Annotated in this window: 61 protein-coding genes (2 of these 61 cut by a window edge); 28 read left to right on the forward strand and 33 right to left on the reverse strand. The window is 59.6% G+C overall.

Annotated elements, in window-relative coordinates:
- On the forward strand, positions 1-386 hold the 3' portion of the coding sequence (locus tag AC07NR_RS09280; protein ID WP_495078416.1) for a LysR substrate-binding domain-containing protein. Its footprint begins 499 nt before the window's first position; 386 of the gene's 885 nt are visible here — the last part of the coding sequence; its start codon lies beyond the left edge, outside the window; the stop codon is at positions 384-386.
- Positions 387-574: 188 nt separating this feature from the next.
- Here the strand turns inward: AC07NR_RS09280 and AC07NR_RS09285 are convergent, their stop codons facing one another.
- The 6 genes from AC07NR_RS09285 to AC07NR_RS09310 form a co-directional block, all read right to left on the reverse strand.
- Positions 575-1180: a DUF6338 family protein gene (locus AC07NR_RS09285; protein ID WP_495078417.1), complete on the reverse strand. Its 606-nt coding sequence runs from the start codon at positions 1178-1180 to the stop codon at positions 575-577.
- Positions 1181-1303: 123 nt separating this feature from the next.
- A complete protein-coding gene (locus AC07NR_RS09290; RefSeq protein ID WP_495078418.1) occupies positions 1304-2917 on the reverse strand; it encodes a GMC family oxidoreductase in 1614 nt (537 codons plus the stop codon).
- Positions 2918-2977: 60 nt separating this feature from the next.
- Positions 2978-4195, reverse strand: coding sequence for a mandelate racemase/muconate lactonizing enzyme family protein (locus AC07NR_RS09295; RefSeq protein ID WP_495078419.1), 1218 nt, complete (start codon positions 4193-4195; stop codon positions 2978-2980).
- Between the two features lies 1 nt (position 4196).
- Complete coding sequence (locus AC07NR_RS09300; RefSeq protein WP_495078420.1) at positions 4197-5531, reverse strand: MFS transporter; 1335 nt, start codon at positions 5529-5531, stop codon at positions 4197-4199.
- Between the two features lie 82 nt (positions 5532-5613).
- Positions 5614-7038: an aldehyde dehydrogenase gene (aldA, locus tag AC07NR_RS09305; RefSeq protein ID WP_495078475.1), complete on the reverse strand. Its 1425-nt coding sequence runs from the start codon at positions 7036-7038 to the stop codon at positions 5614-5616.
- A gap of 107 nt (positions 7039-7145) precedes the next feature.
- Positions 7146-8078: a LysR substrate-binding domain-containing protein gene (locus tag AC07NR_RS09310; protein WP_096820112.1), complete on the reverse strand. Its 933-nt coding sequence runs from the start codon at positions 8076-8078 to the stop codon at positions 7146-7148.
- Positions 8079-8263: 185 nt separating this feature from the next.
- On the opposite strand from AC07NR_RS09310, the gene AC07NR_RS09315 reads away from it, so the two are divergent.
- Together AC07NR_RS09315 and AC07NR_RS09320 are read left to right on the forward strand one after the other, a co-directional pair.
- Positions 8264-9442 (forward strand): hypothetical protein, encoded by a 1179-nt coding sequence (locus tag AC07NR_RS09315; protein WP_495078421.1) that lies wholly within the window; start codon positions 8264-8266, stop codon positions 9440-9442.
- Between the two features lie 140 nt (positions 9443-9582).
- Positions 9583-10458 carry a LysR substrate-binding domain-containing protein gene (locus AC07NR_RS09320; protein ID WP_495078422.1) on the forward strand — a complete coding sequence of 292 codons (876 nt, stop codon included), beginning with the start codon at positions 9583-9585 and terminating at the stop codon, positions 10456-10458.
- A 10-nt stretch (positions 10459-10468) separates the two neighbouring features.
- Here AC07NR_RS09320 and AC07NR_RS09325 read toward each other — a convergent pair whose 3' ends face one another.
- The 5 genes from AC07NR_RS09325 to AC07NR_RS09345 form a co-directional block, all read right to left on the reverse strand.
- Entirely contained in the window at positions 10469-11833 is a 1365-nt protein-coding gene (locus tag AC07NR_RS09325; RefSeq protein ID WP_248740893.1) for an MFS transporter, read from the reverse strand.
- Positions 11834-11921: 88 nt separating this feature from the next.
- Positions 11922-13355: an NAD-dependent succinate-semialdehyde dehydrogenase gene (locus AC07NR_RS09330; RefSeq protein WP_495078423.1), complete on the reverse strand. Its 1434-nt coding sequence runs from the start codon at positions 13353-13355 to the stop codon at positions 11922-11924.
- Positions 13352-14386 carry an aldo/keto reductase gene (locus AC07NR_RS09335; RefSeq protein WP_423203694.1) on the reverse strand — a complete coding sequence of 345 codons (1035 nt, stop codon included), beginning with the start codon at positions 14384-14386 and terminating at the stop codon, positions 13352-13354. The genes AC07NR_RS09330 and AC07NR_RS09335 overlap by 4 nt, the downstream gene beginning before the upstream one ends.
- 10 nt (positions 14387-14396) lie before the next feature.
- Positions 14397-14909 (reverse strand): formaldehyde-activating enzyme, encoded by a 513-nt coding sequence (gene fae, locus AC07NR_RS09340; protein ID WP_007950493.1) that lies wholly within the window; start codon positions 14907-14909, stop codon positions 14397-14399.
- 290 nt (positions 14910-15199) lie between these two features.
- Positions 15200-16405: an NAD(P)/FAD-dependent oxidoreductase gene (locus AC07NR_RS09345; RefSeq protein WP_495078424.1), complete on the reverse strand. Its 1206-nt coding sequence runs from the start codon at positions 16403-16405 to the stop codon at positions 15200-15202.
- Positions 16406-16742: 337 nt separating this feature from the next.
- Between AC07NR_RS09345 and AC07NR_RS09350 the strand changes: the two genes are divergently transcribed.
- Complete coding sequence (locus AC07NR_RS09350; RefSeq protein ID WP_114883691.1) at positions 16743-17291, forward strand: RrF2 family transcriptional regulator; 549 nt, start codon at positions 16743-16745, stop codon at positions 17289-17291.
- A gap of 63 nt (positions 17292-17354) precedes the next feature.
- Here the strand turns inward: AC07NR_RS09350 and AC07NR_RS09355 are convergent, their stop codons facing one another.
- On the reverse strand, positions 17355-17690 hold the full coding sequence (locus AC07NR_RS09355) for a hypothetical protein (protein ID WP_065259781.1): 336 nt from the start codon (positions 17688-17690) through the stop codon (positions 17355-17357).
- Between the two features lie 228 nt (positions 17691-17918).
- On the opposite strand from AC07NR_RS09355, the gene AC07NR_RS09360 reads away from it, so the two are divergent.
- On the forward strand, positions 17919-18158 hold the full coding sequence (locus AC07NR_RS09360; protein WP_085711391.1) for a hypothetical protein: 240 nt from the start codon (positions 17919-17921) through the stop codon (positions 18156-18158).
- Between the two features lie 51 nt (positions 18159-18209).
- Here AC07NR_RS09360 and AC07NR_RS09365 read toward each other — a convergent pair whose 3' ends face one another.
- Positions 18210-18398 carry a DUF2188 domain-containing protein gene (locus AC07NR_RS09365; RefSeq protein ID WP_114883693.1) on the reverse strand — a complete coding sequence of 63 codons (189 nt, stop codon included), beginning with the start codon at positions 18396-18398 and terminating at the stop codon, positions 18210-18212.
- A 216-nt stretch (positions 18399-18614) separates the two neighbouring features.
- On the opposite strand from AC07NR_RS09365, the gene AC07NR_RS09370 reads away from it, so the two are divergent.
- The gene (locus AC07NR_RS09370) at positions 18615-18977 is read left to right on the forward strand and encodes an NUDIX hydrolase (RefSeq protein ID WP_495078425.1); all 363 of its coding nucleotides are present in this window, start codon (positions 18615-18617) and stop codon (positions 18975-18977) included.
- Between the two features lies 1 nt (position 18978).
- Here the strand turns inward: AC07NR_RS09370 and AC07NR_RS09375 are convergent, their stop codons facing one another.
- From AC07NR_RS09375 to AC07NR_RS09385, 3 genes are all read right to left on the reverse strand, one after another.
- Positions 18979-19221, reverse strand: a complete 243-nt coding sequence (locus tag AC07NR_RS09375) for a DUF1652 domain-containing protein (RefSeq protein ID WP_248740889.1) — start codon at positions 19219-19221, stop codon at positions 18979-18981.
- 122 nt (positions 19222-19343) lie between these two features.
- Positions 19344-20243 (reverse strand): polysaccharide deacetylase family protein, encoded by a 900-nt coding sequence (locus AC07NR_RS09380; protein WP_495078426.1) that lies wholly within the window; start codon positions 20241-20243, stop codon positions 19344-19346.
- Positions 20244-20376: 133 nt separating this feature from the next.
- On the reverse strand, positions 20377-21324 hold the full coding sequence (locus tag AC07NR_RS09385; RefSeq protein WP_495078427.1) for an ABC transporter substrate-binding protein: 948 nt from the start codon (positions 21322-21324) through the stop codon (positions 20377-20379).
- A 293-nt stretch (positions 21325-21617) separates the two neighbouring features.
- On the opposite strand from AC07NR_RS09385, the gene AC07NR_RS09390 reads away from it, so the two are divergent.
- The 4 genes from AC07NR_RS09390 (at position 21618) to AC07NR_RS09405 (ending at position 24797) form a co-directional block, all read left to right on the forward strand.
- Positions 21618-22601, forward strand: coding sequence for an aliphatic sulfonate ABC transporter substrate-binding protein (locus AC07NR_RS09390; protein WP_495078428.1), 984 nt, complete (start codon positions 21618-21620; stop codon positions 22599-22601).
- A gap of 61 nt (positions 22602-22662) precedes the next feature.
- Positions 22663-23502, forward strand: coding sequence for an ABC transporter permease (locus AC07NR_RS09395; RefSeq protein WP_495078429.1), 840 nt, complete (start codon positions 22663-22665; stop codon positions 23500-23502).
- 51 nt (positions 23503-23553) lie between these two features.
- Complete coding sequence (locus tag AC07NR_RS09400; RefSeq protein WP_495078430.1) at positions 23554-24234, forward strand: SOS response-associated peptidase family protein; 681 nt, start codon at positions 23554-23556, stop codon at positions 24232-24234.
- Positions 24235-24524: 290 nt separating this feature from the next.
- Positions 24525-24797 (forward strand): hypothetical protein, encoded by a 273-nt coding sequence (locus AC07NR_RS09405; RefSeq protein ID WP_085711400.1) that lies wholly within the window; start codon positions 24525-24527, stop codon positions 24795-24797.
- A 46-nt stretch (positions 24798-24843) separates the two neighbouring features.
- Here the strand turns inward: AC07NR_RS09405 and AC07NR_RS09410 are convergent, their stop codons facing one another.
- From AC07NR_RS09410 to AC07NR_RS09420, 3 genes are read right to left on the reverse strand one after another with little or no spacing between them, the layout of a single operon-like run.
- Positions 24844-25014: a hypothetical protein gene (locus AC07NR_RS09410; protein ID WP_495078476.1), complete on the reverse strand. Its 171-nt coding sequence runs from the start codon at positions 25012-25014 to the stop codon at positions 24844-24846.
- Positions 25015-25054: 40 nt separating this feature from the next.
- On the reverse strand, positions 25055-25366 hold the full coding sequence (locus AC07NR_RS09415) for an AzlD domain-containing protein (RefSeq protein WP_164872179.1): 312 nt from the start codon (positions 25364-25366) through the stop codon (positions 25055-25057).
- Positions 25366-26064 (reverse strand): AzlC family ABC transporter permease, encoded by a 699-nt coding sequence (locus AC07NR_RS09420; RefSeq protein WP_085711402.1) that lies wholly within the window; start codon positions 26062-26064, stop codon positions 25366-25368. The genes AC07NR_RS09415 and AC07NR_RS09420 overlap by 1 nt, the downstream gene beginning before the upstream one ends.
- Before the next feature lie 154 nt (positions 26065-26218).
- Here AC07NR_RS09420 and AC07NR_RS09425 point away from each other — a divergent pair, with 154 nt between their 5' ends.
- Positions 26219-26605: a DUF2784 domain-containing protein gene (locus tag AC07NR_RS09425; RefSeq protein WP_114883708.1), complete on the forward strand. Its 387-nt coding sequence runs from the start codon at positions 26219-26221 to the stop codon at positions 26603-26605.
- Here AC07NR_RS09425 and AC07NR_RS09430 read toward each other — a convergent pair.
- On the reverse strand, positions 26602-27123 hold the full coding sequence (locus tag AC07NR_RS09430; protein ID WP_495078431.1) for a DUF3087 domain-containing protein: 522 nt from the start codon (positions 27121-27123) through the stop codon (positions 26602-26604). The two genes, AC07NR_RS09425 and AC07NR_RS09430, sit on opposite strands and share 4 nt — an antisense overlap.
- Positions 27124-27335: 212 nt before the next feature.
- On the opposite strand from AC07NR_RS09430, the gene ppnN reads away from it, so the two are divergent.
- The 3 genes from ppnN to AC07NR_RS09445 all read left to right on the forward strand — a co-directional run bounded on the left by ppnN (position 27336) and on the right by AC07NR_RS09445 (position 29925).
- Entirely contained in the window at positions 27336-28709 is a 1374-nt protein-coding gene (gene ppnN, locus AC07NR_RS09435) for a nucleotide 5'-monophosphate nucleosidase PpnN (RefSeq protein ID WP_085711405.1), read from the forward strand.
- A gap of 163 nt (positions 28710-28872) precedes the next feature.
- Positions 28873-29607, forward strand: a complete 735-nt coding sequence (locus AC07NR_RS09440; protein ID WP_248740880.1) for a substrate-binding periplasmic protein — start codon at positions 28873-28875, stop codon at positions 29605-29607.
- A 108-nt stretch (positions 29608-29715) separates the two neighbouring features.
- Positions 29716-29925: a hypothetical protein gene (locus tag AC07NR_RS09445; protein ID WP_114883715.1), complete on the forward strand. Its 210-nt coding sequence runs from the start codon at positions 29716-29718 to the stop codon at positions 29923-29925.
- Here the strand turns inward: AC07NR_RS09445 and AC07NR_RS09450 are convergent.
- The 3 genes from AC07NR_RS09450 to AC07NR_RS09460 form a co-directional block, all read right to left on the reverse strand.
- Positions 29919-31337, reverse strand: a complete 1419-nt coding sequence (locus tag AC07NR_RS09450; protein WP_495078432.1) for an FAD/NAD(P)-binding protein — start codon at positions 31335-31337, stop codon at positions 29919-29921. The genes AC07NR_RS09445 and AC07NR_RS09450 overlap by 7 nt on opposite strands.
- 59 nt (positions 31338-31396) lie before the next feature.
- Positions 31397-32800 carry an LLM class flavin-dependent oxidoreductase gene (locus AC07NR_RS09455; protein WP_495078433.1) on the reverse strand — a complete coding sequence of 468 codons (1404 nt, stop codon included), beginning with the start codon at positions 32798-32800 and terminating at the stop codon, positions 31397-31399.
- Positions 32801-33015: 215 nt separating this feature from the next.
- Positions 33016-33579, reverse strand: coding sequence for a helix-turn-helix domain-containing protein (locus tag AC07NR_RS09460; protein ID WP_495078434.1), 564 nt, complete (start codon positions 33577-33579; stop codon positions 33016-33018).
- An 85-nt stretch (positions 33580-33664) separates the two neighbouring features.
- Between AC07NR_RS09460 and AC07NR_RS09465 the strand changes: the two genes are divergently transcribed.
- From AC07NR_RS09465 to AC07NR_RS09495, 7 genes are all read left to right on the forward strand, one after another.
- Positions 33665-34603 carry a DMT family transporter gene (locus AC07NR_RS09465; RefSeq protein WP_248740876.1) on the forward strand — a complete coding sequence of 313 codons (939 nt, stop codon included), beginning with the start codon at positions 33665-33667 and terminating at the stop codon, positions 34601-34603.
- 106 nt (positions 34604-34709) lie between these two features.
- A complete protein-coding gene (locus AC07NR_RS09470; protein WP_305833710.1) occupies positions 34710-37610 on the forward strand; it encodes a monovalent cation/H+ antiporter subunit A in 2901 nt (966 codons plus the stop codon).
- Positions 37610-37954 carry a Na+/H+ antiporter subunit C gene (locus tag AC07NR_RS09475; RefSeq protein ID WP_003192163.1) on the forward strand — a complete coding sequence of 115 codons (345 nt, stop codon included), beginning with the start codon at positions 37610-37612 and terminating at the stop codon, positions 37952-37954. The genes AC07NR_RS09470 and AC07NR_RS09475 overlap by 1 nt, the downstream gene beginning before the upstream one ends.
- Positions 37951-39630, forward strand: a complete 1680-nt coding sequence (locus tag AC07NR_RS09480) for a monovalent cation/H+ antiporter subunit D (RefSeq protein ID WP_495078435.1) — start codon at positions 37951-37953, stop codon at positions 39628-39630. Before AC07NR_RS09475 ends, AC07NR_RS09480 begins: the two co-directional genes overlap by 4 nt.
- Positions 39627-40115: a Na+/H+ antiporter subunit E gene (locus tag AC07NR_RS09485; RefSeq protein ID WP_423203705.1), complete on the forward strand. Its 489-nt coding sequence runs from the start codon at positions 39627-39629 to the stop codon at positions 40113-40115. The genes AC07NR_RS09480 and AC07NR_RS09485 overlap by 4 nt, the downstream gene beginning before the upstream one ends.
- A complete protein-coding gene (locus AC07NR_RS09490; RefSeq protein ID WP_003225959.1) occupies positions 40112-40390 on the forward strand; it encodes a K+/H+ antiporter subunit F in 279 nt (92 codons plus the stop codon). Before AC07NR_RS09485 ends, AC07NR_RS09490 begins: the two co-directional genes overlap by 4 nt.
- Positions 40387-40749, forward strand: coding sequence for a Na+/H+ antiporter subunit G (locus AC07NR_RS09495; RefSeq protein ID WP_085711416.1), 363 nt, complete (start codon positions 40387-40389; stop codon positions 40747-40749). The genes AC07NR_RS09490 and AC07NR_RS09495 overlap by 4 nt, the downstream gene beginning before the upstream one ends.
- Here the strand turns inward: AC07NR_RS09495 and AC07NR_RS09500 are convergent.
- Positions 40746-41186: a DUF3995 domain-containing protein gene (locus AC07NR_RS09500; protein ID WP_305833712.1), complete on the reverse strand. Its 441-nt coding sequence runs from the start codon at positions 41184-41186 to the stop codon at positions 40746-40748. The two genes, AC07NR_RS09495 and AC07NR_RS09500, sit on opposite strands and share 4 nt — an antisense overlap.
- 94 nt (positions 41187-41280) lie before the next feature.
- Here AC07NR_RS09500 and AC07NR_RS09505 point away from each other — a divergent pair, with 94 nt between their 5' ends.
- Positions 41281-41667, forward strand: a complete 387-nt coding sequence (locus AC07NR_RS09505) for a DUF2946 domain-containing protein (RefSeq protein WP_096820149.1) — start codon at positions 41281-41283, stop codon at positions 41665-41667.
- Positions 41668-41760: 93 nt separating this feature from the next.
- Entirely contained in the window at positions 41761-43893 is a 2133-nt protein-coding gene (locus AC07NR_RS09510; RefSeq protein WP_495078436.1) for a TonB-dependent receptor, read from the forward strand.
- A gap of 37 nt (positions 43894-43930) precedes the next feature.
- Here AC07NR_RS09510 and AC07NR_RS09515 read toward each other — a convergent pair whose 3' ends face one another.
- The 3 genes from AC07NR_RS09515 to AC07NR_RS09525 all read right to left on the reverse strand — a co-directional run bounded on the left by AC07NR_RS09515 (position 43931) and on the right by AC07NR_RS09525 (position 45745).
- Complete coding sequence (locus tag AC07NR_RS09515) at positions 43931-44944, reverse strand: ABC transporter substrate-binding protein (protein ID WP_495078437.1); 1014 nt, start codon at positions 44942-44944, stop codon at positions 43931-43933.
- Between the two features lie 127 nt (positions 44945-45071).
- Positions 45072-45269 carry a hypothetical protein gene (locus tag AC07NR_RS09520; RefSeq protein WP_248740871.1) on the reverse strand — a complete coding sequence of 66 codons (198 nt, stop codon included), beginning with the start codon at positions 45267-45269 and terminating at the stop codon, positions 45072-45074.
- A 5-nt stretch (positions 45270-45274) separates the two neighbouring features.
- Positions 45275-45745: a hypothetical protein gene (locus AC07NR_RS09525; protein ID WP_085711422.1), complete on the reverse strand. Its 471-nt coding sequence runs from the start codon at positions 45743-45745 to the stop codon at positions 45275-45277.
- Positions 45746-46151: 406 nt separating this feature from the next.
- On the opposite strand from AC07NR_RS09525, the gene AC07NR_RS09530 reads away from it, so the two are divergent.
- A complete protein-coding gene (locus AC07NR_RS09530; RefSeq protein WP_495078438.1) occupies positions 46152-46400 on the forward strand; it encodes a hypothetical protein in 249 nt (82 codons plus the stop codon).
- 6 nt (positions 46401-46406) lie between these two features.
- On the opposite strand, the gene AC07NR_RS09535 is transcribed toward AC07NR_RS09530, so the two are convergent.
- From AC07NR_RS09535 to AC07NR_RS09545, 3 genes are all read right to left on the reverse strand, one after another.
- On the reverse strand, positions 46407-46610 hold the full coding sequence (locus AC07NR_RS09535; RefSeq protein WP_085711424.1) for a hypothetical protein: 204 nt from the start codon (positions 46608-46610) through the stop codon (positions 46407-46409).
- A gap of 113 nt (positions 46611-46723) precedes the next feature.
- Positions 46724-48328 carry a methyl-accepting chemotaxis protein gene (locus tag AC07NR_RS09540; protein ID WP_495078439.1) on the reverse strand — a complete coding sequence of 535 codons (1605 nt, stop codon included), beginning with the start codon at positions 48326-48328 and terminating at the stop codon, positions 46724-46726.
- A 228-nt stretch (positions 48329-48556) separates the two neighbouring features.
- Positions 48557-48961: a TraR/DksA family transcriptional regulator gene (locus AC07NR_RS09545; protein ID WP_007935965.1), complete on the reverse strand. Its 405-nt coding sequence runs from the start codon at positions 48959-48961 to the stop codon at positions 48557-48559.
- Positions 48962-49370: 409 nt separating this feature from the next.
- Here AC07NR_RS09545 and AC07NR_RS09550 point away from each other — a divergent pair, with 409 nt between their 5' ends.
- The 4 genes from AC07NR_RS09550 (at position 49371) to AC07NR_RS09565 (ending at position 53740) form a co-directional block, all read left to right on the forward strand.
- Positions 49371-49976, forward strand: a complete 606-nt coding sequence (locus AC07NR_RS09550) for a glutathione S-transferase (RefSeq protein ID WP_305833717.1) — start codon at positions 49371-49373, stop codon at positions 49974-49976.
- A gap of 2 nt (positions 49977-49978) precedes the next feature.
- Positions 49979-51085 carry a DNA alkylation repair protein gene (locus AC07NR_RS09555; RefSeq protein ID WP_495078440.1) on the forward strand — a complete coding sequence of 369 codons (1107 nt, stop codon included), beginning with the start codon at positions 49979-49981 and terminating at the stop codon, positions 51083-51085.
- Positions 51086-51697: 612 nt separating this feature from the next.
- Positions 51698-52348 carry a hypothetical protein gene (locus AC07NR_RS09560; protein ID WP_495078441.1) on the forward strand — a complete coding sequence of 217 codons (651 nt, stop codon included), beginning with the start codon at positions 51698-51700 and terminating at the stop codon, positions 52346-52348.
- Positions 52349-52540: 192 nt separating this feature from the next.
- Positions 52541-53740, forward strand: coding sequence for a hypothetical protein (locus AC07NR_RS09565; RefSeq protein WP_495078442.1), 1200 nt, complete (start codon positions 52541-52543; stop codon positions 53738-53740).
- 72 nt (positions 53741-53812) lie between these two features.
- On the opposite strand, the gene AC07NR_RS09570 is transcribed toward AC07NR_RS09565, so the two are convergent.
- The 3 genes in view from AC07NR_RS09570 to AC07NR_RS09580 are tightly spaced (at most 10 nt apart) and all read right to left on the reverse strand, a layout consistent with a single transcriptional unit that may run on beyond the window.
- Positions 53813-54469 (reverse strand): DUF2931 family protein, encoded by a 657-nt coding sequence (locus AC07NR_RS09570; protein ID WP_495078443.1) that lies wholly within the window; start codon positions 54467-54469, stop codon positions 53813-53815.
- A 10-nt stretch (positions 54470-54479) separates the two neighbouring features.
- A complete protein-coding gene (locus tag AC07NR_RS09575) occupies positions 54480-55136 on the reverse strand; it encodes a DUF2931 family protein (RefSeq protein WP_495078444.1) in 657 nt (218 codons plus the stop codon).
- Positions 55136-55200, reverse strand: the final stretch of a protein-coding gene (locus AC07NR_RS09580; protein ID WP_495078445.1) for a T6SS phospholipase effector Tle1-like catalytic domain-containing protein. The gene runs 1477 nt beyond the window's last position; 65 of the gene's 1542 nt are visible here — the last part of the coding sequence; the start codon falls outside the window, past its right edge — the gene reads right to left on this strand; it ends in the stop codon at positions 55136-55138. The genes AC07NR_RS09575 and AC07NR_RS09580 overlap by 1 nt, the downstream gene beginning before the upstream one ends.

Here is a 55200-nt window from a genome sequence, read left to right on the forward strand (position 1 = left end):
AACTGGTGGTGATCGCCAGCGCGCAACTGTCCGATGCCGAACGTCTCGCCGCCAATCAGCACATCGCCGGGCAGCTGTTGCTCAACGTCAGCAGCAATGCTCAGGCGTGGAGCGAATGGTTCAGCCATCACGCCCTGCCCCATCGCAGCATGCGCATCGGGCCGAGCTTCGAGATGACCTCGCACCTGATCCAGGCCGTGCGCGCCAATATCGGTATCGGACTGGTGCCGAGGATTCTGGTGGAGGATGAACTGCACAATGGTGAATTGCTGCAACTGGGGGAACCGATCAGCAGTCGGCGCAGTTATTACCTGGTGTACCCGGCGCGCAATGAATCGCTGGCTTCGTTGAAGGCTTTTCGGGATTGGTTGGTGCAGACGCTCTGAGTTGACTTGCCGATGTTCGGGTGAGCGGAGGCAACCCGGGGGCGAATAATCGCCCCCCTGCATTGGCTAGCGCTTCAGCGGTGGTGGCGCCTTGGGACCTTTGATCAGTGGTTTCTCCAACTGTTTCCCATCTGGCCCGTAGAACAGGCGCGCGATGTGCGGCGGCATTGGCTGTGGCGCTCTGGCGGTCATGATGAACCCTCTGAAATCGGATTGAATTCAACCCATTTAACCTTCGCGGAATCTATCAACAAAAATTCAGCACCAAAAGGTACGTCGGTTCCATCGCTGTTGAGCCAACACGGAGATTGCAACAGAAACTGCCCACTTGAAGATTCGGGCGGCCACTCCACCGGCCAGCCTAGAACGCGCCTTTCATCATCCAGATGCAGGGTGATGACGCGATCATATTTCGCAAATGCGCTGAACCATTGGCTAGGGTAGGAAGATTGTTTCGTTACGTTTCTGCTACGCAACCAACCATGTAAGTTGCCACTGGCGGACAGGCAACAAGCCAGCAACCCAAACACCAGCGAAGCAAAAAACGCCCATGCTGTTTCAGCCTGGGAATCCCACGTTCCTACAGAAAAACCCTCCCTCCCAACCCACAAACAGACCTCACCAACGCCCAGAACGGCCCCGTGAATCACAAACGTAAAAATCAACGCCTGCACAATCTGCCCGAACGTATCCGGCCGCTTGAATGCCGTCAGGGTGTAGAAAATCCAGGTCGAGACAAACCCCGGGATCAGGTACTGCAACAGCGGAATCACCTCTTTCACCAGATCATCCATGATCGGCAGCTCCTTGAATCAAAAAACCAACCCTCCAGAAACAGTAATGCCGGCCCGTAATGGGCCGGCATTCAAAGCCTAGTGCACGCGGGAAAAACGCCCGCGATCAACTGTCACCGCGCATTACGCATCCTGCAGAATCAGATCCGCGCCTTTCTCCGCCACCATCAGCACCGCCGCGTGGGTGTTGCCCGACGTCACGTTGGGGAAGATCGACGCATCGACGATCCGCAGCCCGTCCAGACCATGCACCTTGAGGCGCTTGTCGACCACCGAGTTCTGCTCATCCGCACCCATCGCGCAGGAACCGCACAGGTGATAGATCGAGCCGCAGTTGTCACGGAAGTACTGGAGCATCTGCTCGTCGGTTTCCACCGCCGGCCCCGGCAAGACTTCATCGACCGTAATACCCTTGAGCGCCGGAGCGCCCATGATCTTGCGCATCAGGCGACTGCCCTGGATGACCTCGTCGATGTCCTTCTGCGTGCTCAGGTAGTTCGGGTCGATCAACGCCGCATCGCGCGGATTTTTCGAAGCAATCTCGATGTGCCCACGACTGGTCGGGCGGCACGGGTTGAAGCACAGCAGGAAGCCTGAATACGGCTCGGGCTTGAGGCTGGCCTTGTTGTTTTTCGGAATCTGGTACGACAGCGGATTGAAATACAACTGCAGGTTCGGATGGCTCTGCTCCGCGTTGCCCCGGAAGAAACCGCCAGCCTGATTGACGCTCATCGCCAGCGCGCCCTTGCGGGTCAGCAGGTATTTGACGCCGAGTTTGAACTGGCCGAACAACGAGCTGAGCTCATCGTTCAGGGTCGGAATATTGGCCTTGTAGTAGTAGCTGACGCACAGGTGATCCTGCAGGTTCTGCCCCACCGCCGGCAGGTGTTTGACCACCGGAATCTGATGCTTGGCCAACAAGGCGCGATCCGCCACACCGGACAGTTGCAGGATCTTCGGCGTATCAACGGCGCCTGCGCACAGGATCACTTCCTTGCGCGCCATGAAGGTGCGTACCACGCCATGCTGGGTGATGGAAATGCCGGTGGCACGCTGTTGGCTTTCATCGAACAGCACCCGATCGACCAACGCGTAATGCTCGACCGTCAGGTTCGGCCGGCTCAGTGCCGGATGCAGATGGGCGAAGCTGCTGGAGCTGCGCTGACCGTTGCGAGTGTTGACGTCGTAGATGCCCGCGCCTTCGAATTTCGGCCCATTGAAATCATCGCTGCGCGGGTAACCGAGTTCGTCGCAGCCCTTGAGGAACACGTCGCAGATCGGGTGGGTCTGGCCGGCCATCGGGGTGATGCTGATCGGGCCGCTGCCGCCGTGGTATTCGGTGTCGCCCAGCGGGTGGTTTTCCAGTTTGCGAAAGTACGGCAGCACATCCTTGAAGCCCCAGCCGTCGTTGCCGTTGGCCGCCCAATCGTTGAAATCATGGGCCTGACCGCGCACGTAGATCATCGCGTTGATCGAGCCCGAACCACCCTGGACCTTGCCGCGCGGGGCGTAGATTTCACGATTGCCCAACTGCTTCTGCGGCTGGCTGTAGTACATCCAGTTGAAGGTCGGGTTGTAATACATTTTGGCGAAGCCGACCGGGATCTTGAACCACAGGGAACTGTCCTTGCCGCCCGCCTCCAGCAGCAGCACCGTGTGTTGGCCCGAGGCCGAAAGCCGGTTGGCCAGGACGCAGCCAGCGGCGCCTGCGCCAGCGATGATGTAGTCGTATGTCATGCACGGTTACCGCGTAAGTCTTTTTATCGAACCCGCCCGTTGCCGGGCGGGGAAATCCCGTCAGCCCTTGGCCGGCGATGTGTCTTTGACGTCGGCCGGGGTCGGGGCCATTTGCAGGTGCAGGCGTTCGCCGGTGTACGGCGAATGCTTGCGCACCACGTCCATGTTCAGCTCCACGCCCAGACCCGGCTCGGTGGACGGGATGATGTAGCCGTCCTCCCACTGCAACGGCTTTTTCAGGACCTCGGCATGGAAGCCGCCCCAGGTCTCGATGCTTTCCTGGATCAGGAAGTTCGGCGTGCAGGCCGCGAGCTGGAAACTCGCTGCCGCACCAATCGGCCCGTTGTACAGATGCGGAGCGATTTGCGCGTAATAGGCCTCGGCCATGCTGGCGATCTTCTTGCCTTCGAGCAGGCCGCCGCAGCGCGCCACGTTCATCTGCAGAATCGACGCACCGCCGGCCTGCAACAGCTTGAAGAACTCGTACTTGGTGGTCAGGCGCTCACCGGTGGCAATCGGAATGCTGGTCTTGGCGGCGACTTGCGCCATGGCCTCCTCCTGGCCCGGCGGCACCGGCTCTTCGAACCACAGCGGGTCGTATTTCTCCAGGCGTTTGGCCAGGCGAATCGCCGAGGACGGCACCATTTGCCCGTGAGTGCCGAACAGCAGATCGCACTTGTTGCCCACCGCTTCGCGGATCTTGCGGCAGAAGGTTTCGCAGCGTTCCAGCACTTCCAGCGAGATCTGGTGACCGGAATACGCGGTGTACGGTCCGGCCGGGTCGAACTTCACGGCGGTGAAGCCCTTGTTCATGCTCTCAATGGCGCACTCGGCGGCCAGGTCCGGGTCGTCGTAGTCGTACTCGCCACGGCTGTTGACCGGATACAGGTAGGTGTAGGAACGCAGGCGTTCGTGAACCTTGCCGCCGAGCAATTCATAGACAGGTTTGTTTGCGGCCTTGCCGATGATGTCCCAGCAGGCCATTTCCAGACCGCTGACCACGCCCATCATGGTCAGGTCGGGACGCTGGGTGAAACCGCTCGAATAGGCCTGACGGAAGAAGCGTTCGATGTGGTGCGGATCCTGATTCAACAGGTAGCGTTCGAACACGTCTTCGATGATCGGCAGCATGGCTTTGGGGCCGAAGGTCGCGGCGTAGATTTCGCCGACGCCTTCAATGCCGCAGTCGGTCTTGAGCTTGACGAACAGCCAGTACATGCCGCCGATGTGCGGTGGCGGTACGGCGACGATATGGGTTTCAAGGGCGACGATTTTCATCTCAGGCACCTGTCTTGTTCAAAGAGGTCTTGTTCAAGGATTTGCGATTGATCCGGGCACGCAGGGTCACGGCAGCCAGAGTGCCGATCAGACCGATAGTGGCGATGTAGCCGAAATAGAGCTTGTAGCCGAGGGCGCCGGGGAAATGCTCAGTGAGGTAGCCGTTGATCAACGGGATAAAAGCATCCGGCATGTAACCCACCACCGAGACAATGCCGATGGCCACGCCGGTGATCCGCAGCGGAATGTTGCAGCTGTCGAGGATCGCCCAGTACAGACCGCGAATCGCGTAGGTCATCAGGCCGATGAAAATCACTGTCGCGATCAGCAGCCCCATGCTGTTGAGCGCCGGGAACACGATCAGCCCGACAATCGCCAGACTCGCCAGCAACAGCGCGACGATCAGCACCGAGATGTTAGAAAACTTGTCCCCCAGCCAGCCGCCGCCGATGCCGCCGATCGGGCGCATCCACAGTTTGATGGTGGTGATGGTGCCGGCCATGACGGCGGTCAGGCCGCTGCCTTGCAGGTAGTCCGAGAAACTGTAGGTGGCCCAGAAGATGTGATACCCACAGAACACGATCGCGGTGACCAGCCACAGTTCAGGAATCTTCACCAGGGTCGCCAGATCAGTGAGCAAGTTGAATTTGCCCTTCTCCACCGGCGGCGTGTCCTCCATCGACTTCGGGTCCTTGATCAGCACCAGCACGCAGCCGATGGCAATACAGGTGAAGGCGTAGAGGTAAACCACGTGCTTGAAACCTTCGGCGGTGGACTCGCCACGGGTTTCGGTGGCGAAGGCGAACAACGCCAGCGCGACCGTCGCCAGCAGCGCTTCGACCAGCCCGCGACCGCCATCAAGGATGCCGAAGAACCGGCCCTGCTCGCTGTGATGAGCAATCATCTTCACCCGCTTGAGCACCGAGGCCCAGAACGTCAGGCCGGTGGTCAGACCCCAGCAACCGAAGATGATCATCAACCCGGTCATCGAAGGCGCGGTCGAATACCACAGGCCCAGCGCGCCGGTTGCCACCAGCGAGAAGAAGATCAGGAAGCGCGGCGCGATACGGTCGGCCAGCCAGCCGCTCGGCAAGTAGCTGAGCAGGAAAATCGTCCCCAGCATCGAGTACAGATAACCCAGCTCGCTGTGGTTGATCTGGAACACCTCGAGCATGGTGGTCTGGTAGACCTGGCGCAGGTACAGAATCGGGTAGATCGCACCGGCGGCGAGCACCAGCAACATCAGTTGGAAATAGCGACTTCCCTTGTCGCTCTGGCTTTTCGAAGCCGAATCGGAACCCTGAACAGCGGCAGCAGAGGATGCATGCTTGGACATTGAAGTGACCTCGGGCGACCCGTGCTCCGGGCGCCCCTGATAATTGTTTTTATAGGTGTAGCGTGAGGCGTGATGCGGTGGATCAGTACTTCATGACCACGAGACGGGTCTGGGTGAATTCGAGCATGCCGTGCTTGCCGTCATCGCCGCCCAGGCCCGAGCGTTTCCAGCCAGCGTGGTAGCCCTGGTACGGATCGGCTGGCGTACGGTTGACGTACAACTCGCCGGCCTCGATGGCGTTGGCGACTTTCTGCGCGGTGCGGTAGTTCTCGGTGTAGAGCACCGACGACAGGCCGAACTGGTGGTCGTTGGCCATGGCCAGCGCTTCGTCGATGTCGCGGTACTTGAGCACCGGCAACACCGGGCCGAAGATTTCTTCTTGGACGATTTCCATGTCCTGACGGCAGCCGCTCAGCAGCGTCGGCGGGTAGAAATGCCCCGGGCCTTCCGGCAGCACGCCGCCACTTTCGAGGACAGCGCCGTCGCCAATCGCGCGCTCGACCATGGCGTGAATGTTCTTCTGCGAACTGGCGTTGACCAGCGGGCCCATCAGGCTGGCATCCTCGGCGCGGTCGCCGAACTTCACAGCGGCAATCTTGGTTTTGAGCAGCGCGAGGAAACGGTCGTAGACGCTTTCCTGCACGTAGACCCGCTCCACCGCCGTGCACAACTGACCACAGTGAGTGGTCTTGGAGGCGATGATCGCGCTCGCGGCCGCTTCAAGATCGGCGTCGGCCTCGATGATTGCCGGAGTCTTGCCGCCCAGCTCCAGCGAAGGCTTGGCGATGTTGGCCTTGCAGTAGTCGAGAACAATGCGCCCGGCGTTGACGCTGCCGGTCAGCGTGATCAGGCCCACGGCTTTGTGGGTGCAAACTGCAGCTGCGGTGGCGTGATCCATGGTCAGGATATTGATTACGCCGGCCGGCATGCCCGATTGCTCCACGGCTTTGGCGATTTCGAATGCCGAGGTCGGGGTGTTGTTGCTCGGACGCACCACTACCGTGTTGCCGGCAATCAGCGCCGGAGCAATTTTGCGCAAGAGGGTGTAGACCGGGTAGTTGAACGGAATCAGGCACGCGACGACGCCAATCGGCTCGCGGTGCAGGAACAGGTTTTCGTCGGGGCTGTCGCTGGGAATGATCTCGCCTTCGATGCGGCGCGCCCATTCGGCGTGGTAACGGGTGATCTGCGCGGCATAACGGGCTTCGTTGCTGGCGTCGCTCAGGCTCTTGCCGGACTCGGCGGCCAGGGCGGCACCGATGGCTTCGGCGCGATCTTCAAGGGCCGCTGCAAATGCTCGCAGGTGTTCGGCGCGCTCGATGCTGGTGAGTTTGCCCCAGACTTTCTGCGCCGCTGCAGCGGCATCGACTGCCGCCGTGGCTTCTTCGGCGGTGGCGGCCGACACCTGGCCGATCAACGCTTCCGTGGCCGGGTTGTAGACCGCGATCAGCGCCGCGCTGGCCGGCTCGATGAAGTGGCCGTTAACAAAATTTCGCTCGACTCGCATGTGCATCGCCCATCGTTTGTTTTTATCGATGCCGCCAGTCTTGTCATCGACAGCGGGTTCAACAAACGATTTATCCGGCGATCAAACATTCGAAAAAGGCACGTTACTCAGAAAATCGCCTTCGAAGGCTCAAGTTGGCGCTGCGCCAGCCAGATCTCTTCCTGCAACCACTGACTGAACGCCTGCAATTGCGGCATCTGCGTCTGTTCCGGGCGGGTCACCAGCCAGTAGGACTGGTGCCCTTCGACATGCACGTTATGCACCTGGGTCAACTGCCCGCTGGCCAGTTCCGAGGCGACCATGTGCCAGTCGGCAATGGTGATCCCCAGACCATCGACCGCCGCTTGAATCGCCAGGTCCAGCAGGTCGAATTCGTAACCGCCCTGAGTGTCGACACCCGTGATACGCGCCGCGTCGAGCCAGTGTTTCCAGGTCAGGTAGCGCTGATCCTCCCTTGCCAGCACATGCAACAGGGTCAGGCGATTGAGATCGATGCCCTGATCGCCGCCCTCCCGCGCATACAGGGTCGGCGCGCACACGGCGATGTGTCGTTCCTGAATCAGCAGCGAACTGTCGAGCCCGTCCCACTCGCCGTCGCCAAAACGGATCGCACAATCGAGGGTGCTGGTTTCCGCCAGGCTGTCCTGCAAGCGGGTGGTGATGCTCAGTTCCAGCTCCGGATGCTGCTCGCGCAGGCGCCCGAGGCGCGGCATCAACCAGCGGCTGGTGAAGGTGGGCGGCGCATTGATGTGCAGGCGGTTGGCGTGGGTTTTCTGCTGGATGCTGCGCACGGTCAGCTCGATCTTGTCGAACGACTGGTGCAGTGCCCGCAGCAGAATCTTGCCGGCACCGGTCAGTTCGAGATGGTGATGGCGGCGCTCCAGCAGACTTTCGCCAAGCTGCTCCTCCAATTGCCGCACCTGACGGCTGACCGCGCTCTGGGTGACGTTGAGCAACTCGGCGGCGCGGGTGAAGCTGCCGGTGCTGCCGGCCACTTCGAATGCTTTGAGCGCATTCAGGCCGGGCATTTTGCGTTTCATACAAGGCACTCGAAAACCACTGACAAGGCGCAAAGCATCCCACGACATTGGCGAATTGTCCTACAGGATTTTCCGAGTAACATGCATTCGATGCAGGTTTCCCTGACGTTTTTATCGTTTGTTCTGCAGCGGGCGGATGGAAAAACTGCGCGGCATCTCTAATAAAAACAATCGAGAGCCGCTCCATGCCCTTCCCTGCATCTTTGCGCCTGCGCACCACCTCCATCGCTCTGTTCTGCAGCATTGCCGCCCCGGCCATGGCGGTCCAGGTCACCGACAATCTCGACCTTGGCGGCGCCATTCGTGCCCGTTGGGATGTGGACCCCGATCGCGACATCCAGAAGTTCGGCCTCGACACAGTGTTCCTCAGCGCCAAGTACAACTCCGACTCGTGGATCGGTGAAGCGCAGTACCGCTTTTACGGTCGCTCCTACCCGTACCAGTACACCAAGAATTACGGCGATATCCGCTTCGCCAAGTTCGCGTGGGTCGGCTACAAGTTCAATCCCGACCAGCAAGTACAAGTGGGCCTGAACACCGTGCCGTTCGGCTTGCAGCCGTACTTCGGCAGCACGTTCTACGAAACCCTGGGCAACGTCATCGGCCTGGAAGACGTGCAGCAGATCGGCACCAAATACATCCAGCAAAGCGGCGACTGGAACATTCAGGCCGGCTACTACCTGCGCCCGGCCTGGCAAGGCAAAGGCACCAGCAAAGGCGTGACGTATTCGAGCGTGGTGTCCGAGGCCGACAGCTACGTGGCCGACGGCAGCAACAACCAGGAACGCAACACCGTGGTACTGCGGGTCGCCAAGGCAATGGATCTGGGGCCGTGGAAGTCCGAGGTCGGGATCTCCGGCCTGACTTCGAGCCTCGAGAACAAAGACACCAACAACGACGGTCGGCGCAACGCCGTGGCCGTGCACTACATGGGCAAGAACGGCCCATGGGGCGTGCAATTGCAGGCAGCGCGGCAGCAGATGTCACCGCGCAATCCCGGCAGTGATGAAGTGGTGACCCTCGGTGGCTACGACGGCACTTACAACGTCGCCAGTCGCGGCAATCTGTACGTGGCCGACCTGAGTTACGACGTCGGCGGCAAATACCTGTTCGACCAGATCAGCGGGATCAAGCTGTACGCCAACTACAGCGCCTTCGACAAGTCCGCCAGCGGCTTCAAGACGTCCGAGCGGATGATCCTCGGCACCTCGTTTTCCGTGAGTAAATTGTGGGTGGCCACGGAGTGGTTGTTCGGCAGGAATGATCCGTACATCGGAGGCAGCAGCTACACCCAGAGCCTTGGCGCGGGAGGGCTGGATCAGTGGGAGAATCAGTTGTATGTGAACGTCGGGTATTACTTCTGACGTTCGAAAAAATCGCAGCCAGGGCTGCGATTTTTTTTGCCTGCCCGTTGCGAATTCACCTTGCATCCGCACCGCCCCGATAGTCAGATAGCCCTCATCCCAAAACAACAATAAACCGCCCGTTCCGGAGTCCCGCCTCCATGCGTCAACTGCCCTCGCTCAACACCCTGCGCGTGTTCGAAGAAGTCGCCCGTCATCGCAGTTTCAGTCAGGCCGCCATCGGGTTGAACGTCACCCAGGGCGCAGTCAGTCGCCAGATCAAACAGCTTGAAGACTACCTCGGCGTGGCGCTGTTCGTGCGCACGCCTCAAGGCCTGTCGCTGACCGAAGCCGGCAGCAATCTTTCCCCGCATCTGGCCGAGGCCTTCGACCACATTGAGCGCGCCTTGCAAGCGGTGCGCGTGCCGAATCTGCGCCAGCGCTTGAAAGTGCTCGCCCCGCCGACCTGGGCCACGCGCTGGCTGTCGCCACACCTGCGCGCATTCTGTCAGCGCTACCCGGACATCAACCTCAGCGTGACCAACCAGATCGGCCACGACAGCCTCACGGAAGTCGATTGCCACATCCGCTTCGGCCTCGCGGCGGCGCCTCACTGCGTCAGTCAGTTGCTGGTGATGGAGCGCCACATCGCGGTGGCCAGCCCGGAACTGTTCAACGGCGATCAGCCACCGGAACTGCGGCAGTTTCCGCTGCTGCACATCCTGCACGACGGCAAGCGTTTGAAGGTCTGGGAAAACTGGCTGGCGGCCATGGGCCGGGATGACATCGATGCCGGGCAAGGGCTGGAATTCAGCACCCTGGACCAGGTGATCCACACCGCACTGGCTGGCGGCGGTCTGGCAGTGATCGACCGGCAGATGATCGAAAAGGAACTGGCCAACGGCAGCCTGCTGCCGATCACCCCGATTGAGGTGATCGGCCCTTATGGCTATTGGCTGGATGTGGCGAATGACAAGCAAGGGCTGTCGAAGGTGAAGCTGTTTACCGAGTGGCTAGGGGTTGTCAGCAACCCCTGACCTGTATTCCTCAGACGGGCGTGGCGACTTTGCCGACCGGTCCTACCCCGACGTCCACCGAACTCTGCGCCTTGCACGCCTGACTCAACGTCAACGACTTGGTCTCCGGCGCCCACGCCCACGACAACAACGCGCCAATCCCCAGGATCGCCGCAAGAATCCCCATGGTCGGGCTCAATCCGATCCCCGCCACACTCACCGGCAACAGGAACGTACTGACCGCCGACCCCAGACGACTCACCGCCGTCGCCAGGCCAATCCCGCTGGCCCGTACTTCCGTCGGGAAGCTCTCCGCCGGGAACACGCCCACCAGGTTGCTCACCGCCGACAACACCAGCGTGAACACACCGAACACCAGCACCATCAGCCACGCCGCACTACCCGGCAACACGGCCAGCAGAAACAACGCCACCGCCAGAATGATGAACGAGTTGATCAGGAACCCGCGCCGGGTGAATTTGATCGTGCACCAGATGCCGATCAACGCGCCGAGGATCAGCAGCATGTTGAGCATCAGCTCGGTACCGAAACCTTCGGCCAAGCCCATCTTCTGCAGGATCGACGGCAGGAAGGTGTAGATGGCGAAGTACGGCATGACGATGCAGACGAAGAACAAGCAGTTGAACGCCGTGCGCTTGCGGTACTCGGGGCTGAACAGCACCGCGTAGCCCGAGCGGGTTTCGCTGGAGCGGGTTTCATCCAGCTCGACGTTATCGCCGAGATGCTTTTTGACGATGGCACGGGCTTCCGCCACGCGGCCCTGATTGACCAGCCAGCGTGGAGATTCCGGGGTGCCGATTCGGGCGATCAGAATCAACGCCGCCGGGATCGCCGACGACGCCAGCATCCAGCGCCAGGCATCATCACCGAGGCTGAGCATGGCGGTGCCGACAAAGGTCGCTGCGACATAGCCGAAGGTCCAGATCACGCTGAACGAACCCAGCAGCACACCGCGATGTTTCTTCGGCGCGAACTCGGCAAGCATCGCGTGCCCGACGCTGAAATCCCCGCCCAGACCGATGCCGATCAGCACTCGGCAGAGGAACAGACTCATGGCCGTTTCGACGTAAAACTGCATCACCGAAGCGAGCGTGATCAGCACAAAACTGACCAGGAAGATTTTCTGCCGGCCGACCTTGTCCGAGATCCAGCCGAAAAACAGACTGCCGAGAAACAGGCCGATCAACGCCGATGCGCCGATCAGGCCCTGCCAGAACGCATCGAGCTGCATCTGCGGGCTGAGCAAGGTGAACGCGATGCCGATCAGGCCAAGGATGTAGCCGTCGGTGAAGTGCGCGCCGAAAGTCAGGCCGGCGATTTTGATATGGAAGCGCCCGATGGGCAGGTCATCGATCTTTACGGGTTGAGCGGACATGTTCGTCTCCAATTGTTGTTATTGACGGAGAAACGGAAAGCTCTGGGAGAATCCTGCAGGAGCGAACTCCCGCAGGATTCGGGGAGGCCTAGAGGCCGCCCATCAACAGGTATTTGATCTCCAGATAGTCATCCAGACCGTACTTCGAACCTTCACGCCCAAGGCCCGATTCCTTGATGCCACCGAACGGCGCCACCTCCGTGGAGATGATCCCTTCGTTGATGCCGACCATCCCGGCTTCCAGCCCTTCGGCCATGCGCCAGACCCGACCGATGTCGCGGCTGTAGAAGTACGCCGACAGACCGAATGGCGTGTCGTTGGCGCGCGCCAGCACTTCGGCTTCGTCCTTGAAGCGGAAGCACGCGGCCACCGGGCCGAAGGTTTCGTCCTGGGCAATCAACATGTCGCCGCTGGCTTCGGCGAGGATGGTCGGTTCGTAGAACGTGCCGCCCAGCGCATGACGCCGCCCGCCGCACAACAGCGTGGCGCCCTTCTCCAGCGCATCGCTGACGTGGGTTTCGACCTTGGCCAGCGCAGCGGCGTTGATCAGCGGACCTTGCTCGGTCTCCCCCTCCAGGGCACTGCCTACGCGCATCGCCGCCACGGCTTCGGCGAGTTTGCCGGTGAAGGCTTCGTAGACGCCGTCCTGAATGAAGAAGCGGTTGACGCACACGCAGGTCTGCCCGGTGTTGCGGAATTTCGAGGCCATCGCGCCTTTGACGGCCGCATCGATGTCGGCGTCGTCGAAGACAATGAACGGCGCGTTGCCGCCCAGTTCCAGCGAGACCTTTTTCAAGGTGTCGGCGGCCTGGCGCATCAGCAGTTTGCCGGTGCGGGTCGAGCCGGTGAACGACAGCTTGCGCACCACGCTGGACGCTTGCAGCGCACCGCCGATGGCCACCGCATCGCCAGAAACGATGTTGAACACACCCGCCGGAATCCCGGCCTGCTCGGCCAGCACTGCCAGGGCGAATGCCGACAACGGCGTTTCTTCCGAAGGCTTGAGAATCATCGTGCAACCCGCCGCCAGCGCCGGGCCAACCTTGCGGGTGACCATCGCCAACGGGAAGTTCCATGGGGTAATGGCCGCGACCACGCCGATGGCTTCCTTGGTCACGATGATCCGCGCATCGGCCTTGTGGCTCGGGATCACATCACCGTAGGCACGCTTGGCTTCTTCACCGAACCACTCGAGAAAACTCGCGGCGTAGACCACTTCACCCTTTGCTTCGGCCAGCGGTTTGCCTTGTTCGCGGCTGAGCAAAGTCGCCAGTTCCTGCTGGTTGGCGAGCATCAGATCGCTCCAGCGTTTCAGACGCTGGCTGCGCTCCTTGGCGGTGAGTTTGCGCCACGCCGGCAAGGCACGATTGGCGGCTTCGATGGCGAGGTTGGTTTCCTCGGCGCCAGCCTTCTGCACGTCGGTGATCAACTCGCCATTGGCCGGGTTGCGCACCGGATAAGTCGCACCGCCCTGGCCCCACTGACCGTCGATGAAGTTGCCGTGACGAATCAACCCGCTCATGCCACCGCCCCCTGCAACATGAAGCGTTCCTGCCCCGGACGGGCCGTGCGCAGGATGCGTTTGCCGGCGGTGTAATCGTTGATCACGTCGCATGGAGTGTAGTTGCGCTCCAGCTCGTGCAGCTCTTCGGCGTCGAGCCTGGTTTCCAATGCCGCCAGTGCGCTGTCGAACTGCGCCGTAGTGTCGGCACCGACCAGCATGCAGTCCACGCCCGGATGGTTGGCGACCCAGGCCTGGGCGATCTGTGCGTTCGACACGCCACGGGCGCGGGCCACGCGCTGTACCGAATGAGCGATCTCGAACGAGGCTTCGTCGCTGTACATCTGCTGGGTGAAGAAGTCGGTCTGGTTGCGGGTCGACTGCACGTCACCGGTCAGCAGGCCACGGGCCAACGGGCTGAACACCGACACGCCGATGCCCTGATCGCGGCAGAACGGGATCATCTCGCGCTCTTCTTCGCGGTAGGCGCAGTTCAGTTGCAGCTGCATGTTGATCGGCTTGACCCAACCGTTGCGCTCGCAGGCCATGAGGATTTTCGCCAGTTGGCCGGTGAGCATGGTCGAGACGCCGATGTAACGTGCCTTGCCGGAACGCACGATGTCGTTCAGTGCGCCCATGGTTTCCTCGACCGGGGTGTTCACATCGAAGTAATGCAGCATGAACACGTCGACGTAATCCATGTCCAGACGCTTCAGCGAGGCATCGATACTGTCCATGATGTGCTTGCGCGAATGGCCACTGGCATTGATCGCGTTGCGAGTGCCGTAGCCGACCTTGGTGGTGATCACCAGGTCTTCGCGACGGGCCAGACGCTTGACGATGCGCCCCACCACTTCTTCGCCGACACCGGCGGAATAGAAGTCCGCCAGGTCTATGAAGTTCACACCGTTGTTCAGCGCGTGAGCGACGATCGGCTCGCTTTGTTTTTCATTGAAGATCCACGGTTTCCAGTCCGGGGTGCCCATGTTCATGGTGCCCAGGCACAGGCGGGAGACTTGCAGGCCGGAGTTGCCCAAACGGATGTATTGCATGGCGCGGACCTCAGGCTTTTGGCGTGTAGAAAGGGTTGCTGATGTGGTTGACCACATCCTTGAGCTGCGCGGTTTCCGGCTTGCCGGTCAGGGCGGCGCGGATCGCGGTGCGGCAGGCGTTGTAGTTGTTCAGGTACACGGCATCAAGATCATCGCAGGCCGGGTTGACCCAGTTGGCGGTGACGATCGCCCACTCGTCTTCGGCTTCCGGTGGCAGCGTGCCGTCTAGCAGCGCTTCGAGCACAGCCTTGGCGATACCGGCCTGAGAAGCGCCCCAGGTTGCGTTGCCGTGCAGGTCACTGCTGATGGCAGCTTTGTTCACATACAGGGTCATCGGCTTGACCGGGATGTTCGGCTGGGCGATCACCATGAACGGGCAATGGCCCTGGCTCGGCGATGCCAGACTGTTGGCGAACGCCTGCCCCGCCGGCCCGTTGCGCGGGCCGATCAGGATATTGATGTGCGCGGCGTTCACGCCCGGGCCTTCGAAACCTTCACCGATGTACAGGTCGAGTTCTTTCATCAGTCATTACTCTTTGCGATGCAGAGGGATTTTTTGGGGTGATCGACAGCTCACGCGGGCCGGATGGCCAACGGGATCAATAACGGACGTGGGGAGACGCGAAGGGAGAATCGGGACATGGCTGCAAACGCTCTCTGGTTGTTATTGATGAGCTGTGTTTGCGATTTTTTAACACCGGGTATCAGGCCACCCGTAACCATTAAAAATCATGGGGCAATGACTTTTAGTCATAGCCTTTTGTGATGACGAAAAAAATCCCGCACGAAAGCGGGATTTTCGAAGTGCGTCGATTACGCGACGACAGGAATCATCGGATCAGCAGCCGCCAGCGCGATGGCACGGTCAGCGGCCGGCGGGTAGATCCATTGGGTGTTGATCTGGGTCTTGAGCGACTTGCCCTCCTCCTTCACCAGTTTCACCTGACGATCCCAGCCCTCGGTGTACACCGCGCCCCAGGCGCCGAGGTCGAGGCAGGTCACGTATTTCGGCTGGCTGTACGGGGTCGGATCGACACCGAGAATCTGCGCCGCGACGTTGTTGCCGGCATGTCGGCCGAGGGAAATCGCATGCTGGCAGGTCATCAAGGCGAAGTTGCCGATATCGTCGGTGGCCGCATAAGCCACGTCGCCGGTGGCGAAGATATCGTCCTGGCCAATGACTTTCAGGTGCGCATCCACATGCAGACGACCCTGACGATCGCGTTCGGCCGGAATCTGCTCGGTCAGGCTACTGGCGCGCACACCGGTGGTCCAGACCACGGTTTTCGCCTCGATGCGCTGGCCGTCCGACAGGGTTACGCCGTTTTCATCGACCGACAGCACCGACACACCCAGTCGCCATTCGACGCCGAGTGCTTCGCTCGCTTCGGCAATCGAGACACTGATGGCCTCGCCCATGGCCGCGCCGACTTTCTGCCCACGGTCGACGATGATCACTTGGACGTCAGCCTGCTCGCCCAGCACTTCCCGCAGACGTGCCGGCATTTCGGTGGCGGTTTCGATGCCGGTGAAGCCGCCGCCAGCCACAACTACAGTGTTGCGCGCCTGGCTGACAGGCTGATCGGCCAGGGATTTCAGGTGGTTTTCCAGGCGAATTGCCGCTTCGATCTGGTCAACGTCAAAGGCGTGTTCTGCGACGCCCGGGGTATCCGGCAGCGCCAGGCCACTGCCGGAAGCCAATACCAGTTTGTCGTAATGGAAAACCTGAGCGGCGCCGTTGGCGTCGGTGTAGCCCACGGTTTTGGCGTTCACGTCGATAGTGTTCGCGGCGCCCTTGATGAAGTTGACACCCACCGCGTCGAACAGGTCGCCCAGCGGCGCAGCCAGCGTGTGGGCATTCGGCTCGTAGAAACGCGGACGTACACGCAGCTCAGCCTGCGGCGCCAGCACGGTCACATCGATGTTGTCGCGGTTGTGAATGTCGACCAGACGGGTCGCACTCAGCGCCGTCCACATGCCACCGAAACCTGCGCCGATTACCAGAATGTGCTGTTTCATTGTTGTCTCCAGGCCCGAAGCCAAGTCGTAGAAAGAGGTTCAAGAATTCACGTTTATCGGGAGTCGGCACGCTTTGGGGTTCTGAAAGCGCTGAACACTGCTCACCGGATAACGGCGACTGTATTGGTCGCCGTTATATCCAACAAGTCAGATTATCCGATCATTCAAATCGAAAAATTCGATAGCTGATTTGACCCCTTCTGAGGATTTCGAAACCATAAAAGTCGCTGCACACCGAGCGAATACGGGTTTCAAGGCAAAGGTTCAGGCGCTCATCAGATTTGTCCGCCACGAATTACCCTGTTAACATCTGCGACAACTACAGTCGGAGATAGCTATGTCGCTTTACAGTGCGGGCGTCGAGTACGGCATCCATTGCCTGGCGTTTCTGGTAGGCAGCGGCGGTGACAGTCGCGAAGCGAGCGTGCGCGACCTGGCGGATCTGCAGGGGGTGCCGCTGGATTACCTGGCGAAGATCTTCACCAAACTGGCCAAGGGTAAGCTGGTGGTGGCCACCGGCGGTGTACGTGGCGGTTTTACGTTGGCGCGCCCGGCGGACGAGATCACCCTGCTCGATATCGTCAATGCCATCGACGGCCCGAAGAATATTTTCGAATGCCGGGACATCCGCGGGCGTTGTGCGCTATTTGACGGCTCGCCCCCGGATTGGGCCGTGGACGGAACCTGTTCAATTCACGGGGCGATGATGGTTGCGCAGAAACGCATGGAAGAAGCCCTCGCCCAGCAGACCATTCTCGACATCGCCAGAAAGGTCGGACGCAAAGCGCCGGCGGAGTTCAATAGCCAAGTGGAAAACTGGATTCAGGACCGTCGCGACAAAAAGACCGCCGGCTCGGGCATCCCGCTCACCGACATCACCGACTGACAGGCAAAAAAAAAGCAGAAACCGAACACACGGTTTCTGCTTTTTCATTTCGGCCGTTCTGCCTCAGAGGCAATCGCGTACCGATTTGCGCAGCGAGCCGGACTTGGCCCACGGCGGCCCCTGGTACAGCGACACGCGGCTGCCATCCTTGTACTTGACGATATCGAGAATCTCGTCGGCCGTGACGATGCTTGGCGCCGTGATCCGGTAACCGTTGGAAATCGCGACCTGCGAAGTCTTGGGAATATCCTGCTGCCACAACGGCAACACGCATGCGGCGTAGTCCTTGGGAGCCTTGCCACTGACCTTGCTGAGATTCGGCTCGCCCGGAACCAGCGATGCCGGCAGTGAACACCCGGCCAACGCGGCCATCAGCAGGCCCCCGATCAACATCCGCATATTGAATCCTTCATCTTAAAAAGCGCGAATTTACCCTGTTACTGGTTGAACATCCATCGTGGCGCAATGCTTTGACCCCGAAAACCGGGCTCTCTGGCGTCACGGCAAACCATTGCTCCGACCAACGGCAGTTTGTTCACGGCCGTTCAGCTCATTGACCAGAACCACTTGCCCCGCTCCCGAAAAATGCGGCTACTATTTTCTACCGAGAATGTTCCGGAGGTGATCATGCGGCTCAATGAATACGAACACGAACTTCAACGTGACCTGCAAAGCGTGGCATCGGACCTGAGATGGTCGGCGGTCGACCTCAAGCGTATTGCCGAACAGTTGCGCAAGTCCGGCAACGAGGCGGATGCGCAAAGCGTGCTCAGGTCCTGCGAGGTGCTGCAAAGCGATGAAGAACGTTTGCAACTTTATGCCAGGGAAGTGAAAGCCCGCGCCATCAGCCGAACCAAAATCCACTGACACCCCAAACAAAAAGCCCCGGACAATCCGGGGCTTTTTCATTGCAGGCCTTCAGCCTGTCTTGCGGCCGTGGGTGCGGCTTTTGTAACCCGGAAGTGCAGCGGCATACGCCAGTGCTTCCTCCCGGCTGGCGAAAGACGCCAGTCGATCACCCTGCGTGCAGACCCGCCACGGGCCGTTGTTCACGCTGAGTACGTCGTAGCCATTCATGTGCATTTTGTTCAGCATCGCCATGCTCATAGGCACCTCCTGTCGACTATCGATCAACTGCACTTTTGCACCTTACACCGGGTACGACAGGGTGTGCCGACCAGACGTCGCCCCATAGCGGCGTCAAGCGTCTGGCACTTTTGCGCTTTTCAACCACTCTGACATCACAAGCACCTCTAAACCAAGGCACGGCTTGAATATTGCATTTTCATGACCGATTCATGACAACCGGCAATCGGGTAACAAATGAAAGTACGTGCAACCATCATCTGCGAACAGGATCGACACATTCTCCTGGTGCGCAAACCCCGATGCCGCTGGAACTTGCCGGGCGGCAAGGTCGAGCCCGGCGAGACCAGGGCCGACGCCGCGACGCGTGAACTTGAGGAAGAAACCGGCCTGCTCGCCGATGGCATGCTGTATCTGATGGAGCTGGAGGCTGGCGGCACGCGCCACCATGTCTACGAGGCGTCGGTGCTGAACATTGATCAGGCACGCCCGCAGAACGAAATAGTCGATTGCATCTGGCATCCGCTGAATGCGGTGCAGAACCTGAGTGTCAGTGAAGCAACCCTGCAAATCGTCCGCGCCTTTCAGCGCCGACTGTGAGTCAACCGGCGAACGCCCGACGCCCGGCACTCATTTCAGTGCGCAATTCACCGATGAAGTTGGAGATGTCACGAATGGTGACCAGATGCTCCGGTGACACGCCGTTGAGCAGCAGATCGACCCGCCCGCTGTCCGGTTCGTAAACCTTGATCTGCAACAGCCCCTGCCCTGTTGGCGTGCAGTCACAGTAAAGGGGCGAAAAGCCGGACTCGACGATGCGGCAAATGTCGGCAATGGCAAGCATGGGCGGACGCCTCGCGGGCGAAAGATCGGTCGATCGATTGAGCATAGATGAGCTTTTTCGACCTTGCGCGAGCGTCCGGCCGCAGAAAATGCCAACCGCTTCACATCCTTGCGCAACACCGATCAGTTGGCGTCGCGCCCCCAGATCCAGTTCCAGATCCCCGGCAATTGCACCGGATCCGAGCTCTTCTGCACCGTGCGCGCCAGTGCAGCTTTTTCCAGCAGTGCGTGATCGTCGTAGAACGGTTTATCGGCCAGGCGCACGCCTGTGGCAGCAGCGCTGTCGAGCAGAATTTGCAGATACTCGCGGGCATGTCGCGCGGTATAGCGGTTGAGGTCATGGAACGTCACCACCACCGGAATCACCCCGTCCACCGTCGGCAGCTCGCCGAGGGCGATCCGCTCACGCACTTCCGAGAGCTGACGCAGCATGTTCGCGCGGCGTCTGGGACTGCCGTTGAAGCCCCAGATCTTGCCGTCGTTGGCGCTCAGGTCCGTGAGCAATACATGCAGACCATGTCGCTGATAGGCCGCGAACGTACGTTTGTCGTAGTTCCAGAAAGGTGGGCGCAACAAAATCGGTTGCGCGCCGGTGATCGCTGCGATGTCCGCCGTGCCGTTGGTCAGTGAGGTTTCGAGTTCCTGCGGATCGAGCGAGCGGTGATTGGTGTGCCAGTGCGTCGCGGTGTGGAATCCGAGAATGTGCCCTTCATCGTGCTCGCGATGCATGATCCGCCGGCCGATCTCGCTGTTGCCGGCCCTCGGCGCGCGGGTCTGGACGAAAAACACCGCTTTGATGTTCGGTTGCAGCGGGTTGTCTTTCAGGCTGTCGAGCACGGTTTCGGTGGGGTTGTAGAAACTCGAAGCGCTGGGGCCGTCATCGAAGGTGAGCAGAAACCTGACCGGCGCCTGCGCACCCAGGCGCGAACGGGTTTGCGCGGTCAGTTCGATGGGAGCGGCAATGCAACCGGCCAGCCCGGTGATGATGGACGCAGCGCAGAAAAGCTTGAACCAGAGTTTCATGTTTTGCCTTGAGCCCGACCGTTGCGGTCACGTTGTCGATTGGCAAAACTCCCTCGCCGCTGCTGCCTCCCTGCGACCCACCGAAATGGGCCGAGGTTGGATAAAGATAACAGGGTTTTGTTCCGGTGCTCACTCAGTGTGCCAATGCCTGCTGGAACGAAGTGTCGATAATCCCCGCAGTGGTCAGCGGCGCCGGCAACGCCTTGACCTTGAACAGGAAGTCCGCGGTGCCTTGCAGGTCGGCAGCGGCTTGCTGATCCACCGGGCCGACGGTCATGTGCGCCTGGCGCAACCAGTGCCGTGAGACTTCTTGATCGAGATTGGCCTTCTTCGCCCACAGATCCGCATATTCGTCAGTGTGGCTGTCGACCCAGGCCCGGGCCTGTTTCAGGCGCCCGAGGAAGTCGGCAATCGCTTCACGCTTGCTGTCGATGGACGGCGCGGAAGCGGCGATGGCGCTCAAACCCGGCATCAGGTTTTTTGCGGTCAGAATCGGTCGTGCACCGGAGAACACGATCTGCTGGGAAATGTACGGTTCCCACACCGGGAAGGCATCGATGCTGCCCTGAGGTAATGCCGCTGCCGCGTCAATCGGCATCAGTTTGACGAAGTCGACGTAGTTCTCCGGCAACCCGCCCTGCTCCAGCGCCCGCAAGGTTAACTGCTGGCTCCAGGCGCCCGGCCAGTAGGCGACTTTCTTGCCTTTCAGATCCTCGATGGTTTTCACCGGCGAATCCTTGGGCACCAACAAAGCGATGGTGTCCGGGTTCTGCCGCGACACGCCGATCAGTTTTACCGATGCCTGTTTCGCGGCGAGGAACAGAAAGCCCGAATCGCCGAGAAAGCCCAGATCCAGCGAGCCGGTCTGCAATGCCTCGGCCAATGGTGCCGCAGCCTGGAAGTGTTTCCAGTCGACGGTGTAAGGCGCGTCCTTCAGCACGCCGGATGCTTCCACCGAAGCGCGGATGTTGTAGTAATTCTGATCACCGACGTGCAGGACCACAGGTTCGGCAGCGTAAGTCAGAGGCGAGGCAATCAAGGCGCTGGTCAACGCAGCGCGTAGGAAACGGGAGAGCTTCATGGCGAGTCCTGCAAAGGGGATTTTTATAGACCATAACGCTCTTATAAATCGCATTTGAAATTCTATTAGTTCATAAGCTCAGCACGGTCGATAAGCGCTGTTTGTCTGGCAACAGTGGCGCGGCACAGTGTTTTCCCGGCAACAGTTCAAAGCGCGTAAATCGCATCAAAACCCCGTAAACACGGCACTCGGGGCATATGGCACAGAGCCTGCAATATTCCATTCATGCAGGAAGCATTCGATAAAAATATCTTTCTGGACATAAGAAACTGTTGCCTTGCCGGAGCGTGCCCATGAAATCCCGCTTACCGTTTTCCCGAGTCAAAACGCTGCTCGCGGCCTGCGCTGTAGCCCTGAGCCTGCAACCTCTCGCCCACGCAGCGGAAACCCCGCCCGCCGAAGTGCATCTGGACTATGCCTATTACTCCCCCGTCAGCCTGGCGCTGAAACATCTGGGTTATCTGGAAAAGGCTCTGCCCCAAAGCAAGGTCAACTGGGTGCTGAGCCAGGGCAGCAACCGTTCGCTGGAATACCTCAACAGCGGCGGTGTGGATTTCGCCTCGTCGGCCAGCCTTGCTGCGGTGCTGAGCCGCGCCAACGGCAGCCCGATCAAATCGGTGTACGTTTACAGCCGCGCCGAATGGACCGCGCTGGTGGTGCGCAAGGACTCGCCGTATCAGACCGTCGCCGACCTCAAGGGCAAGAAAATCGCCGCCACCAAAGGCACCGACCCGTACCTGTTCACCCTGCGCAGCCTGCAACAGGCCGGGCTGAAAAAGGACGACGTCGAACTGGTGCACCTGCAACACCCGGACGGCCGCACCGCGCTGGAAAAAGGTGACGTCGACGCCTGGGCCGGCCTCGATCCGCACATGGCCGCCAGCCAGGTGCAGGCCGGTTCGCGCCTGCTGTACCGCAACCGCGACTTCAACAGCTACGGCGTGGTCAGCGTCACCGAGCAATACGCCAAGGAACATCCCCAAACCATCGACACCGTGATCAAGGCCTACGAACAGGCCCGCGAGTGGTCGGTAAAGAACCCGGACGAACTGGCCCAACTGCTCGCCAGCGAATCCGGCCTGCCGCTGGATGTGGCCAAGCTGCAACTGTCGCGCACCGACCTGAGCAGCCCGCAACTCACCGCCAAGGATGTGCTCGCCTCGAAAGCCGCCGCGCCGATTCTGGTCTCCGAAGAGCTGGTGCGCCGTGGGGTGAATGTCGATCAGGTCATCGATCAATTGATCGACACCGGTTTCCAGCAAGTCGCCGCCCAGTAACCAATCGGGCTCACAACAAGTCCGCGCCCGTCGCGGATTTGTCGTGAGCGGAGAACCGCCCATGAGCAATGACCTGCCCGCCCGTATCGCCGTGCCGGTGGCGCGCCAACGAAACCGGCCTCTGAATCCGCTTTGGCGGCGGCGTCTTAAAGGCCTGGCCCTGCCGCTATTGATCGTGATCGCCCTGGAGATCATCGTGCGCGTCGGCTGGCTGCCGTCCTATCAAATGCCCGCGCCAAGCGAGGTCGCCCTGACCCTCACCGATCTGGCCGAAGGCGCACTGTGGAAACACATCGGTGCCAGCCTGATTCGCGTGCTGATCGGGTTTGCCATCGGGGCTAGCCTGGCGCTGGTGTTTGCCGCGTGGGTCGGCCTGAGCCGCGAGGCCGAGGCGTACCTGGAGCCGACGTTCGCCGCGCTGCGCTCGATTCCCAGTCTGGCCTGGGTGCCGCTGTTGCTGCTGTGGCTGGGCATCGACGAGACTTCAAAAATCGTCCTGATTGCCATCGGCGCGTTCTTCCCCGTGTACGTCAACGTGGTCGCGGCGATTCGCAACATCGACCGCAAACTGGTGGAAGTCGGTCACATCTATGGTTTCAGTCGTCTGCAACTGGTACGGCGGATTCTGCTGCCCGCCGCCCTGCCCGGCCTGTTCACTGGACTGCGCAGCGGCATGAGTCTGGCGTGGATGTTTCTGGTGGCGGCCGAACTGATCGCGGCGACCAAAGGCCTGGGCTATCTGCTGAGTGACGGGCGCGAAACCTCGCGTCCGGACATCGTGCTGGCGGCGATCATCGTTCTGGCGCTGCTGGGCAAACTCAGCGACGGCCTGCTCGCCACACTCGAACGCCGCTGGCTGGCCTGGCGCGACACCTTCACCGGCCAGGGCAGCAAGGACTGACTCGCACAACTAAGCTGAATCTTCAGGCAGTGTTCGCCGGAGGTTCGGCCAATGTGCGGAAGACTCTCGCAGTACCGGGGCATCCACGATTTCGTCGCGGTGCTGAGCATTCCCGATGCGCTGATCAATCACGTCGGCGATGCGCCGCTGGCACGCTACAACGCGGCGCCCACCACCGCGCTGTCCATTCTTCATCAACACGAACAACGCTTGTACGCCGACAACCTGCGCTGGGGCTGGCGCCCGCACTGGGCCAGGGATCGCGCGGCACCGATCAATGCGCGGGTCGAAAAAGTCGTCCACGGTCCGTTCTTCCGGGCGATCTGGCGTCATCGCCTGATCGTGCCGGTCGACAACTGGTTCGAGTGGGTCGACGGGCCGGACAAGAGCCGCCAACCCTGGCTGATCCATCGACTCGACCATCAACCGGTGTTCTGCGCCGCCATCGGCCAGGTTCCGACACCTGGATCAGAACCTCGGGAAGACGACGGCTTTGTGATCATCACCGCCGACAGCGCTGGCGGCCTGCTCGATCTGCATGATCGCCGACCCATCGTATTGTCTGCCGAGGGCGCGCGGGAATGGCTCGACCCGGCCACGCCCGTGGAGCGTGCCGAGCAAATGCTCCTGTTTGAAGGGTTGGGCAGCGAAGCGTTCGAATGGCACAAAGTCGGCAAAGCGGTCGGCAACTCACGCAATCAGGGTGCGGAGTTGATTGAAGTAGTGGCTTAAATATTTTGTGGGCCGGCACGTCTATCGAATAGCAGGAAGACGTGAATCAAATTGATATCACACAGCATGTGAGAACCGTTCGTTACAGTCAGTGTTTCAAACTCGAAACAATCATTGAATCGGTCGTTTGATTAAAACCAACCGCCTGTCTGACATTTCAATCGTCATACATACATTTAGTAACACTACAGATAGCATGCGCGCCGCATTTCCTATTGGCATACCAGTTGACCAAAGAGTCAACAAACCGGGAATACCCTACAAACTTACAAGCCTTGCAGAGAACTAAGTTGCGCGACGATTTTGCAATCAAACAGGCCAACGGCCTGGAGTGTATTTATCTGTCCATGACAGAACGCTTTCAACTCGACTGTTTTATCGCCCACTACATAAAGACTCGAAACCTGCGTGACGTACCCGAGATCGACCGCCTCCTGCGCACCACTCTCCAGAACTATCCCTGCCACCCGCCGGTGATGGTCAACGAGCTGAATGCCTGGATCGACAAGACCTTGGGTTATCGGGCCTCACACCCCGATTTCACACAGCTGGACGATCTTTGATGAAACGAAAAAGCCCCGCAATCGCGGGGCTTTTTCGTTGCGGCGTTCAGGGTTTCAACGGGCGTTCCTGGTCGCGATCGGACAACTCGCGGCTGTCGTCGTGTTTACAGGTCTGCTCCTTGTGTTTCTCCCGCTCGATCTCTTCTTCGCTCGGTTCTTCATCTTCTTCGGGACGTTGCTGCTCCGTTGCCATGTTCACCTCGCCGTCATAAGTCATCAGTCATCCTTACAGCGTAGAACAGATTCAGACAGGCAACTTACAACCACCAGCGCAACAGAAAGAAGAACGCCATGCTCAACAGCATGCTAAGCAACGTATTACGCGTGTAGATCACGAGTCCGATGGCGACTAACGAACTCAGCAAATAGGGATTGTCCCACTGCAAATTCAGCTGTTTATCCGGCATGAACACAATCGGCCCGCAAATCGCGGTCAACATGCCCGGCACGGCGAAACCGAGAAACTGCCGCGCATTACTGCTCAAACGCACCGGCAAGCGCGGCTCGAGAAACACATAGCGGTTGAGGAACACCAGAATTCCCATGCCGAAAATCACTGCCCAGACCATCATGTGCGCTCCCGATACAGCTTGTTGCAGATAAACCCGGCCATCATTCCCGCCAGCCCCGACAACACCAGTGCCGAACCCCACTGCCAATAACTGAACAGCACCGAGCAGAACAGCGACACCGCCACGCAGACCACCGTCGGCACATTGCGCACTACCGGGGTGATCAGGGCGATAAAGGTCGCGGCAATCGAGAAATCCAGTCCCAAGTGTTCAAGCCCTGGAATGCTGCTGCCGAGCACGATGCCGGCCAGGGTGAAGAGGTTCCAGGCAATGTAGAACGTCAGGCCGACGCCGAGGGCATACCAGCGATTGAATTGCTGACGGTCGTGCTGGCTGGTCAGGGCGAACAGTTCGTCGGTGAGCAAAAAACCCAGGCCGATGCGCCAGCGCCCCGGCAACGGCGAAATCACGTGGCGCATGCTCATGCCGTAGAGCAAATGCTGCGACGTCAGCAGCAGCGTGGTCAGCAGAATCGAGAAGATCCCGGCACCGCCCTTGAGCATCCCGATCGCCACCAGTTGCGCAGCACCGGCAAACACGATGGTGGACAAACCCTGCCCCTGCAGTGGCGTGAGGTTGGCTTCGATCGCCATGGAGCCGGCCAGCAGCCCCCACGGCGCGGTCGCCAGGGATAACGGCATGATCGCCGCGGCTCCGCGAAGAAAGGCACTGCGCGGCATTAATGAGTCAGACATAACGCTCTTCAACCGTGAGACAAGACCCCGGACTCTGCCAGCAAAGACGCTTTCATGGCTTGAACAATCTTGCGCAGTTGCCAGAAATCTCCCAGCCGAGAGCCGCCGACCGGCGTACCATGACAGCCATTCACCTCTGCGTCAGGGAGACGACATGCTGTATCGAATTGCCGCCGACGGGCTGGTGCTGTTTCACCTTTCGTTCATTCTGTTCGTGCTGTTCGGCGGGCTGCTGGTGCTCAAGTGGCACCGGGTGGCCTGGCTGCATCTGCCGGCCGCGACCTGGGGCGTGATGGTCGAGGTGTTGCACCTGACCTGCCCGCTGACCTACTGGGAAAACCTGATGCGCCACGCCGCCGGGCAAACCGAATATGCCGGCGGTTTCATCGAACATTACGTCTGGCCGATCATCTACCCGGCGGGGCTGACCCCGCAGATTCAGCTGGCACTGGGGAGCGTAGTGCTGGTGATCAACCTGCTGGTCTACGGGCGCCTGATCCGCCAGTGGCAACTGCGCCGCGCTGCACGCATTCCGTTTTAACGCGACTTCAAGGCTTCCAGCCAGGCCGGGTCGAGGCGCGTCTGATCGGTGTCCAGGCCGAGCGTTTCCATCCGAGTCCTGTGCGCTTCGACTTCCCGGTGCAATTGCCCATGATCACTGGAGTTGCCATCCAGTTCATGCATCTGCGTCAGGCCCAAATGATAGAAGCGCAGCACTTTCATCGCCGTCGGATCGCCCTTCTCGACCGCCGTCGTCACCTGATGCATGACATTGGTGACGCTCATCAGGCTGCGCTTGAGCCGCCAGCCGTACACCGCCGGGGCCATCCAGGTCTGGTTCCAGAAACGTCCGCGCAACAACGCCGCCGTCAGCAGGAAGGCACCAAACACCCCGCCGACATTGAACCGCAGGTTATCCCCGCCCGGCTCACCGAACAGCGCCACCGCCACGGTCGAAAACGCCATCGCCAGCACCAGGAACAGCACCGCGATAATCAACGTGCTGCGCCGGGTCTGCTGGCGATAGGTGATGGCATCGATCGGTTGAATCTCGAACATCGCGACAGGCTTCCATGGCTTGAAATAAAAAGAGGCCGGCGCATTATCGCCTCTGAGGCGGATTTAGCTATGCTGGAGCTCCTTTTCATCTTTTCATCGTCCAGCGGGGGACATGGCGATACCACGCAGATCGTGCCATCTTCATTCATGGATACACTCTATTCGGATGCCATTGGCCAGGCCGGCAATGACATCGTTTTAAGGATCACTGCATGACCCAACGACACGTAATCAATGCCTCGGTCAGCCCAAAAGGCAGCCTGGAAACCCTTTCCCAACGTGAAGTTCAGCAACTGAGCCAGGCCGGAACCGGCAGCACCTACACCCTCTTCCGCCAGTGCGCCCTGGCAATCCTCAATACTGGCGCCCATGTCGACAACGCGAAAACCATTCTGGAAGCCTACAAAGACTTCGAAATCCGCATCCACCAGCAGGATCGCGGCGTGCGTCTGGAACTGCTGAACGCCCCGGCCGACGCCTTCGTCGACGGTGAAATGATCGCCAGCACCCGGGAAATGCTGTTCAGCGCCCTGCGCGACATCGTCTACACCGAAAACGAACTCGACGCCCTGAGCATCGACCTCAGCACCTCCCAGGGCATCAGCGACTACGTCTTCCACCTGTTGCGCAACGCACGCACCCTGCGCCCGGGCGTCGAGCCGAAAATCGTCGTGTGCTGGGGCGGCCACTCGATCAACACCGAAGAATACAAATACACCAAGAAAGTCGGCCACGAACTGGGCCTGCGCAGCCTCGACATCTGCACCGGCTGCGGCCCGGGCGTGATGAAAGGCCCGATGAAAGGCGCGACCATCGCCCACGCCAAGCAACGTATCCACGGCGGCCGCTACCTGGGCCTGACCGAGCCGGGCATCATCGCTGCCGAAGCGCCGAACCCGATCGTCAATGAGCTGGTGATCCTCCCGGACATCGAAAAACGCCTGGAAGCCTTCGTCCGCGTCGGCCACGGCATCATCATCTTCCCGGGCGGCGCCGGTACTGCCGAAGAATTCCTGTATCTGCTGGGCATCCTGATGCACCCGGACAACGCGGGCTTGCCGTTCCCGGTGATCCTGACCGGGCCGAAACATGCCGCGCCGTACCTGGAACAGCTCGACGCCTTCGTCACCGCCACCCTCGGCGAGGCAGCGAAGCAGCATTACGAAATCATCATCGACGATCCGGCCGAAGTGGCGCGGCAGATGACGGCGGGCCTCAAAGCCGTGAAGCAGTTCCGCCGCGAGCGCAACGACGCGTTCCACTTCAACTGGCTGCTGAAGATCGACGAAGGCTTCCAGCGCCCGTTCGATCCGACCCACGAAAACATGGCCAACCTCAAGCTGCACCGCGATCAGCCGGCCCATGAACTGGCGGCCAATCTGCGCCGGGCGTTCTCCGGGATCGTTGCCGGCAACGTCAAGGACAAGGGCATTCGCCTGATCGAAGAACACGGCCCGTACCAGATCCGTGGCGACGCCGCGATCATGCAACCGCTCGATTTGTTGCTCAAAGCCTTCGTCGCCCAGCACCGGATGAAACTGCCGGGCGGCGCGGCGTATGTGCCGTGCTATCGCGTGGTGTCCTGACCCTTCGTGATGGATGCAGCCTTGGGGGAGCACACGCGTTCCCACAAGGCGCATCGCCACTACCAAACCGCCCTGTTCTCTGACACAAAAGCCCCGCTGATTCCCCACGACAGCCACCGCGCGCGCGTACTAAGCTGGGCGATTGAATTTTCAGGGACGATCCATGAAACGTTTTGCCGCCTGCCTGTTGTCTCTTCTGGCCCTGACAGCCAATGCGGCAGATCTGCAACTGCTCACCGACAACCATCCTCCGCTGCATTTCCTTCAGGGCGACCAACTGGTGGGCTTCGGCGTGGATGTGGTGCAAGCCCTGGCAGCGCAGACCGGCGATCGCATTCACTTGCAGCAAGTGCCACTGCTGCGTGCCCTGCGCATGGCCAGCGAGACGCCGGACACCGGGGTATTTACCGTGCTGCGCACTGACGCACGGGATGACCGCTATCAATGGGTCGGGCCGCTGATCGAAGTGGAAACCGCGCTGTATGCCCATGACAACTTCCAGCCACCGGTCCGCAGCCTGCGCGAGGCCGATCACCTGGGGCGGATCACCGTACCGCGCAAATGGCTGGTCTACAGCTATCTGCAGGAACAGGACCTGAGCAACCTCTACGGTGTGGAAACCCCGGAACAGATGATGCGTCTGTTCAGTCTCGGGCGGACGGACTTCGTGGTGTCCGACACGTTGTCCAGCGCGTCCCTGGCCCGCGAACAGGGTATGGAACCGGGCCGCCTGCAATATCAGATACCGCTGATGAAGCGCGACACCTACATCGCGTTCTCCCGCCAGACCGATCCCAGGCAGGTCGCACGCTGGCAACAGGCGCTGGACACCCTGCGCGCCGACGGCCGTCTGGAGAAAATTCGCCAGCGCTGGCTGAGCAATACCCTGCCGCGCTGATCACGCATCAACGTCTTTGATAACAACTATCTGAAAAGGTGTTTTTTCTTCTGGCGTCTGTAGCCCTAAAGTGGCAGTCATCTTCCTCCCACTTTCTGGTACAGACCCATGAAAGACTTCATTGCCCTTGGGTTTATCGTCGCCCTGATCGGTGCCACTTCCGCCGCAATCGCCAGCGCACATGGCCACGGACCCGCTGTCGCCATGACCGGCACCCTGAATGTCGACACCGTCGGCATTGACCGTGAGGCCAGGGGCAGTGTGGAGCAGAATCTTTACGTCGCGCAAAACGACTCCGGATTCGCCTACGACTATTGAGCCACCAGCCGCGCGGCCAACGCCTTGGCCTGCGACGCAACATCGGTCACCGCCGTACTTTCCCACCACATCCCTCTCAGTGGCGGGCCCATCGCGAACAGTCGTTGTGACACCTTTCCCTGCGCATCCAGCACCGCACCGTCCACTGCCGCCGCAATCCCCAGCGCCAACGGCCCCGGCTGCACCAGCCCACGGGACAGCAACTGCTGCGGCAAGGGCCGGTCGACCCGGCGCCAGTCGTATTCGATACCACTGGAATTGATCAGCGCCGCACCCTGCACCACGTGCGTTTCACTCTCGCCCCGACGGCGGACGCGAATGCCGACACCACCGCCCGACACCGGCTCAAGGCCTTTATAAGACGCGGCGTGAATCCGCAGACGCCCTTCGCGATGCAGGCGCTCGACCAGTTCTGCACTCAGCGGCGGCGAACGATGGTGATGGCTTTCCCACCACGGTCGCACATGCCGCACGAACTGCCGTCGCTGCACGTCGCTCGCCTGGCTCCACAGCCGACCGATATGCGCGCGCACCGTATCCAGCGGTGCCTGCCAGTCGATACCTTGCTCGATGGCATCTCGGCAATGCCGGCGCAATTCGCGCAGTAACTGGCGTGGTGTGCGAATGCTGTGATCCTCGGCGAGGAAGTCCACCCACGCGGGCGGTTGCCGACGCACATGGGGCAGCAGCCCGTGCCGGGAAAACACTTCGATCGGCCCACGATGCCCGGCCTGTTCCAGCGAAACCACGGCATCGACCATGGTCAGGCCGGAGCCGATGATCAGTACCGTGGATTGCGGATCGAGCTGGCGCATGGCGCTTACATCCCACGGATCGAGCCCGGCGGCGTTGAGACCGCTGGATTGCTTTTGCGGCGTTCGGGCAGCCGGGAACATCCCGGTGGCGAGCACCGCGAAAACGCCTTGCAATCTCTGGCCGTCGCTCAAGGTGAGTTGCACCGAATCGGCGGAAACCTGTACATCAATCACCTCTGCGCGCACATGCTCGACCGTCGAGCCATGCGCCGCGCCCACCTGCTGCGCTTCGGCCAGTCGCTGCTGCACGTAGACACCGAACAGCCCCCTGGGCGGAAACAGTTCACTGACCGGCACATGCTGCTGATCGGACTCAGGCCAGCCACCACCGGCAATGTGATCGATCAGCCATTGAGTCAGGTCATCCGCGTTGTCCGGATCGACGCTCATCCGCGCCGCGTTACCGTTGAGCGTGTGGCCCAGCTCAACCGCGCTGTACGCTTCACCCCGGCCCAGTTCGGCCCGAGGCTCGATCACCAGAATCTGTCGCCGGCCCGGCAGGCGCAGCAGTTGCACCGCCAGCATGGCGCCGCTGAGGCCGCCGCCGACAATCAGGATGTCGGCGTGACGGATCGCGGTCGTATCGGTTTGAGTCATGCCGTTCTCTCTGCCAAGGGCTTGCTCCAGTCAGTGTCGTGCAGACGCTGCGAGCGAGTCTAGACAGACGCGACCTTTTTCTCCCGCCTATGCAGCTCACCCAGATTTCGATACCCGCTGCCCGGATGGATCTCCGGCAACCTGGGCCCTTCGCCAAACAGTTTCTCGCGCAACGTTCCCGGCGCGTAATCGGTCTTGTAGACGCCACGTTTCTGCAACTCCGGTACCAACAAATCCACGGCGTCGATGAAGGTTTCATGGGTCAGCGCGTAAGCCAGGTTGAAGCCGTCGACGTCGGTTTCGTCGACCCATTCCTGCAACAGGTCCGCCACTGTTTCGGGGCTGCCGACGAACAACGGGCCGAAACCGCCGATACCGACCCAGTCGGCCAGTTCGTTAGGCGTCCAGACCTTGTTCGGATCCGCGGTGGAAAACGCTTCGACTGCCGATTGAATGGCGTTGGTGTGAACGTGCTTGAGCGGTTCGTCCGGTTTGAAGCGGCTGAAGTCGATACCGGTCCAGCCGGAAATCAGTGCCATTGCACCTTCGTAACTGACCCAGGATTTGTACTCTTCGAACTTGGCTTTGGCCTTGGCGTCGGTCTCGCCGAGGATCACGGTTTGCAGGTTGAAGATCAGGATCTTCGACGGATCGCGCCCGGCCTCGGCGGCGCGGCGGCGGATGTCGGCCACGGTCTTTTTCAGCAGCACCTTGGACGGTGCCGCGACGAACACGCATTCGGCATGCTCGGCGGCAAACTGCTTGCCCCGACTGGACGCCCCGGCCTGATAGAGAACCGGCGTGCGCTGCGGCGACGGTTCACAAAGGTGAATGCCCGGCACCTGGAAGTGTTTACCGTGGTGGCGGATTTCGTGGATCTTGCTCGGATCGCTGAAGATCCGCCGTTCGCGGTCTCGCAAAATGGCGCCCTCTTCCCAACTACCTTCCCAGAGCTTGTAGCAGACCTCCAGGTATTCCTCGGCGAAGTCGTAACGCGCGTCGTGCTCGGTCTGGGCTTGCTGGCCGATGTTCTTCGCGCCGCTCTCCAGATAAGAGGTGACGATGTTCCAGCCGGCACGGCCCTTGGTCAGGTGATCGAGGGTCGACAGGCGTCGGGCGAAGGGATACGGATGCTCGAATGACAACGAAGCAGTCAGACCGAAGCCCAGGTGCTCGGTGACCAGCGCCATCGGCGGGATCAGTTGCAGCGGATCGTTGACCGGCACTTGCGCTGCCTGTCGGATGGCCGCCTCGCCGTTGCCGTTGTACACGTCGTAGATGCCGAGCACGTCGGCGATGAACAATCCATCAAACTTGCCGCGCTCGAGGATTTTCGCCAGATCGGTCCAGTACTCCAGATCCTTGTATTGCCAGGAACGATCCCGGGGATGCGCCCACAGGCCCGGCGACTGGTGACCGACGCAGTTCATGTCGAAAGCGTTGAGACGGATTTCGCGGGGCATCAGAAGGTACTCCCGATTTTCAGGAGGCGTTTAGAGGTTTGATTTGAAGCGGTCATTTGAGGCGACTCCGTGATTCCGGATGAGGATCCAGAACCCATAGCAGGAGTCATGCCTGAATATATTCTCGTTATGTATCAATAGATTGAGATACAAACCTAAAGCAATCTGCACGTATAAAAGAACAAACTGTTCATCTACTGTCGGCCCGGCAACAGTCAGATCACCACATTACGCACAAAGCGCGCCGCGACGTCCCCATCGTTGCGATAGGTGTGCGGCTGGTTGCTGGCGAACATGTAAAACTCCCCGGCGGCGATGTGCTGCGGCTGGTCGCCGAGCATCAGGGTCAGACAGCCCTCAAACACGAAAATCTGTTCGCTCCAGCCTTCGGCATCCGCTTGCGAGGGATAAACCTCCCCCGGTTGCAGGCACCATTCCCACTGTTCCACTTCCCGGGTGGCCGCGGCCTTGGACAACAGCACCGCTTTGCTGCCGGGAATGCTGCCGGCCCAGGCCAGTTCGTTGATCCGGCTCGGGTCACGATTGTCCGGGGCCTGGATCAGATCGCTGAACGCTACTTCGAGGGCTTCGGCGACGCGGTCGAGGGTGGTCAGGCTGACGTTTTTCTCGCCGGCTTCTATCGCCACCAACATGCGCCGACTGACCCCGGACTTTTCCGCGAGGGCCGTCTGGCTCATGTCGGCGGCGTGGCGCAGGCGGCGGACGTTCTGGCTGACGTGTTGCAGGACCGAAGCCCGTTGAACAGAATCTTTGTGCACTATATTGCTCACTGGCTGGGGTTGGGCAGTATACTGCGCAACATTTGGCGCATTGTGCGTCCCCTCTTCAAAAGTGCGCAAGATCATGACGTCAGCCAGCTCCCCCCAAACTCCCCTGCGGTTTTCCCGTTTCAGCAAAGCCGAGTGTGTGCTGGTGCTGATCACCATGCTGTGGGGCGGCACCTTTCTTCTGGTGCAGCACGCGATGACTGTCAGCGGCCCGATGTTTTTCGTCGGCCTGCGCTTTGCCGCAGCGGCGAGCATCGTGGCGCTGTTTTCGTGGAAGCACCTGCGTGAGCTGACCCTGTTCGAACTCAAGGCCGGCGCCTTCATCGGTGTGGCGATCCTGCTCGGTTATGGTTTGCAGACCGTTGGCTTGCAGAGCATCCCGAGCAGTCAATCGGCGTTCATCACCGCGCTGTACGTGCCGTTTGTGCCTTTGCTGCAATGGCTGGTGCTGGGACGGCGCCCGGGTTTGATGCCGAGCATTGGCATCATGCTGGCGTTTACGGGGTTGATGCTGCTGTCGGGGCCGTCCGGGGCTTCATTGAATTTCAGTCCCGGGGAAATCGCCACGCTGATCAGTGCCATCGCCATAGCGGCGGAGATCATCCTGATCAGTAACTATGCAGGACAAGTCGATGTGCGCCGGGTGACGGTGGTGCAATTGGCGACGACTTCGGCATTGTCGTTTCTGATGGTGGTACCGACCGGTGAGGCGATTCCCGACTTTTCCTGGCTGCTGCTGAGCACAGCCCTCGGGTTGGGTGCGATGAGTGCGGCCATTCAGGTCGCCATGAACTGGGCGCAGAAAAGTGTTTCGCCAACCCGCGCGACCTTGATTTACGCCGGTGAACCCGTATGGGCCGGGATCGCCGGGCGGATTGCCGGCGAGCGTCTGCCTGCAATTGCATTGGTGGGCGCGGGACTGATTGTGGCGGCGGTGATTGTCAGTGAGTTGAAGACCAAGGGCAAAGCGACACAAGCGGTCACAGAAGAGTTCGAGCGCGAGACAGAAGGCTAAGCGGGGTTTTTACGACTACCTTGTAGGATTCAGAGACATCCTCGCGTTTGGCGATCCGGGAGCTGGCACGTATGATGCTTCACAAACTTCCGCAGATTAGAAGCCTATGTCCCTGATAGTTCTACTGCTTCTGCCTTTTGTGGGCAGCTGTCTGGCAGCCGTGCTGCCGCACAACGCACGTAACGCCGAATCCCTGCTGGCAGGCCTGGTCGCTTTGATCGGTACTGTCTCGGTCGCCCTGCTGTATCCGCAAATCGCCCACGGCGGAGTGATCCGCGAAGAGTTCACGTGGCTGCCCAGCCTGGGGCTGAACTTTGTCCTGCGCATGGACGGCTTTGCCTGGCTGTTCTCGATGCTGGTGCTGGGCATCGGCACCCTCGTTTCCTTATATGCCCGTTATTACATGTCGCCGGATGATCCGGTGCCGCGTTTCTTCGCGTTTTTTCTGGCGTTTATGGGCGCCATGCTCGGGCTGGTGATTTCCGGCAACCTGATTCAGATCGTGTTCTTCTGGGAGCTGACCAGTCTCTTCTCGTTCCTGTTGATCGGCTACTGGCACCACCGTCACGACGCCAGGCGCGGCGCCTACATGGCGCTGATGGTCACCGGCGCGGGAGGACTATGCCTGCTGGCGGGGGTCATGATCCTCGGCCATGTGGTCGGCAGCTATGACCTGGACAAGGTCCTGGCCGCCGGCGATCTGATTCGCGCACATGCCCTCTACCCCATCCTGCTTCCCCTCATTCTCATCGGCGCCCTCAGCAAAAGCGCGCAGTTCCCCTTCCACTTCTGGCTGCCCCACGCGATGGCGGCGCCGACACCGGTTTCGGCCTATCTGCACTCGGCGACCATGGTCAAGGCCGGGGTCTTCCTGCTTGCACGGTTGTGGCCGTCGCTGTCCGGCAGCGAAGAATGGTTCTACATCGTCAGCGGCGCCGGCGCCGCCACGCTGTTGCTCGGCGCGTACTGCGCGATGTTCCAGAACGATCTCAAGGGGCTGCTGGCCTACTCGACCATCAGCCACCTCGGCCTGATCACGTTGTTGCTGGGCCTGAACAGTCCGCTGGCAGCGGTCGCGGCGGTGTTCCACATTCTCAACCACGCGACTTTCAAGGCTTCGCTGTTCATGGCCGCCGGGATCATTGACCACGAAAGTGGCACCCGCGACATCCGCAAGCTCAACGGCCTGTTCAAACTGATCCCGTTCACCGCCACCCTGGCGATGGTGGCCAGTGCCTCCATGGCCGGCGTGCCGCTGCTCAACGGTTTCCTGTCGAAAGAAATGTTCTTCGCCGAAACCGTGTTCATCAACGCCACTGCGTGGGTTGAAGCGACGTTGCCAATCGTGGCGACCATCGCCGGTACGTTCAGCGTTGCCTACTCGCTGCGCTTCACCGTCGACGTGTTCTTCGGGCCCACCGCCACCGACCTGCCCCACACCCCGCACGAACCGCCACGCTGGATGCGTGCACCGGTTGAACTGCTGGTGTTCACCTGCCTGCTGGTAGGGATTTTCCCGGCCCAGATCGTCGGCCCGTTGCTGGCGGCGGCTGCACTGCCGGTAGTCGGCGGCGTACTTCCGGAGTACAGCCTGGCGATCTGGCACGGTCTCAACGCACCGATGATCATGAGCCTGATTGCCATGTCCGGCGGCATCGTGGTCTATCTGCTGCTGCGCAACCAGCTCAAGCGCGGCCGCTTCAAATTCCCGCCGCTGGTGGGCCGCTTCAACGGCAAGCGCCTGTTCGAGCGCAGCCTGGTGGCGATGATGCGTCTGGCTCGCCGACTGGAACGGCGGATCGGCACCAAACGCCTGCAAACCCAGCTGTTCCTGATGGTGCTGGCGGCAGTGCTCGCCGGGCTGATCCCGATGCTGCACAGCAGCCTGAGCTGGGGCGACCGGCCGAAAATTCCCGGCTCCATCGTGTTCGTGACCCTGTGGCTGCTGGCAATCGCCTGCGCCCTCGGCGCCGCGTGGCAGGCCAAGTATCACCGTCTCGCCGCCCTGACCATGGTCAGCGTCTGCGGCCTGATGACCTGCGTGACCTTCGTCTGGTTCTCGGCACCGGATCTGGCCCTGACGCAACTGGTGGTCGAAGTGGTGACCACGGTGCTGATCCTGCTCGGCCTGCGCTGGCTGCCACGGCGGATCGAAGAGGTTTCGCCGTTGCCAAGCAGTTTGCGCAAGGCCCGTGTGCGGCGCCTGCGCGACTTGCTCCTGTCGATTGCCGTCGGCGGTGGCATGGCGCTGCTGTCCTACGCGATGCTGACCCGGCAGACGCCGAACGATATTTCCTCGTTCTACCTGAGCCGTGCCCTGCCTGAAGGCGGCGGCAGTAACGTGGTCAACGTGATGCTGGTGGACTTCCGTGGCTTCGACACCCTCGGCGAAATCACCGTGCTGGTGGCCGTGGCGCTGACCGTATTCGCCCTGCTGCGCCGCTTCCGCCCACCGAAAGAAAGCCTGCAACTGCCAGCCCAGCAACGCCTGCTGGCGCCGGACGTGGTCACCGATCTGGTCAACCCGCGTTCGGCCAGCGACACCGCGCTCGGCTTCATGATGGTGCCGGCGGTGCTGGTGCGCCTGTTGCTGCCGATTGCGCTGGTGGTGTCTTTCTATCTGTTCATGCGTGGACACAACCAGCCGGGTGGCGGCTTCGTCGCTGGTCTGGTGATGTCGGTGGCGTTCATCCTGCAATACATGGTCGCCGGCACCCAGTGGGTCGAGGCGCAAATGAGTCTGCGGCCGCTGCGCTGGATGGGCACCGGGCTGCTGTTTGCCACGGTCACCGGACTCGGCGCAATGCTCGTGGGTTATCCGTTCCTCACCACCCATACCTGGCATTTCAGCGTGCCGGTGCTGGGTGACATTCATATCGCCAGCGCGCTGTTCTTCGATATCGGCGTCTACGCCGTGGTGGTCGGCTCGACCTTGCTGATCCTCACCGCCCTCGCCCACCAGTCGGTCCGGGGTCACAAAACCGCTGCCATCAAAGGAGCCGTCTGATGGAAGAAGTCATCGCAATCGCCATCGGCGTGCTCGCCGCGTCCGGGGTCTGGCTGATCTTGCGTCCGCGGACGTTCCAGGTGGTCATGGGCCTGTGCCTGCTGTCCTACGGCGTCAACCTGTTCATCTTCAGCATGGGCAGCCTGTTCATCGGCAAAGAACCGATCATCAAGGACGGAGTACCTCAGGACCTGCTTAACTACACCGACCCGCTGCCCCAGGCACTGGTACTGACGGCCATTGTCATCAGCTTCGCCATGACCGCGCTGTTCCTCGTAGTGCTGCTCGCGTCGCGGGGCCTGACCGGCACCGACCACGTCGACGGAAGGGAGCCCAAGGAATGACGGCGATGACTCACCTGATCGCCGCACCGATCCTGCTGCCGCTGCTGACCGCCGCCATCATGCTGATGCTCGGCGAAAAGCACCGGCCGCTGAAGGCGAAGATCAACCTGTTCTCCACCATGCTGGGCCTTGTGGTTTCCCTGCTGTTGCTGCAATGGACCCAGACCACCGGCGTACCCGGCTCCATCGGCGTCTATCTGCCGGGCAACTGGCAGGTGCCGTTCGGCATCGTGCTGGTAGTCGATCGGCTGTCGGCGTTGATGCTGGTACTGACCGGCATCATCGGCGTCAGCGCCCTGCTCTTCGCCATGGCCCGCTGGGATGGCGCAGGCTCGAGCTTCCACGCGTTGTTCCAGATTCAGTTGATGGGCCTGTACGGCGCGTTCCTCACGGCGGACCTGTTCAACCTGTTCGTGTTCTTCGAAGTGTTGCTCGCGGCGTCCTACGGTTTGCTGCTCCACGGCTCGGGCCGGGCGCGGGTGTCGTCGGGGCTGCATTACATTTCGATCAACCTGCTGGCCTCGTCGTTGTTCCTGATTGGCGCGGCGCTGATCTACGGCGTCACCGGCACGCTGAACATGGCTGACCTCGCCATGAAGATTCCGCTGGTGCCGGAAGCCGACCGTGGCCTGCTGCATGCCGGCGCGGCGATTCTGGCGGTGGCGTTCCTTGCCAAGGCCGGGATGTGGCCGCTGAACTTCTGGCTGGTGCCGGCCTATTCCTCGGCCAGCGCCCCGGTGGCGGCGATGTTCGCGATCATGACCAAGGTCGGCGTCTACACCTTGCTGCGCCTGTGGACGCTGCTGTTCTCCGGGCAGGCCGGCGCTTCGGCCTACTTCGGCGGCGACTGGCTGATCTACGGCGGCATGGCGACCATGCTCTGCGCCGGCGTGGCGATCATCGCCGCACAACGCCTGGAGCGCATGGCCAGCCTGAGCATCCTGGTGTCGGCGGGGATTCTGCTGTCGGCCGTGGGTTTCGCCCAGCCGAACCTGATCGGCGCGGCGCTGTTCTATCTGGTCAGCTCAACACTGGCACTGAGCGCGCTGTTCCTGCTGGCGGAATTGATCGAACGTTCACGCACCGCCGTGGAAGTGCCGCTGGAAGACGAGAACGAGCTGCTGCCGCGTCCGCAGCAATGGCAGCCGCCAGTCAAGGGCATCAACCTCGACGATGACCAGAAAGCCGTAGTCGGCCAGGTGATTCCGTGGACCATGGCCTTCCTCGGCCTTAGCTTCATTGCCTGTGCGCTGCTGATCATCGGCATGCCGCCGCTGTCGGGGTTCATCGGCAAGCTGAGCCTGATCGGCGCCCTGCTCAATCCGTTGGGGTTCGGCACTGGCGAACCGATCTCGAATGCTGCCTGGGCGTTGCTGGCACTGCTGATCCTCACCGGCCTCGGCTCGCTGATGGCGTTCTCGCGCCTGGGCATCCAGCGCTTCTGGTCGCCGGAGGAACGCCCGTCGCCGGTGTTGCGCAAACTGGAATGCACGCCGATTTTCCTGCTGCTCGGCCTGAGCATCGCCCTGACCTTCAAGGCTGAACCGCTGCTGCGTTACACCCAGGCCGCCGCAGACGCGTTGAACAACCCGCAGCAATACGTGATGGCGGTGCTTGGCACCCGCGCCGTACCGAGCCCGGAAGCCAAGGCTGCGCTGCTGGAGGTGCAACCATGAAGCGCCTGTTTCCAGCTCCGTGGCTGTCACTTGCTTTGTGGCTGCTGTGGCTTGTGCTGAACCTGTCGATCAGCCCAGGTAACCTGCTGCTGGGTGCCGCGCTGGGCTTCTGCGCGCCGCTGATGATGCGCAAACTGCGCCCGCAACAGATCCATATCCGCCGTCCGGGCACAATTCTGCGACTGTTTCTGCTGGTCGGGCGCGATGTGATCATCTCCAATCTGGCGGTGGCGTGGGGTGTACTCAACGCCGGTCGCCGGCCGCCCCGCTCACGATTCGTCAAGGTGCCGCTGGACCTGCGCGATGCCAACGGTCTGGCGGCGCTGTCGATGATCTGTACGGTCGTGCCCGGCACCGTGTGGTCGGAGCTGGCACTGGATCGCAGCATTCTGTTGCTGCACGTCTGGGATCTGGATGACGAGGCGCAATTCATCGAGCACTTCAAGGTCACTTACGAGCAGCCATTGATGGAGATTTTCGAATGAGCCCGCTGCTGTCGAATGCGATTCTGCTGACGCTGTTTCTGTTTTCTCTGGCGATGGTGCTGACGCTGATTCGCCTGTTCAAAGGGCCGTCGGCACAGGACCGGGTACTGGCGCTGGACTACCTGTACATCGTTGCCATGCTGATGATGCTGACCCTGGGGATTCGTTACTCCAGCGACACCTATTTCGAAGCGGCGCTGCTGATTGCGCTGTTCGGCTTCGTCGGCTCGTTTGCTCTGGCGAAATTCCTGCTGCGTGGCGAGGTGATCGAATGAATGCTGAATTGTCTCTGTGGGTGGAAATCCCGGTGGCGATCCTGCTGGTGCTCAGCGGCGTGTTTGCCCTGATCGGCGCGACCGGCCTGCTGCGGATGAAGGACTATTTCCAGCGCATGCACCCGCCGGCGCTGGCCTCGACCCTGGGCGCGTGGTGCGTGGCGCTGGCGTCGATCATCTGTTTTTCCGCGCTCAAGTCCGGGCCGGTACTGCACGCGTGGCTGATCCCGATCCTGCTGGCGATCACCGTGCCGGTGACCACCCTGCTGCTGGCGCGTGCGGCGTTGTTCCGCAAGCGCATGGCCGGCGACGATGTGCCGGCTGAAGTGAGCAGCCGACGCACCGAGAGCGGCAGCTAGATCCAGGCGACGGCCAGCAGCCCGGCTCCCAATATCAGACACAGCGGCGAGTAGACCCAAGTGTCGAGCCGGGCAAACCGCGATCCCTTCACTTCCTTGAAGAAACCCACGAGCTCCGAATCGCCGATCGCCCTCGCGAACATCAGCAGCGCAATCGCGCTGATCACCCATTGCAACGCCCAGTGATGCACCGGCGCAACCCACCAGCCCACCCTCATGCACACCAGTGCGGCAATCAGTAGCAGGGCCGCCGCCACCACCAGCGTGATCCAGCCTGACGCCTTGAACGCCGGTCTGAGGGCCTGCCCGCCGTTATCCACCGGAACCTGCGGAATCACCGCCACGGCCGCCCACTGCCCACCCATCGCCCAATACACATGCATCAGGCTGATCGCCGCAAATATCGTCACCAGCCATTGAGCCAACACAAAGGTCATGGTCGAGAATCCTTTCAAAAGGCTTGAACAAAACATCCTAGCCGGCATTTTTCCATGTGCACGACCGGTCGGCGGTGCGGTAAAGTGCCGCCCCATGAAATTCACCCGTTCCGATCGCTCACTGCTGGCCTGGATGCTCTATTGCTGCGTCCTGTTCAACGTGTTCGCCTGCAGCATCGGTCACGGGCAAATGGTCGGGATGCAGCTCAACGGAATCGGTGGCCAGTTCTGCGCCGTCGACCCGAGCACCCAGGCGCCACTCGCGTCCAATCCTTCCGAAGAAAAACTGCCAACCCTGGCCAAGGCGTTCGGTTGTCCGCTGTGCTCCACCGGAGGCATGGGCCCGGCGTTCAACTCCAGCCTGACCCTGGCGATCCTGCCGGAACAACACAGCCCGCCGCTGCCGGTCATCGTCAGTGCCGACCTCCCTGCCCGCTTCACCTGGCCTTCGGCCAATCCTCGCGCCCCGCCGCTCGCCTGAGTGACTTTGCCTTTTTGATTTGTCAGCCCACTACGCCAACGCGTTGCGTTCGCCTGTGCGCTGACTCCTAGACAAGCATTCAGGATTCAATCGATGAAACAACTTACCTTGCTGGCGAGCCTGTGCGGCTGCCTGTCCGTCAACGCCTGGGCCCAATCCACCGTGGATCTGGCGCCGATCACCATTGACGGCGAGTCCGCCGCCGAACCTGGCCTCAGCCTCGACCAATCCAGCGGCATGGCCTCGCGCCTCGGCCTCAGTGTGCGCGACACTCCAGCCTCGGTGGCCATCGCCAATCGCAATGACATCGAGCGCCATGGCTCGCAAAACTTTCAGGACGCGGCCAACACTCTGCCGGGCGTGAACGCCAGTGCGCCGCCTGGTTTTGGCGGATTCGTCTCCTATCGCGGTTTCACCAGCAGTCAGATCACTCAGATGTTCAATGGCGTCAACGTCTCCGGCGGATTGGCACGGCCGGTGGACTCGTGGATCTATGACCGGGTGGAACTGGTAGGCGGCCCGTCGTCGCTGATCAACGGCGCCGGCTCGGTCGGCGGCTCGCTGAACTACGTGACCAAACTGGCCACTCGCGATGAGCAAGCCGCCGAGGGCCGGGTCAGCTACGGCACCTACGACACCACCGAAACTGCGTTCGGCCTCAACCACGCTCTGAGTCAGCCCGGCGCCGACGTGCAGCATTACGCGCGCCTCGACGTCAGCCACAACACCAGCAACGGCTACATCGACCGTCAGGAACGCGATGCCTGGAGCATGGCGTTCTCGCTGCTCAGCGATCTGACGCCGAACCTGTCGCACACCCTGGCTCTGGAATATCAGGACGAACACGAAGACAGCCCGTACTGGGGCACGCCGGTGCTCAACCCCAAGGCTGGCGAGTTGAAAATCGACCGCCACAATCGCTTCAACAACTACAACGTCGAGGACGGCCGCTACGAGCAACGGACGATCTGGGTGCGCTCGATCATCGATTACCGGATCAATGACAGTACCACCCTGCGCAACACGCTCTATCACCTCGACAGCCAGCGTGATTACCGCAACCTCGAAACCTATCAATACAACGCCGACAATAGTGCGGTGAACCGCTCCACGGCCTATCAGGTCCGGCATCAGGGTGAGCAGGACGGCAACCAGTTCGAACTGCGCCATGACAACACCCTGTTCGGCCTCGCCACCACCTGGTCCGGCGGTTTCGAGTACAAGGTCAACCAGACCACCAACTCACCGCTCAACGTCAAAGGCGCGAGCACCGTGGACCCGAACAATTATCGCCCGGGGCATTTCTACGACATTCCAGGCACGAAACCGGGGTTTGTCAGCGACAAGACCAACGAGGTCACCACCAAGGCGCTGTTCGCAGAGAACCGCCTGGCGCTGACCGACAAGCTTTCGTTGCTCACCGGCCTGCGCTACGACGACATCGACCTGGACGTGACCAACCGTCGCACGGTGACGGCGAGCAACCCGCGTCACCTCAAGCGCAGTTGGGAGCCTGTCACAGGGCGCGTTGGCCTGACGTATCAGTTCATTCCGTCGGCCAATGTCTACGTGCAATACAGCACCGCCGCCGAGCAGCCCGGTGGTACGCAAGACTTCGATGTATCAACGGGCAAGCAATGGGAAATCGGCAGCAAATTCGACTACCTGAACGGACGCGGTTCGGCGACGGTCGCGGCTTACACCATCGAGCGCAAGGACTTTGCCGTCACCGATCCCCTGGACCCGACCAACAGCATCCCGGTCGGCCAGCAGACCTCCAAAGGCATCGAGATCGCCAGCTCCCTGCGGATCACCGACAAGCTGCTGGCCGAGGGCAATTTCGCGTGGGTTGATGCGCAATACGATGAGTTCAACGAGAAGAACGCCGCCGGCGTGGTGGTCTCACGCAAAGGCAACACGCCGACCAATGTGCCGGACCGGGTCGGCAATCTGTGGCTGACCTATGACTTTTCCCCACAGTGGCAAGGCGGGGTTGATGCACGGTACGTGGCGTCGGTGTATGCGGACAATGCCAACACCATGACCGTGCCGTCGTACACCTTGTTCGGGAGTTTCCTCAGCTACAAGGTCGATTCGCACACCACCGTCACCGGCCGGGTGCGCAACCTGACGAACGAGGTGTATGCCGAGTTCGCTCATGTGTCGCCGGCGTATTACCTGGGCACGCCGCGCACCTTTGAACTGGCGGTACAGACCCGCTTCTGAAACGCAGCGGCGAGGGAGAAACTCCCTCGCCGTACTGCTATAAACCTGCCTGAACCTTGTCCGCCACATCCTTCGGCAGCCACGCCTGCCACACATCCGGATGAGCCTTCATGAACGCCTCCGCCGCTTCCCGTGGCGGAGTGTGTTTCTCGCTCATATCAGCCAGTGCCTTGTTCAGATCCTCAATCGGAAAATCGACTTTGCTGAAGAACGCCGCGATCTGTGGGTATTGCTTCTGGAATGGCGCAGACACCCCGATCGACAGCTTCGAGGCCAGTGAACGGGTCGGTTTCGGGTTGGGATTGTCGGCGTCCGTCAAGGTCTTCCAGGCCTCGGCGTCGAACGGAGGCTCTTCCAGCTGCACCAGTTTGAACTTGCCAAGCAGTGGCGTCGGCGACCAGTAATAGAACAGCACCGGTTTGCCCCGGCGGATCGACGAACTGATTTCGGCATCCAGCGCCGCACCGGAACCGCTGCGGAAATTGGTGAAGTCGTCCTGCAGCCCGTACGCCGTGAGCTTCTGCTTGTTCACCACTTCCGAGGTCCAGCCGATCGGGCTGTTGAGGAACCGACCCTTGCTCGGGGTTTCCGGATCCTTGAACACGTCCTTGTACTTCTTCAGATCACTGACGCTGCGCAAGTCCGGCGCCAGCGGCTTGATGCCTTTGGCGGTGTCGCCCTTGATCACGTATTCCGGCACCCACCAGCCTTCGGTGGCACCCTTGACCGTATCGCCCAGGCTGGCGACCTTGCCTTCGGCCTCGGCCTTGACCCACACCGGACTGCGACCGGCCCATTCCTCGCCGATCACCTGGATGTCATTGTTGGCCAGCGCGGTTTCCAGGGTGATGGTGGTGCCCGGCAACGTGTCGGTCGGCAGGCCATACCCCTTCTCGACGATGATCCGCAGGACATCGGTGATCAGGCTGCCGCTTTCCCAGTTCAAGTCGGCGAAGTGGATCGGGGTCTGTGCCGCATTGACCGCCGGCACCGCAGCCATCAAGCCCATTGTGGCCAGCCCAGCGGCCAGCAACCGTCGAAATCCGTTCATGCTTTGCACCTCGTGCTGTTCACAGCAATAGCAGGATGGCCTGACAGAAGACCACAAGCCTCTGAATACTCAGTCAACTGACTGTAGACGAGGTTCCTGCTTTTTCAGGGGCATGAAACGGACGAGGCTACTTTTCAGACATTTCCTGCAAGCGTTGAAGCTCGCGTCTGACCATGCTGGCGTATTCCGCAGGCTGCAAGGCGTAGATCTGCGAGGCGACCCAGCCGAGCCATGCGCCCTTCAATTCGACTTTCGCATCGAACAGGCGCCGGGCTTCATCGCGGGCGCTGTCGAGGTTCTGCAAATGGAAATCGGCGCGACTCACAGCCGTCACTCGCTGGCCTTGAAGGTCACCAGTTCGCCCTTGCGCCACTTGGCGGCTTTGGCGGTGACGGCTTTCAGGGTCTTGGTCAGGCCTTCCTGCAATTGCTCATTGGCAGCGAACACAGTGACTGCGCTGTGGCCTTCCTTGAACACGATGGCATGGCCGTCGGCCGTGCTGACGAAGGCATAGTCGCCCAGTCCGTACACGGTCATCTTGATCTCGCGAAAACGGATGTCCATCTTGCCGCCTTCACGGCTGGGCAGTACCGAAGCGCTGAAGTGATCGCCGACCTTGAGCTTGAGGCCGGGCTTGTCATCGACCACCAATGCGCTTTCGGTGTCGATTTCGGCAACGTAAATGCCTTCAGCGTTTTGCTCGGTGATGTAAACAAAACGCGACTGAAACTGCTTGACCAGCTTTGCCCGCAAATCACCCAGCACGAACAAAGCATGCATATCGAGGTTACTGACTGCCAAAGAAACATCCCCACACTTGAAAGAGTGCCACGCGCGAATAACGCGCACGACGTTAAAAACGGCCAGGCCGATGGTGTTGCGCAATGACTCGAATAAAAGCCTGAACGGGCAAAGTGCTTGTTCAGCGCGAGGTTCACAAGACTACTGGAATGGCGCTCGCGAAACCTGCAAAGACGTTCTCCAAATGTTGAAGGAAAAAGCTTCACGGTCGGCCAGAGAAAACTGACTACAAACTTTAGGGAAAATACTCACCAAGAAAAGCACTTTTCCGACATATCGCACGCAAAAAATTGCTTTAGATAACGCCATGCCGTCAACAGGTGTTGGCGATTCTAGAGCAGCGACGCTGCTTGCGACTACCCGCAACCGTCTGTAAATGCGGGTCAATCCATGAAAAGGACTTCATATGTGCACTTTGACGCATTTTGCCGCCGCTTACGAACAACCCTTTGTCTTGAATGCCTCAGGCCTTGGCATTGACGCCGCACCAGAGTCCTGTGGCCGGGAACCGCGGTTTCAAGTGATTCCGGCCGGTAACGCCTTTTTCCATATCAGGGAAAAGTCGACCGGCCGCGTAAGAGGTTTCCGTGAGAATCACAACGCCGCCTGTGCGCTTGCCCGCTCGCTGGAATCACGGGTGGCCCACGATCATTAAACGCAATCAGTGCAAGCTGCTGCCTGGCTCGTCTTTCAACTGCGCGAGCCACGCAGCCCTGCACTCTTCGGCCTCGTCACGACTGGCGAACGCCGTGCCCCGACGCTCACCGTTGAGCAACACCACCCAGCAGACACTTTGCCCCATCGCACGCAGCCCGGCCGGAACACCGCTGCCGATCATCACCGCGACATCGACTCTGCATTGCATGCTGACCTCCCAACTTCATTAGCTACCTAACTATGCAGGCATGTTAATGATTTGGATCAAGCGGATACAGCAACGCACGTGCACAGCTTCATTGCAATTCCGGCAACAATGCTTCAGCGCGGGTTCTCGGGTTTGTACCCCAGGCGCAGCCCACCCCAGTGCCGCCCCTTGACCATGATCGGCACCGACAGGTCGTGCATCAACTCGCCGGTATCGCGGGTGTAGGTCTGCAACAGCACCGGTTGCTGATGACTGCCGCAACGTAGGCCTGTGCGGTCGGCAAACTTGCGCTTGGTGCGGTTGTGCACGGTATCGGTCTGCACATCGCCGGTCAGCGGCTGGCTGAATACCTGATTGTGGGTCGGCACATAACCCTGCTGCGTACAGGCGATGGCGAACACCAGGCCTTCGTGGCGCGGCAGCAAGGGCTCCTGAATCGCTGGCAGCACTTGATCGGTGTAGCGGTCAAAACGGGTCTGGAACTTGGCAGGCTGAGTGTTCGGAATCGGCTGATACTGGCGATCGAACAAGTCCTCGAGACTGATTCGCCTTTGCTCGACATCGGCCTCGAAACGCGCGGCTATCTGTCCCGCCCCTTCGCGGGCCAGGTCGTAGATGCGCTGGTGATAGTCATCCAGCCCGACTTCGGCCAGACGCTCGCTGATGGTTTCCGCCTGCCCTTCCATCTGCACCGCTGCTTCGGCCAGGCGCCGGGTCTGTTGGTCGCTGATCGCCAGATCGCTGCGCATTTGCTCGATGGCGGTGAACAGACTGTCGAGCTGTTCGCGATTGGTTTCGGCGCCCCGGGCGATTTCGCCGACCTGGTTTTCAACTCCGGCCGCCAGCCGCGCGATGTTTTCCAGGTGCTGACCGGTGTGTTCGACCTGCTCGACACCGGTGCGCAAATCGTCGGAGAGCTGGCGGATCTGCTCCACCACCTGCGCCGTACGCTGCTGAATGTCGGCAACCATCTCGCCCACCTCACCGGTGGCCGTCGCCGTACGAGCCGCCAGACCACGCACCTCATCTGCCACCACCGCAAAACCGCGACCGTGCTCCCCGGCCCGGGCCGCTTCGATGGCAGCGTTCAGTGCCAGAAGATTGGTCTGGCTGGCAATCGACTGAATCACCAGGGTCACGCGCTGAATGTCGTCGCTGCGCTCGCTCAACGCCTCGATCAGTTCACGACTGGCATTGGCGCGCTGGCTGAGCTGATGCATGCGCGAAATCGAATTCACCAGCTCGGTGCGCCCCGCTGCACTGCTGTGATGGGCTTCGCTCGCGGCGCCCAGCGCTTCGCGGCTGAGCTGGGATGTGGCTTGCTCGGTGGCGATCATCACTTCGGCGTTGTTGACGATCTGCGCGGCAGCATCGAGTTGCGACTGCAACTTGCCGGCCAGTTCCTTGACGGAAAACGCCACACCGGCAGCTGACAGCGCGTTATGACTGGTGGTGTAGGAAAGGTCGCGAGTCAGCTCGGACATCGCGTTGCTGCTATCGACCGGTTGCGCATCGGGGACAGCACGGGAGCGCAGGCGCGGCAGCCAGACAATCAGCACCGCCAGCGGCATGCCCACGTATAACGGCCATTCGCCGAAGGTCATCCCGGCCAGCAACAGCATCAGGGCGATGCTTTGCAGGGTCGGCGACAGCCAGCGATTCTTCGGCAAAACAACTGGTGCAGGCAGAGCCGCAACCAGAGATCCATCTCTCGTCATTTTGTTACCCCACGCTTGTTCTCATTGTTGTGACTGCATTAAACGCCACTACAAGGCCATTATCCATGGTCCGTTAGTCGTGGGTCTGTGGCAGGTCAATGGAACGGTGCGGGGATTTCCGGCAGACGAGAAAAAGCAAAGATCGCAGCCTTCTGCCGCTTTAAACAAAAGCTGCAGAAGGCTGCGATCTTTTCGCGACGACCCGCATTGAAGGGGTCGCCTCAGGAATCAGGCCTGACGCTGGTGCTTGTCGATTTGCTCGTGACGCTCTTGAGCTTCGATGCAGTACTTGGTGGTCGGGCTGATCAGCAGGCGTTTCAGGCCGATAGGCTCGCCGCTGTCGTCGCACCAGCCAAAGCTGTCTTCCTTGATACGCTCAAGGGCTTGTTCCAGTTGAGGCAGCATGCGCTGGTCGCGATCGATCGCGTTTACCAGCCAGGTGCGCTCTTCTTCCACCGAGGCGGCGTCCGCCGGGTCAGCCGGGGTGTCCAGGCTCTCGATGGCAATACGGTTTTGCTCAATGCGCTCGTGGGTTTCGACTTTCATGTTCTGCAACAGCTCGCTGAAGAAAGCGTGTTGCTCGGCATTCATGTAGTCATCTGCCGGCATGGCCAGCAACTTGTCCTTTGTCATTGATATCTCTATAAAAAAACGTGCATTAAGGCGAATTAGGGAGCGTTCCGGCGAACCGCCTGCGGTCATCGGAAAGGCATCGTTTATTGCAAACGCCACCCGGCACTCAATTTACGAAGGGGCGGCAGTCTAAGGCCCGTTTGAGGCCTCAGCAACTGTAAATACAGGGAATTTGTCCGACAAAGCCCGGAAAGTGCTCTGACACAGGCCCCACGGCGCTCATCGGAGTGCGTTTATAGCAAGAAATTCAGTCGAGCGGCTGTATATAGAAGACAAACGGCGGATGAGCGGCGCTTTGTCGCATTTCTTTACAATCTCCGACGGCAAAACCAGCCCGTTCTCGGGACTGACAATCTCCCCAACCTCGGCTACGTTATGCCTCCCCCGGTTCGACTTGAAGGAACGCGTCATGAAACTGATCGGCATGCTGGACTCCCCTTATGTGCGCCGCGTGGCGATCTCCGCCAGGTGCCTGGGGATCGAACTGGAACACGACCCGGTGTCGGTGTTCCGTCACTTCGAGCGTTTCCAGCAGATCAACCCGGTGGTCAAGGCGCCGACCCTGGTCCTCGACGACGGTGAAGTGCTGATCGACTCGACGCTGATCCTCGACTACCTCGAAGCCCGATCCGGCAAAACCCTGCTGCCCGCCGACCTCACCCAACGGGTAAAAGCCCTGCGCCTGATCGGCCTCGGCCTCGCCGCCTGCGAAAAAGCCGTGCAGCTCTACTACGAACGCAACCTGCGCCCGGCCGACATTCAATATCAGCCGTGGGTCGAGCGCGTCGAAGGCCAGCTCGCCGCCGCTTTCACCGCCCTCGAACACGAACTGCAAAAACATCCGCTGCCTACCGATGGCACCCTCCAGCAGGACGGCATCACCCTCGCCGTCGCCTGGAGCTTCACCGGCCTCGTCGTCCCTGACCAGATCGACGCCCAACGCTTCCCGCGCATCGCCCAGTACACCGCGTACGCCGAAGGCCTCGAAGCGTTCATCAGCACCCCGATGACCTGACCATGAGCACCACCGAAACCGCCACCCCGGCCCTGAAAGAAATCTTCAACGCCGAACGCCTGCAACACATCGCCAGCGAAATGAGCGCCGTGTACCCGGCGTTCAAGACCAAGGCCTTTCTCAAGCACGCCAACGACGGGCTCGCCGACCTTTCGGTCATGCAGCGCATGGCCCGCGTCAGCGAAAGCCTGCACGCCGTGCTGCCTCTGGACTACGCCGATTCCCTCGCCGTACTACGCGAACTCGCCCCACGCCTGAACAGCGGCTTCGTCAGCATGAGCCTGCCGCACTACGTCGCGAGCTACGGCGCGCACGCATTCGACACCTCCATGGAAGCCCTGAAGTACTTCACCACGTTCGGCTCCTCCGAGTTCGCCATCCGCCACTTCCTGCGCAGCGACCTGGAACGCTCGCTGGAACGGATGCACGACTGGGCCCAAGACGAAAACCACCACGTCCGCCGCCTCGCCAGCGAAGGCAGCCGCCCTCGCCTGCCATGGTCGTTTCGCCTGGAGCCGGTGCAGGCCGATCCGCTGTTGGCTGCCGGGATTCTTGACCGGTTGAAGGCGGATGAAAGTTTGTACGTGCGCAAGTCCGTGGCGAATCATTTGAATGACGTGACCAAGGAACACCCGGAGTGGGTGCTGGATACGATTGAGGGATGGGCGCTGGAGAACAAGCACACGGCCTGGATTGCGAAGCATGCGCTGCGAAGCTTGATCAAACAGGGCGATATGCGGGCGCTCACTGTTATTGGTGCAGGGGCCAAAGCTGAGGTTGAGTTGCTGGACGTGAAGATAGAACCGGCGGTTGTACGGCTTGGGGAGACGATCACTCTGTCGTTTACGGTACGTTCGTTGGTACCGGTGGAGCAGCGGTTGGTGATTGATTATGCGATTGACTATGTGAAGTCGAATGGCGGGACTTCGGCCAAGGTTTTCAAGTTGAAGACGTTGGTGTTGGCGGGGTTTGGGAGTGAGGTTGTGACACGCAGGCAAGTGATCAAGGACTTCACCACGCGCAAGCACTATGCGGGGAAGCATGCGGTGCATATAACGATTAATGGGGAGCGGTTGGGGAGTATTGCTTTTGATGTTCTCACTGCTTAAGTTCAAAAAAATGCGCCTATCAGAAAAACCAAAAAGTCGACAATTCTAATGATCAGCTACAGGGATATTAGACCATAGGCTAATGCTCGAAACCAAAATTTTCAGTTCCGATACTGAGAAACATATGGCAAATTGACAGTGCAAAAATCAGATTGGAAATAACTGAACTCCCGCAAACCAGCTTAATAGCAATTCAGGGAAGCACGCCTTGGCATGGACCGATGATTAAATGCATATCACAGAATTAATACTGGAACAGTACGGACCTATTAGAGGCATTTTCAAAAAAAACGCAGCCCGAGGAGTTCGGATAAATCTCGGTGACAATCACTGTTATAAAAAACAATGAAACCAGGCGATAAACAATGGGATTTTAGAAGCATTTAAATCTCATAACTCATGACGTTATTGTATGGAGCCGCAGCTCCCAAGAATGGCGGCACGCCGAAACTCCGACTCCAAAGACACGCGACCGGCTCGGCAACAACCAAGCACCCCGCAAAAAAATCACAAGAAAGTCAATACACATTAGGAAATATCTACCCCCCAACTATAAATCTCTTAACACCTGCACACCTCTTACCAATAAATCAGCATCGCGCAAGGAGCAACATGCCTCTATCATCAGAAACAAGAAGCCTAATCCACGACTACTGCATCAGAGATTTACCAGGAGATATATCCTGGCATATAGATCAGTTTGCAATTATTGACGATCGTGAATTACAGCTTAGGCTAGGGCGAGCCTTCTATGCTGCCCGATACACATACAAGCTGATGGAAGCCACTTTCGCCCAAGGTGATGAGCAACATCCATTTGTAAAATTTCAAATCATGCAGTACGCATCCATATACGAAGCAGTTATAACAAATTTATTCTGGGGTAAATTGAAAGACCACCCAGAAGTATTAAAACTTCAAATCCACAAAGCATACAAGCCTGTTCAGGCGCTAGGAAGCCTCACAAAAATAAAATACGGAGAGGAAGAAGTCTTCACGTGCGTCTATCGAGACGCAAAAACCCCAAAAAACTCCATACCTTTTAAAGACAAAGTTGATTGCGCTGTTCGCGTAGGCCTTCTGGAGGCCGCTTACGCCGAAGATATAAAGCGAACTTACGAACTGCGAAATCTCGCCCACATTGAGACTGAAGCTTCTAAGCAACTAGATGTTGAAATCGCTCAATCAAAGACAGCTTATTGGCGCCTCACTCCATTTTTGGAGTATGCAGCCAACTTCTTGAATACCTACACCCCCCAATAACAAACTCAAACTTACAACGCTCCCCTCAGAGACCAAATGAAAATTTTATTTATGAAAAATGAAAAAACACAAAAAGCGCAACAATGCCTTATTAAACAATAAAAATTAAATCCATCCACGTCAGTCCCAGCCGAACCAAAAAAACTTCGAGCTTGTCAATAAGCGCTTAACCACGCACTCAAAGGCCTCAACATGGATAATAACAAAACTTTTCTACCTAGCAACAATACAAACCATAACGCACTTGTTGGCGATGAATGCTTCGGTGACAAAGACTACATTTACCAATGGGGCTTTGCAAACTCTGTAGATATTCTGTTAAACACTGCCTTAACAAACGATTTTATTGAGGACATTGAGTCAGGCCGCCCCATCAACATAACAAAAGACGCCATCATATACCCAATCCTATTTTGCGCCAGACACCACATTGAACTCCACTTAAAAATGCACATAACCCGGGTATGTGCACTACGCGAGATCGAGATAGACAATACAAACACACACAAGCTAAGCACGCTGTACAACCAACTTGTCGACACCTGCAAAAAAACAGACAACCGCATACTGAAACATGTAACACCACTTTCCGAGTACATTCAAGACTATGACAAGCTCGATGAAACCGGACAGGTATTTCGTTACCCTCGAAGCAACGAGGACGAGCCGCACTTACGAGGTCAAAGATTAATCGACCTCCTAACTGTAAAGCGCCGCTGGGATGAAATGCGCAATTTGATGGATGAATTAGCCATTTATATTCATGACTTTTTCATCCCCGAATACGAGGCCAATACTCTGACCAAAAAGCTGAATCGAGAAGAACTTTTTTCACTTGCCGCACAGCTTCCTGACTACTCCACTTGGGCAGATACCGGAAGCGAGCAGCTATTGAAAATCAAAAAAGAATGGATGGACAGTAAAAACATTTCAGGCAGAGACTTCACCGAAGCAATCAATCAAATCAAAATAAAACCTTTCCTCTCCCACCTAATAGGAATTGAAAAGCCTTTAACCGAAATCACTCAAGACACCATCCATAAAATGCTAAATGTCAAAAACGGGGAAAGCACAAACACAATTTCAATTATGGAATGGCATGCAATTTCAGCAATTTACGAATGCGAAAGCCATATATACATGCCAGAAGACTACTTCACATCAGTAGCTGCTGCGACGAACAGTGATGAAGCCTACATAGATGCAGCTCACATAATGAGAAAACTATGCTGGCATCCTCATCGTTTTTTAGACGGGCTGACCAAACTCGGACAACACAGCCTAGCCAAAACATTCAATGAAATTCAAGACCAGTTCTACATTCCACGCGACGTACCAACGAATCAAAAAGGAGATTTGGCGCAATTCCTTAATAGACGTTTCAAAAAATAAAGTCAGGGACAAAAATGGGGACGGATTTATTTTTAAGACGTCCGTCCTCTCCTCCGCCGCCCCCCCCCAAAATTACCAACTGCCATAGGGAATACCAAACTTCTCAATATAGCGCTTAGCCTTTTCATTAACCGGATAGGCGTAACGTCCTTGATTCTTGCCTTGACTTGGACCCAGCCGTTCAATCTCAGCTTGCGCCCTTGCTACCTTGACCGGGTGATGACAAGCATCTCTAACCCACACTTGCACAACTCCGCCCGGCGCCAACCCCAGATAAACCGAAGAAACATAGGTAGCTGTTTGCTCTGGCGTTTTCGCGCATCGCTGGTTGACCGACGCCAGCATCAGTTGCCTGGCTTCCTCGGGTATGTCCACCCAAACACGATAGGTTTGTGGCTCTACGATAGATTGCCAGCGAACGAAGATTCGTTTGGGAAGGTCCGCGCCTACCACTGCTTTCGCAGAACTACCTACGCCGTGCCAACCTTTGGCGGACTCTGTGCCATCCTCTGGTTGTCCGCCCGACGCCGATCCAGAGCCGGTGTGCAGGAACGTTCTTCCTTTGATGTCTTCCACCGAAGTGTCTTCCACCCAAACCTTCATGTAGCGAGGTTCAGTAAAGCCGAGCTCCCACCATTCGGACTTGGGATCATTTTCGCCTGACAACGGAGCAGTCAAATGACAACCAGCAATCAACAGCAGGCATAGCAAACTTATGAATTGCCTCATTTGCTGACAGCTACCAACTTCCGTACGGAATTCCGAATTTATCGATATAGCGCTTGGACTTTTCACTGACTGGGTAGGCATAACGCCCCTCATTCTTGCCCTGACTAGGCCCCAACGGCTCGATCACGGCTTGGGCTCGGGCCACTTTCACCGGATGGTGGCACGAGTCCCTTACCCAAACCTGCACGACGCCACCAGGAGCCAATCCCAGATAGATCGACGCCATATATCTCGCTTTTTGATCAGGCGTCTGCGGGCAACGCTGATTGGTAGATGACACCATCAGTTGCCTGGCCTCCTCAGGAATGTCCACCCAAGCCTGCCATGTCTTCTGTTCTACGATGGATTGCCAGCGAACGTAAATACGAATGGGTAGGTCGGCACCCACTACTTTTCTTCCACTGCCGCCAACGCCCTTCCAGCCCCTTGCGGACTCTGTGCCGTCTTCAGGTTCACCGCCAGCGGCGGTGCCACCGCCAGTCCTGGAGAAGACTTTGCCGGTGATATCTTGCACAGAGCTATCTTCCACCCAGACCTTCATGTAGTCCGGCTCAATAAAAGCCATCTCCCACCATTCGGACTTAGGATCATTTTTAGCGGAAAGTGGATTAGCAGACTGGCAGCCAGTCATGAAAAGTGCACAGATGAGAGTGACGAGTAACTTCATTACCAGAGCGTCCAGTCAGGTACGTGAGGATGTTGCACACGAATCGCGTCTGCCGTAGGCGCAT

The organism is Pseudomonas sp. GW821-FHT09C09, assembly GCF_059418105.1.

Coding starts and splice junctions, on each gene's coding strand:
- AC07NR_RS09500 (WP_305833712.1), bottom strand. CDS start 41,186: ATGACCTTTGTGTTGGCTCAATGGCTGGTGACGATATTTGCGGCGATC.
- AC07NR_RS09550 (WP_305833717.1), top strand. CDS start 49,371: ATGAAACTGATCGGCATGCTGGACTCCCCTTATGTGCGCCGCGTGGCG.
- AC07NR_RS09540 (WP_495078439.1), bottom strand. CDS start 48,328: ATGACGAGAGATGGATCTCTGGTTGCGGCTCTGCCTGCACCAGTTGTT.
- AC07NR_RS09470 (WP_305833710.1), top strand. CDS start 34,710: ATGTCCCTGATAGTTCTACTGCTTCTGCCTTTTGTGGGCAGCTGTCTG.
- AC07NR_RS09565 (WP_495078442.1), top strand. CDS start 52,541: ATGGATAATAACAAAACTTTTCTACCTAGCAACAATACAAACCATAAC.
- AC07NR_RS09310 (WP_096820112.1), bottom strand. CDS start 8,078: ATGAAACGCAAAATGCCCGGCCTGAATGCGCTCAAAGCATTCGAAGTG.
- AC07NR_RS09515 (WP_495078437.1), bottom strand. CDS start 44,944: ATGAACGGATTTCGACGGTTGCTGGCCGCTGGGCTGGCCACAATGGGC.
- AC07NR_RS09375 (WP_248740889.1), bottom strand. CDS start 19,221: ATGCTTGCCATTGCCGACATTTGCCGCATCGTCGAGTCCGGCTTTTCG.
- AC07NR_RS09475 (WP_003192163.1), top strand. CDS start 37,610: ATGGAAGAAGTCATCGCAATCGCCATCGGCGTGCTCGCCGCGTCCGGG.
- aldA (WP_495078475.1), bottom strand. CDS start 7,038: ATGCGAGTCGAGCGAAATTTTGTTAACGGCCACTTCATCGAGCCGGCC.
- AC07NR_RS09430 (WP_495078431.1), bottom strand. CDS start 27,123: ATGTTCGAGATTCAACCGATCGATGCCATCACCTATCGCCAGCAGACC.
- AC07NR_RS09380 (WP_495078426.1), bottom strand. CDS start 20,243: ATGAAACTCTGGTTCAAGCTTTTCTGCGCTGCGTCCATCATCACCGGG.
- AC07NR_RS09360 (WP_085711391.1), top strand. CDS start 17,919: ATGCGGCTCAATGAATACGAACACGAACTTCAACGTGACCTGCAAAGC.
- AC07NR_RS09395 (WP_495078429.1), top strand. CDS start 22,663: ATGAGCAATGACCTGCCCGCCCGTATCGCCGTGCCGGTGGCGCGCCAA.
- AC07NR_RS09385 (WP_495078427.1), bottom strand. CDS start 21,324: ATGAAGCTCTCCCGTTTCCTACGCGCTGCGTTGACCAGCGCCTTGATT.
- AC07NR_RS09545 (WP_007935965.1), bottom strand. CDS start 48,961: ATGACAAAGGACAAGTTGCTGGCCATGCCGGCAGATGACTACATGAAT.
- AC07NR_RS09425 (WP_114883708.1), top strand. CDS start 26,219: ATGCTGTATCGAATTGCCGCCGACGGGCTGGTGCTGTTTCACCTTTCG.
- AC07NR_RS09535 (WP_085711424.1), bottom strand. CDS start 46,610: ATGCAATGCAGAGTCGATGTCGCGGTGATGATCGGCAGCGGTGTTCCG.
- AC07NR_RS09370 (WP_495078425.1), top strand. CDS start 18,615: ATGAAAGTACGTGCAACCATCATCTGCGAACAGGATCGACACATTCTC.
- AC07NR_RS09320 (WP_495078422.1), top strand. CDS start 9,583: ATGCGTCAACTGCCCTCGCTCAACACCCTGCGCGTGTTCGAAGAAGTC.
- AC07NR_RS09485 (WP_423203705.1), top strand. CDS start 39,627: ATGAAGCGCCTGTTTCCAGCTCCGTGGCTGTCACTTGCTTTGTGGCTG.
- AC07NR_RS09330 (WP_495078423.1), bottom strand. CDS start 13,355: ATGAGCGGGTTGATTCGTCACGGCAACTTCATCGACGGTCAGTGGGGC.
- ppnN (WP_085711405.1), top strand. CDS start 27,336: ATGACCCAACGACACGTAATCAATGCCTCGGTCAGCCCAAAAGGCAGC.
- AC07NR_RS09420 (WP_085711402.1), bottom strand. CDS start 26,064: ATGTCTGACTCATTAATGCCGCGCAGTGCCTTTCTTCGCGGAGCCGCG.
- AC07NR_RS09285 (WP_495078417.1), bottom strand. CDS start 1,180: ATGGATGATCTGGTGAAAGAGGTGATTCCGCTGTTGCAGTACCTGATC.
- AC07NR_RS09510 (WP_495078436.1), top strand. CDS start 41,761: ATGAAACAACTTACCTTGCTGGCGAGCCTGTGCGGCTGCCTGTCCGTC.
- AC07NR_RS09365 (WP_114883693.1), bottom strand. CDS start 18,398: ATGAGCATGGCGATGCTGAACAAAATGCACATGAATGGCTACGACGTA.
- fae (WP_007950493.1), bottom strand. CDS start 14,909: ATGAAAGAACTCGACCTGTACATCGGTGAAGGTTTCGAAGGCCCGGGC.
- AC07NR_RS09455 (WP_495078433.1), bottom strand. CDS start 32,800: ATGCCCCGCGAAATCCGTCTCAACGCTTTCGACATGAACTGCGTCGGT.
- AC07NR_RS09390 (WP_495078428.1), top strand. CDS start 21,618: ATGAAATCCCGCTTACCGTTTTCCCGAGTCAAAACGCTGCTCGCGGCC.
- AC07NR_RS09400 (WP_495078430.1), top strand. CDS start 23,554: ATGTGCGGAAGACTCTCGCAGTACCGGGGCATCCACGATTTCGTCGCG.
- AC07NR_RS09570 (WP_495078443.1), bottom strand. CDS start 54,469: ATGAGGCAATTCATAAGTTTGCTATGCCTGCTGTTGATTGCTGGTTGT.
- AC07NR_RS09530 (WP_495078438.1), top strand. CDS start 46,152: ATGTGCACTTTGACGCATTTTGCCGCCGCTTACGAACAACCCTTTGTC.
- AC07NR_RS09300 (WP_495078420.1), bottom strand. CDS start 5,531: ATGTCCAAGCATGCATCCTCTGCTGCCGCTGTTCAGGGTTCCGATTCG.
- AC07NR_RS09290 (WP_495078418.1), bottom strand. CDS start 2,917: ATGACATACGACTACATCATCGCTGGCGCAGGCGCCGCTGGCTGCGTC.
- AC07NR_RS09410 (WP_495078476.1), bottom strand. CDS start 25,014: ATGACTTATGACGGCGAGGTGAACATGGCAACGGAGCAGCAACGTCCC.
- AC07NR_RS09335 (WP_423203694.1), bottom strand. CDS start 14,386: ATGCAATACATCCGTTTGGGCAACTCCGGCCTGCAAGTCTCCCGCCTG.
- AC07NR_RS09315 (WP_495078421.1), top strand. CDS start 8,264: ATGCCCTTCCCTGCATCTTTGCGCCTGCGCACCACCTCCATCGCTCTG.
- AC07NR_RS09505 (WP_096820149.1), top strand. CDS start 41,281: ATGAAATTCACCCGTTCCGATCGCTCACTGCTGGCCTGGATGCTCTAT.
- AC07NR_RS09575 (WP_495078444.1), bottom strand. CDS start 55,136: ATGAAGTTACTCGTCACTCTCATCTGTGCACTTTTCATGACTGGCTGC.
- AC07NR_RS09560 (WP_495078441.1), top strand. CDS start 51,698: ATGCCTCTATCATCAGAAACAAGAAGCCTAATCCACGACTACTGCATC.
- AC07NR_RS09345 (WP_495078424.1), bottom strand. CDS start 16,405: ATGAAACAGCACATTCTGGTAATCGGCGCAGGTTTCGGTGGCATGTGG.
- AC07NR_RS09440 (WP_248740880.1), top strand. CDS start 28,873: ATGAAACGTTTTGCCGCCTGCCTGTTGTCTCTTCTGGCCCTGACAGCC.
- AC07NR_RS09495 (WP_085711416.1), top strand. CDS start 40,387: ATGAATGCTGAATTGTCTCTGTGGGTGGAAATCCCGGTGGCGATCCTG.
- AC07NR_RS09325 (WP_248740893.1), bottom strand. CDS start 11,833: ATGTCCGCTCAACCCGTAAAGATCGATGACCTGCCCATCGGGCGCTTC.
- AC07NR_RS09415 (WP_164872179.1), bottom strand. CDS start 25,366: ATGGTCTGGGCAGTGATTTTCGGCATGGGAATTCTGGTGTTCCTCAAC.
- AC07NR_RS09480 (WP_495078435.1), top strand. CDS start 37,951: ATGACGGCGATGACTCACCTGATCGCCGCACCGATCCTGCTGCCGCTG.
- AC07NR_RS09295 (WP_495078419.1), bottom strand. CDS start 4,195: ATGAAAATCGTCGCCCTTGAAACCCATATCGTCGCCGTACCGCCACCG.
- AC07NR_RS09555 (WP_495078440.1), top strand. CDS start 49,979: ATGAGCACCACCGAAACCGCCACCCCGGCCCTGAAAGAAATCTTCAAC.
- AC07NR_RS09450 (WP_495078432.1), bottom strand. CDS start 31,337: ATGACTCAAACCGATACGACCGCGATCCGTCACGCCGACATCCTGATT.
- AC07NR_RS09490 (WP_003225959.1), top strand. CDS start 40,112: ATGAGCCCGCTGCTGTCGAATGCGATTCTGCTGACGCTGTTTCTGTTT.
- AC07NR_RS09445 (WP_114883715.1), top strand. CDS start 29,716: ATGAAAGACTTCATTGCCCTTGGGTTTATCGTCGCCCTGATCGGTGCC.
- AC07NR_RS09355 (WP_065259781.1), bottom strand. CDS start 17,690: ATGCGGATGTTGATCGGGGGCCTGCTGATGGCCGCGTTGGCCGGGTGT.
- AC07NR_RS09350 (WP_114883691.1), top strand. CDS start 16,743: ATGTCGCTTTACAGTGCGGGCGTCGAGTACGGCATCCATTGCCTGGCG.
- AC07NR_RS09465 (WP_248740876.1), top strand. CDS start 33,665: ATGACGTCAGCCAGCTCCCCCCAAACTCCCCTGCGGTTTTCCCGTTTC.